General features: G+C 60.1%; 62 protein-coding genes (1 of these 62 only partly in view). 42 read left to right on the top strand and 20 right to left on the bottom strand.

Annotation, left to right across the window (positions count from 1 at the left end):
• From F759_RS0113235 to F759_RS0113210, 6 genes are all read left to right on the top strand, one after another.
• Positions 1-939, top strand: the 3' portion of a protein-coding gene (locus F759_RS0113235) for a hypothetical protein (protein WP_027800280.1). 576 nt of this gene lie to the left of the window's left edge; 939 of the gene's 1,515 nt are visible here — the last part of the coding sequence; the start codon falls outside the window, past its left edge; its stop codon occupies positions 937-939.
• A gap of 11 nt (positions 940-950) precedes the next feature.
• Complete coding sequence (locus F759_RS0113230) at positions 951-1,415, top strand: hypothetical protein (RefSeq protein WP_027800279.1); 465 nt, start codon at positions 951-953, stop codon at positions 1,413-1,415.
• Between the two features lie 259 nt (positions 1,416-1,674).
• A complete protein-coding gene (locus tag F759_RS0113225) occupies positions 1,675-1,914 on the top strand; it encodes a DUF3717 domain-containing protein (protein WP_027800278.1) in 240 nt (79 codons plus the stop codon).
• Positions 1,915-2,043: 129 nt separating this feature from the next.
• The gene (locus tag F759_RS0113220; RefSeq protein WP_051377240.1) at positions 2,044-3,123 is read left to right on the top strand and encodes an ATP-binding protein; all 1,080 of its coding nucleotides are present in this window, start codon (positions 2,044-2,046) and stop codon (positions 3,121-3,123) included.
• Positions 3,124-3,234: 111 nt separating this feature from the next.
• A complete protein-coding gene (locus F759_RS0113215) occupies positions 3,235-4,161 on the top strand; it encodes a hypothetical protein (protein WP_027800276.1) in 927 nt (308 codons plus the stop codon).
• Positions 4,162-4,168: 7 nt separating this feature from the next.
• A complete protein-coding gene (locus tag F759_RS0113210) occupies positions 4,169-5,419 on the top strand; it encodes a vWA domain-containing protein (protein ID WP_027800275.1) in 1,251 nt (416 codons plus the stop codon).
• Positions 5,420-5,885: 466 nt separating this feature from the next.
• Here F759_RS0113210 and F759_RS0113205 read toward each other — a convergent pair whose 3' ends face one another.
• Entirely contained in the window at positions 5,886-6,353 is a 468-nt protein-coding gene (locus F759_RS0113205) for a hypothetical protein (protein ID WP_027800274.1), read from the bottom strand.
• Between the two features lie 254 nt (positions 6,354-6,607).
• Here F759_RS0113205 and F759_RS0113200 point away from each other — a divergent pair, with 254 nt between their 5' ends.
• The 14 genes from F759_RS0113200 to F759_RS0113135 all read left to right on the top strand — a co-directional run bounded on the left by F759_RS0113200 (position 6,608) and on the right by F759_RS0113135 (position 20,975).
• Positions 6,608-7,657 carry a CpaF family protein gene (locus F759_RS0113200; RefSeq protein WP_027800273.1) on the top strand — a complete coding sequence of 350 codons (1,050 nt, stop codon included), beginning with the start codon at positions 6,608-6,610 and terminating at the stop codon, positions 7,655-7,657.
• Positions 7,658-7,728: 71 nt separating this feature from the next.
• A complete protein-coding gene (locus tag F759_RS0113195) occupies positions 7,729-8,067 on the top strand; it encodes a conjugal transfer protein TrbC (RefSeq protein ID WP_244438820.1) in 339 nt (112 codons plus the stop codon).
• On the top strand, positions 8,060-8,371 hold the full coding sequence (locus F759_RS0113190; protein WP_084534252.1) for a VirB3 family type IV secretion system protein: 312 nt from the start codon (positions 8,060-8,062) through the stop codon (positions 8,369-8,371). The genes F759_RS0113195 and F759_RS0113190 overlap by 8 nt, the downstream gene beginning before the upstream one ends.
• Positions 8,365-10,827, top strand: a complete 2,463-nt coding sequence (locus tag F759_RS0113185; protein WP_027800270.1) for a VirB4 family type IV secretion system protein — start codon at positions 8,365-8,367, stop codon at positions 10,825-10,827. The genes F759_RS0113190 and F759_RS0113185 overlap by 7 nt, the downstream gene beginning before the upstream one ends.
• Positions 10,828-10,844: 17 nt before the next feature.
• Positions 10,845-11,579, top strand: coding sequence for a type VI secretion protein (locus F759_RS0113180; RefSeq protein ID WP_027800269.1), 735 nt, complete (start codon positions 10,845-10,847; stop codon positions 11,577-11,579).
• Positions 11,580-11,597: 18 nt separating this feature from the next.
• A complete protein-coding gene (locus F759_RS0113175; RefSeq protein WP_027800268.1) occupies positions 11,598-12,644 on the top strand; it encodes a type IV secretion system protein in 1,047 nt (348 codons plus the stop codon).
• On the top strand, positions 12,641-14,056 hold the full coding sequence (locus F759_RS0113170; RefSeq protein ID WP_027800267.1) for a TraI domain-containing protein: 1,416 nt from the start codon (positions 12,641-12,643) through the stop codon (positions 14,054-14,056). Before F759_RS0113175 ends, F759_RS0113170 begins: the two co-directional genes overlap by 4 nt.
• Complete coding sequence (gene traD / locus F759_RS0113165; protein ID WP_027800266.1) at positions 14,053-15,924, top strand: conjugative transfer system coupling protein TraD; 1,872 nt, start codon at positions 14,053-14,055, stop codon at positions 15,922-15,924. Before F759_RS0113170 ends, traD begins: the two co-directional genes overlap by 4 nt.
• An 8-nt stretch (positions 15,925-15,932) precedes the next feature.
• Positions 15,933-16,451 (top strand): hypothetical protein, encoded by a 519-nt coding sequence (locus F759_RS0113160; RefSeq protein ID WP_027800265.1) that lies wholly within the window; start codon positions 15,933-15,935, stop codon positions 16,449-16,451.
• 22 nt (positions 16,452-16,473) lie between these two features.
• The gene (locus F759_RS0113155; RefSeq protein ID WP_084534251.1) at positions 16,474-16,692 is read left to right on the top strand and encodes a hypothetical protein; all 219 of its coding nucleotides are present in this window, start codon (positions 16,474-16,476) and stop codon (positions 16,690-16,692) included.
• The gene (locus F759_RS0113150; RefSeq protein ID WP_027800263.1) at positions 16,682-17,287 is read left to right on the top strand and encodes a DUF4400 domain-containing protein; all 606 of its coding nucleotides are present in this window, start codon (positions 16,682-16,684) and stop codon (positions 17,285-17,287) included. Before F759_RS0113155 ends, F759_RS0113150 begins: the two co-directional genes overlap by 11 nt.
• A gap of 369 nt (positions 17,288-17,656) precedes the next feature.
• Positions 17,657-18,526, top strand: a complete 870-nt coding sequence (locus F759_RS0113145) for a hypothetical protein (RefSeq protein WP_027800262.1) — start codon at positions 17,657-17,659, stop codon at positions 18,524-18,526.
• A gap of 12 nt (positions 18,527-18,538) precedes the next feature.
• The gene (locus F759_RS0113140) at positions 18,539-20,230 is read left to right on the top strand and encodes an ATP-dependent helicase (RefSeq protein WP_027800261.1); all 1,692 of its coding nucleotides are present in this window, start codon (positions 18,539-18,541) and stop codon (positions 20,228-20,230) included.
• Positions 20,231-20,246: 16 nt separating this feature from the next.
• Positions 20,247-20,975 (top strand): hypothetical protein, encoded by a 729-nt coding sequence (locus F759_RS0113135; protein WP_027800260.1) that lies wholly within the window; start codon positions 20,247-20,249, stop codon positions 20,973-20,975.
• Positions 20,976-21,064: 89 nt separating this feature from the next.
• On the opposite strand, the gene F759_RS0113130 is transcribed toward F759_RS0113135, so the two are convergent.
• The 3 genes from F759_RS0113130 to F759_RS0113120 all read right to left on the bottom strand — a co-directional run bounded on the left by F759_RS0113130 (position 21,065) and on the right by F759_RS0113120 (position 22,964).
• A complete protein-coding gene (locus F759_RS0113130; protein ID WP_027800259.1) occupies positions 21,065-21,457 on the bottom strand; it encodes a bactofilin family protein in 393 nt (130 codons plus the stop codon).
• An 11-nt stretch (positions 21,458-21,468) separates the two neighbouring features.
• Complete coding sequence (locus tag F759_RS0113125) at positions 21,469-22,293, bottom strand: hypothetical protein (protein ID WP_027800258.1); 825 nt, start codon at positions 22,291-22,293, stop codon at positions 21,469-21,471.
• Between the two features lie 86 nt (positions 22,294-22,379).
• Positions 22,380-22,964: a hypothetical protein gene (locus F759_RS0113120; protein WP_027800257.1), complete on the bottom strand. Its 585-nt coding sequence runs from the start codon at positions 22,962-22,964 to the stop codon at positions 22,380-22,382.
• 639 nt (positions 22,965-23,603) lie between these two features.
• Here F759_RS0113120 and F759_RS45405 point away from each other — a divergent pair.
• The 15 genes from F759_RS45405 (at position 23,604) to F759_RS0113050 (ending at position 37,238) form a co-directional block, all read left to right on the top strand.
• Positions 23,604-23,852 carry a DUF7696 family protein gene (locus F759_RS45405; RefSeq protein ID WP_456088821.1) on the top strand — a complete coding sequence of 83 codons (249 nt, stop codon included), beginning with the start codon at positions 23,604-23,606 and terminating at the stop codon, positions 23,850-23,852.
• Between the two features lie 13 nt (positions 23,853-23,865).
• Positions 23,866-25,326: a recombination directionality factor gene (locus tag F759_RS0113110; protein WP_027800256.1), complete on the top strand. Its 1,461-nt coding sequence runs from the start codon at positions 23,866-23,868 to the stop codon at positions 25,324-25,326.
• Between the two features lie 186 nt (positions 25,327-25,512).
• Positions 25,513-25,998, top strand: a complete 486-nt coding sequence (locus F759_RS0113105; RefSeq protein WP_027800255.1) for an NADAR family protein — start codon at positions 25,513-25,515, stop codon at positions 25,996-25,998.
• Between the two features lie 81 nt (positions 25,999-26,079).
• Positions 26,080-27,471 carry a metallophosphoesterase family protein gene (locus F759_RS0113100; RefSeq protein ID WP_027800254.1) on the top strand — a complete coding sequence of 464 codons (1,392 nt, stop codon included), beginning with the start codon at positions 26,080-26,082 and terminating at the stop codon, positions 27,469-27,471.
• Positions 27,472-27,851: 380 nt separating this feature from the next.
• A complete protein-coding gene (locus F759_RS0113095; protein ID WP_244438819.1) occupies positions 27,852-28,295 on the top strand; it encodes a hypothetical protein in 444 nt (147 codons plus the stop codon).
• A complete protein-coding gene (locus F759_RS0113090) occupies positions 28,283-30,604 on the top strand; it encodes a nuclease SbcCD subunit C (protein WP_027800252.1) in 2,322 nt (773 codons plus the stop codon). The genes F759_RS0113095 and F759_RS0113090 overlap by 13 nt, the downstream gene beginning before the upstream one ends.
• A gap of 79 nt (positions 30,605-30,683) precedes the next feature.
• Complete coding sequence (locus F759_RS0113085) at positions 30,684-30,869, top strand: hypothetical protein (RefSeq protein ID WP_027800251.1); 186 nt, start codon at positions 30,684-30,686, stop codon at positions 30,867-30,869.
• A gap of 31 nt (positions 30,870-30,900) precedes the next feature.
• Positions 30,901-31,107 carry a hypothetical protein gene (locus F759_RS0113080; RefSeq protein ID WP_027800250.1) on the top strand — a complete coding sequence of 69 codons (207 nt, stop codon included), beginning with the start codon at positions 30,901-30,903 and terminating at the stop codon, positions 31,105-31,107.
• 55 nt (positions 31,108-31,162) lie between these two features.
• Complete coding sequence (locus tag F759_RS0113075) at positions 31,163-31,381, top strand: hypothetical protein (RefSeq protein WP_027800249.1); 219 nt, start codon at positions 31,163-31,165, stop codon at positions 31,379-31,381.
• An 84-nt stretch (positions 31,382-31,465) separates the two neighbouring features.
• The gene (locus F759_RS37665) at positions 31,466-31,849 is read left to right on the top strand and encodes a hypothetical protein (RefSeq protein ID WP_051377238.1); all 384 of its coding nucleotides are present in this window, start codon (positions 31,466-31,468) and stop codon (positions 31,847-31,849) included.
• A gap of 129 nt (positions 31,850-31,978) precedes the next feature.
• Positions 31,979-32,956 carry a deazapurine DNA modification protein DpdA family protein gene (locus F759_RS0113065; protein ID WP_036024283.1) on the top strand — a complete coding sequence of 326 codons (978 nt, stop codon included), beginning with the start codon at positions 31,979-31,981 and terminating at the stop codon, positions 32,954-32,956.
• A 302-nt stretch (positions 32,957-33,258) separates the two neighbouring features.
• Positions 33,259-33,900 carry a glutathione S-transferase family protein gene (locus tag F759_RS0113060; RefSeq protein WP_027800247.1) on the top strand — a complete coding sequence of 214 codons (642 nt, stop codon included), beginning with the start codon at positions 33,259-33,261 and terminating at the stop codon, positions 33,898-33,900.
• Between the two features lie 139 nt (positions 33,901-34,039).
• On the top strand, positions 34,040-35,278 hold the full coding sequence (locus F759_RS40115) for an HNH endonuclease (protein WP_084534249.1): 1,239 nt from the start codon (positions 34,040-34,042) through the stop codon (positions 35,276-35,278).
• 123 nt (positions 35,279-35,401) lie between these two features.
• Entirely contained in the window at positions 35,402-36,085 is a 684-nt protein-coding gene (locus tag F759_RS42120) for a hypothetical protein (RefSeq protein WP_152530626.1), read from the top strand.
• 238 nt (positions 36,086-36,323) lie between these two features.
• Positions 36,324-37,238 carry an RES family NAD+ phosphorylase gene (locus F759_RS0113050; protein WP_027800246.1) on the top strand — a complete coding sequence of 305 codons (915 nt, stop codon included), beginning with the start codon at positions 36,324-36,326 and terminating at the stop codon, positions 37,236-37,238.
• Between the two features lie 265 nt (positions 37,239-37,503).
• Here F759_RS0113050 and F759_RS40110 read toward each other — a convergent pair whose 3' ends face one another.
• From F759_RS40110 to F759_RS0113000, 10 genes are all read right to left on the bottom strand, one after another.
• Positions 37,504-37,857 carry a DUF746 domain-containing protein gene (locus F759_RS40110; protein WP_027800245.1) on the bottom strand — a complete coding sequence of 118 codons (354 nt, stop codon included), beginning with the start codon at positions 37,855-37,857 and terminating at the stop codon, positions 37,504-37,506.
• A complete protein-coding gene (locus F759_RS45140) occupies positions 37,781-38,602 on the bottom strand; it encodes a DUF746 domain-containing protein (protein ID WP_161633314.1) in 822 nt (273 codons plus the stop codon). The genes F759_RS40110 and F759_RS45140 overlap by 77 nt, the downstream gene beginning before the upstream one ends.
• A 482-nt stretch (positions 38,603-39,084) precedes the next feature.
• Positions 39,085-39,237 (bottom strand): hypothetical protein, encoded by a 153-nt coding sequence (locus F759_RS42850; RefSeq protein WP_154670911.1) that lies wholly within the window; start codon positions 39,235-39,237, stop codon positions 39,085-39,087.
• A 54-nt stretch (positions 39,238-39,291) separates the two neighbouring features.
• Positions 39,292-39,588 carry a hypothetical protein gene (locus F759_RS0113025; protein ID WP_027800243.1) on the bottom strand — a complete coding sequence of 99 codons (297 nt, stop codon included), beginning with the start codon at positions 39,586-39,588 and terminating at the stop codon, positions 39,292-39,294.
• Positions 39,589-39,619: 31 nt separating this feature from the next.
• Positions 39,620-40,627 (bottom strand): 3'-5' exonuclease, encoded by a 1,008-nt coding sequence (locus tag F759_RS37650; RefSeq protein ID WP_322787087.1) that lies wholly within the window; start codon positions 40,625-40,627, stop codon positions 39,620-39,622.
• Between the two features lie 18 nt (positions 40,628-40,645).
• A complete protein-coding gene (locus tag F759_RS44985; RefSeq protein ID WP_322787086.1) occupies positions 40,646-41,092 on the bottom strand; it encodes a hypothetical protein in 447 nt (148 codons plus the stop codon).
• A gap of 160 nt (positions 41,093-41,252) precedes the next feature.
• The gene (locus tag F759_RS0113015) at positions 41,253-41,699 is read right to left on the bottom strand and encodes a hypothetical protein (RefSeq protein ID WP_244438818.1); all 447 of its coding nucleotides are present in this window, start codon (positions 41,697-41,699) and stop codon (positions 41,253-41,255) included.
• Between the two features lie 93 nt (positions 41,700-41,792).
• The gene (locus F759_RS0113010; RefSeq protein ID WP_027800241.1) at positions 41,793-42,710 is read right to left on the bottom strand and encodes a tyrosine-type recombinase/integrase; all 918 of its coding nucleotides are present in this window, start codon (positions 42,708-42,710) and stop codon (positions 41,793-41,795) included.
• A gap of 31 nt (positions 42,711-42,741) precedes the next feature.
• Entirely contained in the window at positions 42,742-43,329 is a 588-nt protein-coding gene (locus tag F759_RS0113005) for a nucleoside 2-deoxyribosyltransferase (protein WP_027800240.1), read from the bottom strand.
• Positions 43,326-43,610, bottom strand: a complete 285-nt coding sequence (locus F759_RS0113000) for an H-NS histone family protein (protein WP_027800239.1) — start codon at positions 43,608-43,610, stop codon at positions 43,326-43,328. The genes F759_RS0113005 and F759_RS0113000 overlap by 4 nt, the downstream gene beginning before the upstream one ends.
• A 152-nt stretch (positions 43,611-43,762) precedes the next feature.
• Here F759_RS0113000 and F759_RS0112995 point away from each other — a divergent pair, with 152 nt between their 5' ends.
• Positions 43,763-44,200 carry an SET domain-containing protein gene (locus F759_RS0112995; protein WP_027800238.1) on the top strand — a complete coding sequence of 146 codons (438 nt, stop codon included), beginning with the start codon at positions 43,763-43,765 and terminating at the stop codon, positions 44,198-44,200.
• A gap of 120 nt (positions 44,201-44,320) precedes the next feature.
• On the opposite strand, the gene F759_RS40100 is transcribed toward F759_RS0112995, so the two are convergent.
• The gene (locus tag F759_RS40100; protein ID WP_152530625.1) at positions 44,321-44,809 is read right to left on the bottom strand and encodes an HNH endonuclease; all 489 of its coding nucleotides are present in this window, start codon (positions 44,807-44,809) and stop codon (positions 44,321-44,323) included.
• 9 nt (positions 44,810-44,818) lie between these two features.
• Complete coding sequence (locus tag F759_RS0112985; protein ID WP_027800237.1) at positions 44,819-45,013, bottom strand: YqaE/Pmp3 family membrane protein; 195 nt, start codon at positions 45,011-45,013, stop codon at positions 44,819-44,821.
• A 321-nt stretch (positions 45,014-45,334) separates the two neighbouring features.
• On the opposite strand from F759_RS0112985, the gene F759_RS0112980 reads away from it, so the two are divergent.
• Both F759_RS0112980 and ligD read left to right on the top strand, forming a co-directional pair.
• Positions 45,335-45,631 (top strand): hypothetical protein, encoded by a 297-nt coding sequence (locus tag F759_RS0112980; RefSeq protein WP_027800236.1) that lies wholly within the window; start codon positions 45,335-45,337, stop codon positions 45,629-45,631.
• A 1-nt stretch (position 45,632) separates the two neighbouring features.
• Positions 45,633-47,600 carry a DNA ligase D gene (ligD, locus tag F759_RS37640; protein WP_084534247.1) on the top strand — a complete coding sequence of 656 codons (1,968 nt, stop codon included), beginning with the start codon at positions 45,633-45,635 and terminating at the stop codon, positions 47,598-47,600.
• 277 nt (positions 47,601-47,877) lie between these two features.
• On the opposite strand, the gene F759_RS0112970 is transcribed toward ligD, so the two are convergent.
• Together F759_RS0112970 and F759_RS43640 are read right to left on the bottom strand one after the other, a co-directional pair.
• The gene (locus F759_RS0112970; RefSeq protein ID WP_027800235.1) at positions 47,878-48,183 is read right to left on the bottom strand and encodes a hypothetical protein; all 306 of its coding nucleotides are present in this window, start codon (positions 48,181-48,183) and stop codon (positions 47,878-47,880) included.
• A 1,510-nt stretch (positions 48,184-49,693) separates the two neighbouring features.
• Positions 49,694-49,975 (bottom strand): hypothetical protein, encoded by a 282-nt coding sequence (locus F759_RS43640; protein ID WP_152530624.1) that lies wholly within the window; start codon positions 49,973-49,975, stop codon positions 49,694-49,696.
• On the opposite strand from F759_RS43640, the gene F759_RS0112960 reads away from it, so the two are divergent.
• The 4 genes from F759_RS0112960 (at position 49,974) to F759_RS43635 (ending at position 51,835) form a co-directional block, all read left to right on the top strand.
• A complete protein-coding gene (locus tag F759_RS0112960; RefSeq protein ID WP_027800234.1) occupies positions 49,974-50,171 on the top strand; it encodes a hypothetical protein in 198 nt (65 codons plus the stop codon). The two genes, F759_RS43640 and F759_RS0112960, sit on opposite strands and share 2 nt — an antisense overlap.
• Positions 50,172-50,417: 246 nt before the next feature.
• Complete coding sequence (gene phaP / locus F759_RS0112955) at positions 50,418-50,978, top strand: TIGR01841 family phasin (RefSeq protein ID WP_027800233.1); 561 nt, start codon at positions 50,418-50,420, stop codon at positions 50,976-50,978.
• Positions 50,979-51,151: 173 nt separating this feature from the next.
• Entirely contained in the window at positions 51,152-51,307 is a 156-nt protein-coding gene (locus F759_RS43290) for a hypothetical protein (protein WP_167334021.1), read from the top strand.
• Between the two features lie 153 nt (positions 51,308-51,460).
• On the top strand, positions 51,461-51,835 hold the full coding sequence (locus F759_RS43635; RefSeq protein ID WP_051377230.1) for a hypothetical protein: 375 nt from the start codon (positions 51,461-51,463) through the stop codon (positions 51,833-51,835).
• A 586-nt stretch (positions 51,836-52,421) separates the two neighbouring features.
• On the opposite strand, the gene F759_RS42105 is transcribed toward F759_RS43635, so the two are convergent.
• Both F759_RS42105 and F759_RS0112935 read right to left on the bottom strand, forming a co-directional pair.
• Entirely contained in the window at positions 52,422-53,594 is a 1,173-nt protein-coding gene (locus tag F759_RS42105; protein ID WP_152530623.1) for a hypothetical protein, read from the bottom strand.
• 704 nt (positions 53,595-54,298) lie between these two features.
• Positions 54,299-54,490, bottom strand: coding sequence for a hypothetical protein (locus F759_RS0112935; protein ID WP_027800231.1), 192 nt, complete (start codon positions 54,488-54,490; stop codon positions 54,299-54,301).
• Between the last annotated feature and the right edge of the window lie 473 nt (positions 54,491-54,963).

The raw sequence follows: 54,963 nt of genomic DNA, 5'->3' as shown, positions 1-54,963 counted from the left end.
CGCTATGACCTGGAGTGGGCGGTGCCGCTGCTGACCGTGCCCGAAGTCCGCGGCCGGCTCTCGGCAAACAGGTTGCAGTGCGTTAGCTCGGTCATGCGTCACGCGAAGCAACCGATTACGGCAGAAAACATCGATGCCATCGTTGCTGCAACGGCGCACCTGCCCGAAACGGCGGGATACATCGAGGTAGATGATGCTCTCTTCGATGCGCAGATCGTGAGCGCCGAGGCGTTACCGGCAATGTTCGGAACGCCTGTCGCCATCGGGGAGCCGCTAAACGACTTCGCGGCGCGGCTGAGACAGTTGCTGGCGGACTGGCGGCGCGACAAGACGGTGGACCGCGCGCACATGGAACGCACGCAAGGTCGGATGAGTGCGCGCCGGCACAAGCTCGAGTGCGAGATGGCGCTCCTGTCACATGGGCGCGAGTCGTTCGAGTGGCCCAATCGCGTAGCTTCAGCGATCGAGGAGCGCGATCTTTCGATGCTTCTGAATCTGCTGGATACGCCGGACGATCGCAACCGCAGCAGCAAACAGGCCGTCGAGGAGTTCCACGGCGTAAAGCTGCGGGGCGTGAAGGCGAAAGCCCGTCGCCGTGCTGTCTTCAGTCTGTGTGGCTTTGACGAAACCGCTGAGCGTGAGTGGGAAAAGGCCGATGAACAGCGCAAGATGGAAAAGCGCAGGGCTGACGACGCGCAGCGCGCCAGGGACGCGGCGCAGAGCGCGCGTTACAAGCGCACTGACGGCGCGGTCATCGACGGGGTCACGCATGTTGACGACGCCATCGCATCGGGTTTCAGTGAGATCCGTAACTGGCGCGTCGGTGCAATTCTTCAGTACGCACTGGTGAACCCGGCGCTTAACGAAGGACGGCGCCTGCAGGCGAAGGATGGCACGCTCGCCTATGCGCGGGCGGTCCTCGAGCGCCGTGCTGCGTAAGGGGAGGGCATATGCGATTTGACCGTCAGGGTCGGCCGGAAGGTTTCTCCTGGACGAGCCGCCGTCAGGCACTTTTCCTCAGTCGCGAGCAGCGACAGCGCGAAAAGCTCGCGCAGGCATATCCGCTGTTCAGCGAGCAGCTCGAGCTACCGCCCACACGGACGCTGGACGAAGAGCACGCGCGTCGCGAGAGGTTGTTCATGGAGGCCGAGCAGCGTATGCGGGATCTGTACGCGCGGCAATGGCGGCGCGCGCGTCGGGAGTACTTCGCTTGCACACCGGATCAGCGCGCCCGGATCAAGGAGGAATGGGAGCGTTGGCGCGGCCCCGCAAGACCGTCCGCGTTCTCCTACGTGATCGAGAAGTACAACGGTGTCAGTGAAGAAAAATCGCGCGTATTTCGTGAACGCGAACGAGCGTTGAATGCGCGCGTCGATGCAATGTTGTCCGCGCAGTCCTCGCTGTCGTTGTCCTGATTCGACATTTCTCTGACTCAGACCGGCGCTATGCGCCGGTTTTTTTTCGTCCGTGGAAACCGGAGCGCACGCTGCAGCGCATTTTAAGCGGGGCGTTTTTTCGCAGCATACGCGCCGAACAGAGATGGCGGCATGCCTACACTGTCTCTATCACCCGCGTCCTGGACGCATCGAACTGCCGGATACGCGGCAACAATTCTGCCCCGAGGGACTTCGTCCCTTCCGGGCGTCGTCGGGGCACTTCTTCTTGAGGATCCCCATGAACACCCCTGTGAGTTCCGACGCAACAGAGGTCTCGATCGCGCAGATCGAAGACGCTATCAACGTCTGGCGCAACCGCAATCCGTCGATGTTTGAGACGGACGTGCTGGTTCTTTGTGCCGAAGCACGCTGTCTTGCCAACCTTTACGGCGAGATGATCTTCCTGCGCACCGCATCGGTTTCGCGCGGTTCGCTGACGCCGGCGCAACTGGCCGCACTGGTCGGCGCGTGGGCGTAACGCACCACTGATTTTCCCGCGTCGTCCGACGCATCGACTTGCCGCGACAGCGGCACACCTAACCCGCCCCATAGGGACCAAGTCCCCTGGGGCGCTGGTTCGTGGGGCATTTCTATTTGCGAGAACCCCATGAACGCACGTAACAACGCTGCTGCATCTATTGCTGGCGCCAATCAGGCGCCTGCCAACCAGGTGACCGCAGGGCAGCTGATCGAACTTCTCACGGCCTTTGTGCCGGCGCGGTTGCCGGTGCTGATTACCGGTAGCCCGGGCATCGGCAAGAGCGATATCGTCGAACAGGTTGCGCGAGCAACCGGTCACGTGCTACTCATCAGCCATCCGGTGGTCGAGGATCCAACCGATTCGAAGGGGCTGCCGTTTCCGTCTGCCGACGGCGCGACAGCACGCCACCTTCCTTTTGGCGATCTTGAGGCGGCTGTCAACAGCAAGACGCCCCTGATCTGGTTTCTTGATGATCTGGGGCAGGCGTCGCCTGCGGTTCAGGCGGCCAAGATGCAGTTGCTGTTGGCGCGGCGTATCGGAACGCATGCCCTGCCGGATCATGTCACCTTCGTTGCTGCGTCTAACCGGCGCAATGACAACGCGGGCGTGACAGGCATTCTTGACCCTGTCATCTCGCGTTTCGCGACTGTCTTGCAACTGATTCCGACGATCCAGGATTGGACGGACTGGGCGGTGCGCAACAACGTGCCGGCCGAACTGATCGCATTCCTGCGGTTCAGGCCGGATCTGCTGTCCGTGCGCAAGACGACGCGGGATATCGAAAATTCGCCGAGCCCGCGCAGCTGGGGATTCGTCGGCAAGACGATGAACGTAGTTCCCAAGTCGCTCGAGTTGACCTCCTACGCGGGAACGGTGGGAGAGGGAGCGGCGACGGAGCTGCTCGCCTTCCTCGGCATCTATCGTGAGTTGCCCTCGCCGGACGCGATCCTGCTGTCGCCCGACACGGCGCCCATTCCGGAAACGCCGGCGGCGCTGTTCGCAACGACAACCGCGCTGGCAGCGCATGCAACCGAAGGCAACTTCGATCGTGTGCTGACCTACAACGACCGCCTCATTGACGCCGGACATCGCGAGTTCGGCGCACTGCTCGCGCGTGACGCCATCCGGCGCACGCCGACGTTGCAGAACACTCACGCGTTCATTCGTGCCCAGAGCGGTCCGCTAGGATCAATCATCCGCGGCTGACAGGCCTTCTTTCCACGCTTCATCCGTTGTCCCTTGCCACGGCCCGCTTCGCGCGCGCCGTGGCTTTTTTATTTCTGCCTCATCCATTCATCCATCTGTCGGAGTCATTCCATGAACATCACCAACATCAAGTCTAAAGTCATGCTGTCGTCGGTCACGATCTCGACCTGGCAGGCACGCTGTTTCGACGTCAAGGCGACCGAAGAAGTTGAAAAGTCGCACGAGACGAAGGGTATCGGCCGTTTCAACAAGCGTCTGATGCCTGAACATGCGCCGAGCTACAGGGAGGTGGTGTCGATCGGCAACCGCGTCCGCTCGTACTACTACGACCACTCGCTCAAGTACGATCAGCTGGGCGTACGCCTTCTGCCGACGATGGTCTATATGGACTTCGCGGATCAGATGCGCAAGCTGAAGGACGAGTTCGAACTGGCCGTGTCCGTCTTCCTGACGGACTATCTGGACCTGAAGGAAAAGGCACGTGCTGAGCTGAACGGGCTGTTCAACGAGGCGGATTACCCGAGCCTCGCGCAGATGTCCGGTAAGTTCGGGATCAAGATGGCTGTGCTTCCGTTTCCGGACGCGACCCAGTTTGGTATCGATCTGCCCGACGACGTTCTGTCAGCTTTGCGCACCGATATCGACCAGCACGTTCTGGCCAGTATCTCGACGGCCAACAACGATCTCGTCGGCCGCCTTTACGAAGCCACTTCGAAGCTTGCCGACCGGCTGTACGCGGAAGGCAATGTGCGACTGGACGTGACCAATCAGGTGCGCGAACTGTGTGAGCTCCTGCCGAAGCTGAATTTCAGCAACGACCCGAAGCTCACGCACATCCTCGAGCAGGCAAAGAAGCACCTGGCCGTGCACACCGGAGCAGACCTCAAGGAGTCGCGCGTGCTGCGCTCGCAGGTTGCCGCCAAGGCCCAGGAAATCGAAGGCCTGATGGCGGCGTTCATGGGCAGCACGCCGGAGCCGATGATCGACCAGGAGCCGTCGACTCAGGAGCAGACGCCGCTTCTGCGTCTGGTCGCGTGAGGTGGCTATGGACGCTCGTATCTCGAAGCAGCGGACCGCGCTTGTTCTGGACCAGCCGTTTTTCGGGGCGCTGGCGCTGCGGCTGAAGGTCGTCGAAGATCCGTCGTGCAAGACGTTCTGGACCGATTCGGTTTCGATCGGCTACAACCCGTCGTTTCTATCGCAACTGAACGACCTCCAGACGCGCGGAGTTCTGGCGCATGAAGTGTTGCACGTGGCCGGTGGCCACTGCTGGCGCCAGGGCGATCGCGACCCGGATCTATGGAACGACGCGTGTGACTACGCGATCAATCCAATCATCATTGATGCGGGAATGCAGTTGCCCAAGGGTGTGTTGATTGATGCCCGGTTTACCGGAAAGTCCGCCGAAGAGATCTACGGCATCCTCGCGCAGGAGAAGCGGAGCAGGGAGAAGCAACGGCAGGAGCAGCAGGGTCAAGGGCAGCAGGATAGTGGCAAACCGGCAGGGAAGTCTGGCTCGCAGCCAGGCGTCCCGAACGGGGGCAGCAGCCCGTCGCAATCCGCGAACGGCGACCACAGTGCTTCGCGGCCCTCTCACTACAGCGCGTTCTCATGTGGCGAGGTCCGGCAGTATGTCGCCGACGACCGTGCAAGGCAGGAGGCCGAGTGGAAGGTTGCCGTGCATCAGGCCGCGAAGGCGGCCCAGATGCGCGGCGGCATGCCGGGGGCGCTGCAGGGAATGATCGCGCAAGCGGTCGAACCTGCCGTCGACTGGCGGCCGATCCTGCACCGCTTTGCGCAGGAATCGTCGCCGACGGACTACAGCTACCTGATGCCGAACCGCCGTTATCTGCACCTGGGTTTGTATCTGCCGTCGTTGCATGAACCGGCGGTAGGCGACGCGGTATTTGTTCGCGATTCAAGCGGCTCGGTATGGGACGAAACGCAGGCACAGTTCGCGGCGGAAATTGTCGCTGTGAATGACGGCGTGCGGCCGCGACGGTTGATCGTAATGGATTGCGATACGCATATAACGCAGATGCAGATCTTCGAGCGCGGTGACGCGGTCGATTTCGAACTGCAACCCGTTCGCGGCGGTGGCGGCACTTCGTTCGTCGAGCCGTTCAGGCGGCTCGCAGCAGAGGGCATTCATCCGGCGTTTCTCGTGTATCTCACCGACATGGATGGCCGCTTCCCCGATGACGGGCCGTCGTACCCCGTTCTTTGGGCGTCGACCACGCCGCTTAATCGAGCGGAGAAGGCGCCGTTCGGTGAAACGGTTGAAGTTATCTGCTAGTGGCTTTGCCTTCGCCCATTCTCGTGAACCCAACCCGGCTCCTGCAGCCGGGTTTTTTTGCCTTGGGGCTCGGAATTCGAGCCGGTTCCATAAATTACAAGGTCAGTCACGGCAAGCGCTAGCTTGGAAGCGTTGCTGGGCAAGGGAAAGCTGGCTCTTCCCTTTAGTGAGGACCGTTAGCCGGCTAACGGTCCTTTTTCACTTGTCGTAACGGAAAAACTATCCGAGAGCGAAGATGGACGCTATTAATTCACAGGGCGCAACAATCTGCGAGGGTATCGTCCATACGTCATAAATCTCCTCTAATGGCATAAGTGAAATTGCAGCCAAAAGATACGCCGAGTTCCAGGCTTTGCCTTGCATTCGCGAAAAAGCCTGCAGGGCCTCAGCGAGTCCATAGGCCGTCAGACCTGCGAGCGGCGATGCCGACCTTTGAGTGTTGGGTCTTCGCGCTTTGATCTGCGACTTACTGGCGCTGACGAGAAGCCCGCGCATCAAACGGCTCGCCCTGACGGAACCGGTCAAGACGGTTGCTCGCCTCGGCCATCGCCGACATGGGTGCGCGCCGGAGCTGCTCGTCGTACATGGTCGCGATCAGGGCGAACTGCATGAAGCCGTCGTCGTCGAGCAGCCAGACGCCCGACTCGCGCCCCCGATCGAACGCTTCCGAGATAACGGTCTCGGCGCTACGCATCTGCTCAACTGTTACGTCACCGTACCCCAGATCGGCCAACAGACCAACGAGGATCATCGCCTGGCACAGGGTCTGGGCGGTGCTCACATTCCCTTTTCCACGCCGCATGGCATCGAGCGCAAGGTGAATCTGAAGAGAGAGTTCATCCGCCGCCGCGCGAGGCATTGGCAGCAATAGCGTCTTGCCCCGGCGCGCATTGGTCACGTGAGAGCGTCGCGAGTAGTGAATGTTTCTCGTCATCAAGCGGAACATTAAACGGTGCGAAGTCAGATTCCATACAGGCGGTTCTGTTCGCAAGGGAGTCAAAAGCTAGACGATTATGGGGGTCTTTCTGACTTAAGACCGTAAGCCGGCTGTCCGGCCGCGGGCCGGGGTCCACACCCCGTTGGGGGTCTATGGTTGTTCAGCGACGAAAGTTCGCCGCGCGCGAAAGCTGTCTCATTTCATGCTTCTTTCCGTGCGCCGCGCGAGCAGCCAGTCTGAACAATAGCAGCATGTCTTACGATACCGAAAATCCCCTGCTCAAGGTGCGCCCGCTCGAGGAGAGCGCGGTGCGGATGTTCTTCGAGTCTGTTCTTCCGTTGCGCGAACAGTTCGAAGCGCCCGACGTTGCCGAAATCATGATCAACAATTTCGACAGCATCTGGGTCGAGCGGCGCGGGGCCATGCATCGGCTCCCTCTGGTTCTTAACCAGGCGACCCTCAATGGCGCGATCCTGTCATTGGCCGCGTCCGTCGAGAAGTCAGCGCGTGCAGGAACCTCACAAGGCATCATCAACGCGGGTCACAAGGGCCTGCGAATCGCCGCCGTGATGAGGCCGACCGCGATCGACGGCCATGCGCTGTCGATTCGAAAGCACCGCGAATCGAACCTCTCTTTGCAGGACTACGTCGCGATGGGGGCGTTCTCCCGCGTAAATGCACGCAGCCAGCGCAACGACGACGACCTCTTTCATCCTGGCATCGAAAACGAAGCGCTCATGGAAGCGGTTCGCCAGCTTGTCATCCGGCGCAAGAACATCCTCGTTGCGGGCGGCACCTCGACCGGTAAGACGACGTTTCTTAACGCGCTAGGTGCAGATATACCGGCCGACGAGCGCGTCATCAGCATCGAAGACACGATGGAACTGAAGCTGCGCGTGCCCAACCTGGTGCGCCTGCTCTCGAATCCGGACAAAGGTGTCACGACCCAGGCGCTCGTGGCGCTTTGCCTGCGGTTCCGACCGGATCGCATCATCGTTGGTGAAGTGCGTGGCGGCGAAGCGTACGACTTTATCCAGGCGCTGAGCACCGGTCACGATGGTGGCCTCGGATCCATCCACTCGAACGACGCCCGCGGCGGGCTCAGCCGGCTCGAGAGCCTCGCCATGCTGGGCATCCCGACGGGTAGTCGCTGGGAGCTCGCGGACATGCGCAAGGCTATCGCGGACTGCTTCCATTACGTCATCCATCTTCGCCGCTCAGGCGAGTTGCGCCACGTATCCGAGATCGTCGAGATCAAGGGCTTTCAGAACGGGGATTACATCCTCAATCGCGTTTTTTAACTTACCGGAGTGATTGCATGAAGAAGTACGTCTCACAGTTTTTCGCGACCGCTCGCACGCGCGTGGACGCTATGCGTCAGTTCATCTGGTCCAGATTCCTGACGCGCCGCGAATTGCGCACCACCCTGGTCGCCGCCGTCCTCGCGGGATTTGCGCCGTTTGCGTCGGCGGTGAGTCTGGACGACCTGGGATCTGCAACCGACGCTATCTGCCTGATCTCCGCGTACATCAGCGGTCCGTGGCTCTTCGTCATTGGCTGCGTGGTGATCATCCTGGCCGCAGTCGCTATCGGCAGTTCTGAAAGCACCATCGTCAAGGTGATTTCTACATGTTTCGTCGGCATTGGCATCGCCGCATGCGCGGTACCAATCATGAAAAACCATTTCCACATCAGCTACACCTGTGCGTAAGCCGACAAAGGTCAGCCGCGGTCTTTCGCTGCCCCGTCAGATGGGCGGCGCCGACCGCGGACTCGCGATTGCCAACGGCACGATGACCGTGCTGCTCTGTTACGCCAGCATGACCCCGACATTTCTTGTCGTTGGTATCGGGGTGCACTGGCTCCTGCGCTGGAAGAGTTCGCGCGATCCGTGGTGGCGGCAGGTCATGCTCGTCTATAACCGCTACGCGGATGTCTACCGGCCGTGGCCCTCATCAAAGTCGTCGGCCCGATTCAAACGCCCCTATGGGTTCGATCAGGATCTCCCATGCTGAAAAAGAGACTCGCCGTCCGGTCAATCCAGGAGGTCGCCCCCTGGGCCACGATGGTGACGCCTGAGCTTATCCTTGACAAGGATGGCTCGCTGCTTGCCGTCTTTGACTTCGAAGGCGTCGATGCAGACACGCCTAATGTGGGCGATATCTCGGCCGCGCGCGACAACCTCGACCACGCCTGCAAGAACTTCGACCATCGTGTTACGGCGTGGTGGAGGCTTTCTCACAGGCGCGTCCAAGGCAAGATAGACGGCGAGTTCAACTCCGACATCGATGCGCACATCGATGAAATTAACCGCAGGCATGTGGGCAGCGGCAAGTACTTCCGCAACACGCACGCCCTCGCGCTCGCCTTTACGCCCGAAACCGGCGTGAACCGGGTGTTCGACAAGATCGCCTATCACATGACGGTGGGCGGCAAGTCGATGCTGATCGCCATGATCGAGGCCTTGAAGGATTCGCTGCTCGCGCGCAGCGCGTTTGTGTTCGATCTCGAACGGTTGACGTCCGACATCAAGCGCTTTGAAGGTGTTCTCGACGCATTCAGGGGCGGTGTTACGCGACTCAGGATGAAGCGGCTCTCGCTCCAGACGGCGCTGGCCTTCCTGCATCAGTCGGCGAATCCCTCCGTGCCACCGCGGCGCGTTCGATATCCGGTGACGATGCTCGACTCTCACCTGACCGAGAGCGAGATCACGATCGGCGCCGAAATGCTGATGTTCGAATCGGCGTACGGAAAGCGCTTTGCCAAGATAGTGGCCGTCAAGGAATGGATGGGATTCCAGGAGGCGGCGCTTGACGTGCTCGGCGAGGTCGATGCGGAGCTGGACGTTTGCGTAATGTTCCGCTTCCTCGATACGAGCAAGGCGAGCGGGTACGTCGACACGATACGCAAGTTCTACAAGATGGCCGCGTTCAACCCGTGGGCGATGATCAAAGCGTACTTCGCAAAGGAAGAACAGAAGAACGACAAGGGACGTGAGACGCTCGCCGAAGAGGCAGAAAACGCACTCGCGAAGATACAGGCCGAAGGCCAGCAATTCGGTTTCGCCAATGTGTCGGTGGTCGTCTACGGCAACACTGTCCAGGAATGCGAGGATGCGACTCGTGAGGTCGTAGGTCGGATCGGTAACGCGGGCTTCGGCGTCATCATAGAGCGGGACAACCTCTTTGCGGCATGGGCGTCCACCATGCCCGGCCGATGGGACCAGCAGCGGCGATTGCAGTTTGTCGAGACCGCGACGGTGTCGGACATTGCTCCGGTTCGCGGCGTGGCCGAAGGCAGCGACGTAAACGCATGGCTGACACAGCAGTCCGGCCGGCGCACAGGCCCGCTCACCATGCTCCCGACGCGTCACAAGACGCTACAGCGCGTGAATCTGCACATCCCGGGCGGCGCATCACATCTGCTTGTGCTGGGCCCAATCGGCATGGGCAAGTCGATCATGCTCAACTTCCTGATGTCGCAAACGGGGCGCCACGGCGCGCGGCGTGTCCGCTTCGACAAGGATCGCTCCACCCGTATTTCGACCGTGTTGGCGGGTGGACGGTTCATCGACGCGACTGGCCGCTTTGAGGCGGCCACGTCGGTCAATCCACTGTCCCTGCTGCACGACAAGAAGCACTATCCGTATGTTGCCCAGTGGGTGCAGATGGCGATCGAGGACGATACGTTCCGCTGCACCAAGCCGCAGGAGCGGGAGATTTTTGATGCGGTCGTGACGCTTGGGGATGGCTATGGTCCCGAACTGTGGACGCTGTCGTTCCTGAATACGCTGCTTTCCATTGAGTTGCGCGACCGGCTATCTGTGTGGACACAGGGCGAGAAAAACGGCCGGTTCTTCGACCACGCAGAGGATGCGTTCGAGCTGTCGGACGATATCTCGATCGAGATGGGCGACCTGTTCAACAATTTCCCCGTCGCGGCCGCGCTCTTCATGGACTACGCGTTCTACCGGATCGCGCAGTGGCTCGATGGCAAACGCTACACCGTGATCGAGGTGGAGGAGGCCGGATTCTTCTTCCAGAACGAGCGCTTCTATAAACGGCTGGAAGTGTGGGCTGTGACCATCCGGAAGCTGAACGCTACCTTGATGATGGCGACACAATCGCTTGCTCAGGTAGCCCGAATCGCGGACTTCGAAGTACTTAAGGAAAACATTCCGAACATTCTCTATCTGCCAAACCCCGACGCAAAAAACAACCTCCACCTGTACCGGGACAAATTCGGTCTCACGATGAGCCAGATCGACATGGTGGCCAACGCCGTGCCGAACCGCGATTACCTATGGGTGACGCCCACGCAGACCCGGATGCTGCAGGCGAGCTTCCCGAAGGAAACCCTCGCCGTGCTCCGGTCAGACGGCCGGGCCCAGTCCATCCTGGACAAGCACTTCACGTCCGGTGCGCAGAACTGGAAACAGAATTACCTCGCAGAAATGATGACACTCGACTGACCCAACGGGGACCAACCATGAAAAAACTATTTGTACGCCTGGCCGCGGCCGCCGGTCTGACGTTTTTCGCTTCGCAGGCCGCTTATGCGCAGTTGACGGTCATCGACCCGACCAACCTGATCCAGAACACGATTACGGCCTTGAAGTCGATAAAGACCGAGGTGTACCAGGACAGCAACATCGCCTACCAGTACCAGATGATGGCAAACCAGATTTTGCAGGCAACCAACCTCGATCCCACCGCGATGAAAGCGCAGTACGACGAGATTACGGGTGACATCGACAAGTACAAGAAGCTTGCCAGCACGGCAACGGATCTCTACGGCGATCTTCAGGACGGCGGTCAATGGCTGAACCATGTGCAGTCGCTGATCTCGCGATCGGGCAAGTCAAACGCCGAGTGGTTTGCGGACATGGCTTCGCTTTATAACCAGCGCGACAAACAGGCGACCCAGCTTCTGCAGACTGGCAACAGCGTGATGACGCATATCCAGTCGCTGGCGAAACGGCGCCAGGATCTCCAGTCGCAAATGGCGTTGACTCCGACCGCCCAGGCAACCGCGGAACTGACCACGCATTACCTCGACATCGTCTCAAGTCAGATGAGCGACATGCTCCAACTCGCGGCAGGCAAGCAGCAGAAGGAGGCACAGCAGGAATCGGCGTCTAACGCAGATGACAAGAACAAGGCCGCATCGGCGAAGGCGTTCCTCGACCAGCAGGAAGCCGAGCGCGCGGCTTACGGATTCTAGGACGGATGGGCCCCGACCATGTGGCATAAATTCAGGCGCATTCTCGCTGCCGTATTGCTTCCTCTGCTTTTGCTCACCGCGCCGGCGGCGGCATTCGCCGATGATCCGCAGGTACTTCCCGACGGCACGGTCGTACCGGGAAACTCGTCGGGCAGCACGGCGACGACTAATGCTAGTTCGTATGTCAAGCCGGGGGAATTTGCGGCAGGTAGCAAGCAGGCGATGGACCGGATCACAGCGCTGTTCTCGTCGGTGATGAGCACGGCCGTGGCGATCAGCGAGCAGATCAAGCCCGAAGCGGACAAGTTCGCAGGAGGCCTTGGTGTGATCACGCTTGTACTGGCCGCTGTACGCTTCGCAGCGACGAGAGATCCGGTCATGGCATGGCTCGGGTTCTTTGAAGAGGTCGGCATACTCGGGATTTTCGCTTCGTTTTATATCGAGTTCGCCCAGTTCGGACCGGGCTTCTATAAATGGTTCCTGTCGCTGGCGAACACCATCTCCGGTGCCGACATGTCGAGCTCGCTGAGTATCATTGGGAATGCGGCGGGGCAGATTCTCGATGCGGTCGTGAAGGCGTTTTCCGGCGCCGGATGGACCGCGATTTTTGGGGTGCTTATCGCGGTGGTGCCGCTGCTGTTCGCATGGCTCGTTCTGTCTGTTACCGCCGTCGTATTCGTTTTCTTTATCAACCTCGGTCAGTTGCAGTTCGCATGCGGCGTCGTCATGGGGCAGATCGCATTCGCTCTCGGCTTTTCATCCTTCACGCGGGGGTACTTCAAGACGTGGCTCGACTTTATGGTCAGCGCGGGTATGTACGTCGTCGTTGCCGCGATCCTGATGCGTCTCGTGACTCATAGCCTGATCGAGGCGGTCCAGGACGCGGCCGGGAAAGGCCTAACGACCACCGGGGCAAGCGGCTACGTGTTCGACCTCGCCATCTTCGTGTTCCTGGTGTCGTTCGAGATTCCAAAGATCGCGGGTATGTTTGGCGGTGGCGCGAACGCGAGCGGCGCAATGGTCGGCAAGGTCGGCCGGGCGCTTACCGGAGGGTTGATGCCATGAGCGGGCCCACGGCAATTGGCGCGGCAGCACTGCTGGAACAGCACCAGCGTCGTATTGACCTGATAACGCAGTGCGCCAACGAGCCGAACAGGGCTGAGTTTGACCGCAAGTGGCTCTCGGTACTGCGCGGTTGCGCAGCGTGGTTCTCTACGCTCCCGCTCAGCCCGCAGCTTTACCATGACGCCGGCGGGGCATTTCGCTGCACCATCGAAACGGCCTTCTTCGCGATGCGGCTCGCCAGCGGGCGGAAGTTCGGTACAAACCTGCCTTCAGAGCAGCGCAGGCGGATAGAGCCGCAGTACAACTACGCAGTATTCCTTTGCGCAACGTGTTCGAGACTCGATGAGCCTTACCGGCATTTCCAGATCTTGCGCGACACTGACCGGGTCGAGTGGAATCCGTCGATTCACGGCAGCCTCGAGCCGTGGCTCGGAAATTCGCCCTACCGGATCGTGGTCCGGCCGGTACCGCTGCCTGTCGAGCGCATGCGCACGGGCATGCTTGCGCAGGTGCTGATCGGCTCGCAGCTGCTTGCCGGGCTCGACGGCGAAGTGCTTGCGGAGACGTTCGGGGCGATCAATCCAGTTCCAAATCCGCAAGGCATCGAGACCCTTTTGCACAAGGTGGTGCGTGAAGCCGTCAACGTTGCGGACGAGTCGGACCGGAAGGCGCAGCGGGGCGTGTTCGCGCCGGTGAGCTATACCGTTCCCTCGGCCGTACAGGTTGCTGCCGAACTGCAGCCAGTTGTCGCGTCGGTGCCCCCGCCAGCTTCACCGTCAACGCCATCGTCAACACCGCCGTCACCGTCAGCCGCGGCCTCAGTACCGCAAGATGCTCCGCAGGCGCCGGCAGCGGGGGACGCGGCCGTCGAGGAGCCGTCTGCGTCGCCTTCGCCGCCTGGGGCGGCCGCCGCGCCAACTCCGATGCAGGCGGCGGAAGGCGCATCTCCAGCCCGATCGGCAGGCACGTCGGCTGAGCGCATGGCCGCTTCGCCCACGGCGCGCGCGCAGTCGTTGCATGAAGCCATCGGTATCACGCGAGAGCCGGACCCGGCCCCCGCGCCGGAGCAGAAGCCGATCGACCCGACTGTAATGCGCGCGACTCCCCGAGCGGCCGACACGCGCGAAAAGCCGGAAGCGCCAGCAGGGTTTGACGACGTGCTGAAGGGTCTCCCCAACTCCGTTCGTGAACTGTTCGTCGCACTGCGGGAGGACGTCATCGCGGGCTCAGCGAAGGTCGAGTGGAACGACAAGGGCCTGGTGATTGGCAAGCGCCTTATCGGTAGTTACGGGCTGGCGTCCAGCACGCTCGTTGAGCACATGCGCAAGCGAAGTCTGATGGTTGCGGATGGCTCTACTGACATTACGCTCGCGCCACGGGCGGGCCAGCTTATTCTGGAGCGACCGGCGTGACAAGTTACATCAACCACTTCCGACCGATATACGAGTTCCGCGCGGCTGTCTTCTGGCTCGCTGCGTGCGTTTTACTGCCGCTCTCGGGCATGCCGTACGCGTGGGCATTCATGCTCGTTGGTCTCTCGTTCCTGCTGGTGCGCTCCCTGCAGATCTGGAGCGCGCTCAAGTTCCGCATGGCGATTTCGACCAAGTGGCTCACTACGCTGCAGGTGCCCAAGCTGCTGCAGGTCCAGAAGCGCATGCGCGAAGAGGCGAACTCAATGTACCTGGGCATCGGCTACGAATGGACCCAGAAGCATTGCCAGATCGCGCACGACATCCTGCGCATGCCGACGACTGACATACCGGGCCTGCCGCGATGGCTGAACAAGACGAAGACGGGTCGCAGGATCGAGGAAGCGATCGAGGGCATCTTCGCTCCCAAAGACAGTATTCGCGATGTCATGCCTCAGGGTTCTTCGTGGATACACGGCATGGAACCGAAGAAGGCGCTCGTTCCGTTCCACTACAAGGCGATGGGCGGCCACACCCTGGTGGGAGGCACGACCGGTGCCGGCAAGACGCGCACATACGAGGTGATATCCACGCAGGTCATTCACCTGGGCGACGTGCTGATCATCGTAGACCCGAAGAACGACGCCGAGTGGAAGCGCCGGGTCGAGAAGGAGTGCGCGCGATCCGGTCGCAAGTTTCTGTACTTCAATCAGGCCAAGCCGTCAGAGTCGATCCGCCTGAATCCCATCGAGAACTGGTCGCAGCCCTCGGAAATTCCGAGCCGGATCGCGCAATTGATGGAAGAGGGGCCATTCCGCGATTTTGCGTTCCTGTTCATCGACCGCGCCGTCAAGGGCGAACTGTACATCGGCGACAAGCCGACTTTGCGCTCCATCCTGAAGTATGCGCAGTCGGGGATCACCACACTGCTTGAGAAAAGCCTGAGGCGCTTTTTCGTGGAGCAGGGGCTATCGGACTGGGAAGAGCAGGTCGCAACGGAAACGACTCGCCAGGGCGCGCGCAACAACGGCGCCGGGCCTATCGACGCCATGATCGCGCTGTACACCGCGCGGTTTGCGGCGCATGAGCGCGGTCATGAAGCGATCGACGGTTTGATCGCGACCCACGTGCACGACCGCGAGCACTACATGCGCATCATTGCGTCGGCCCTTCCTCTGCTGCAGATGCTTGCCACCGGCGAGACCGGATTGATGCTCGCGCCTAAGGCCGACGACTTTGACGACGAGCGTGAGATCTGGGATATCGACAAGATTATCAAGCAGAAGGCCGTCTTTTATATGGGCCTGGATTCGCTGTCGAACAACATCGTCCAGAAGGCGATCGCATCGATGATCCTTTCCGACGTGGCGGCAGTGTGCGGCTCGATCTATAACTTCTACGATTCGCCACCCGAGGTGGTCCTCATCATCGATGAAATCGCGGAGGCGATCAACGAACAGGTGATCCAGATATTGAACAAGGGGCGGGGCGCCGGCTTCAAGGCGTTCGTCGCCTTTCAGGCACGGGCGGACCTGGAGGCTCGCCTTGGAAATGCCGCGAAGATGTTGCAGGTTTTGGGCAATTTGAACAACCAGATCATTCTACGCTTGGAGGACAGTGATACAGCGCAGTGGTTCTCGGACAAGGTCGGTGAAACCGCCATTCGGAACATGACGATCACTGGCAGCACGAGCACCGGCAGTGAGGCTCACATCGGTGAGTTCACCGGCGGGGTTTCCCGTTCGCTACAACTGGAGAAGGCTCCTCTGATTCCCACTGGCCTGATACATAAACTTCCGAACCTGCAGTACTTCATGCGCATCTCGGGCGCAGCTGTGTATCAGGGACGTATTCCAATCCTTCAAGGCTAACCAAACGCATGTCTGCCGTATTCAAAAAAATCATCCGCGACTACAAGCTATCGTCCCGCCTCGTCCCGGTATTCACGGTGGCGCCGGAGCTTGAGCTCGCCTGCGCACGTGTGGCCGATTTCATCGGGGAGAAGTTCATTGGCGAGTCAGAACCGCTCGTCAAGGAGATGCTCGACGGTGGCCTCGCGGCGTACAAACGGACGCGAAAGACGGGGAACCCGCATGTGGCATTCATGCAGGGTCTGTTCGCGGGCGCGCATCTGCTTTACGCGCGCCGGTACGTCGCCCGGGACGGCGAGCGCTATCACGTATGGCCGCCGATGCTTGAGCCGGTCACGCAGTTCGAGGCGCGGCACGTGGCGCTCGGCACCGAAATGGTCGACGAGCAATGCCCGGAGTCCGTCACGCAGCGTTCCGCTGCTTTCCAGCTAGCGGCTCGCGCACTGACCGGCGAGCATTTCAGGCTCTATTTCGAGGACTATGATGTCGCCCACACTTTTCCTGATAGCCAAGCTGTCGCGGGTTGAGTCGGACGTCGCTCGGCGCGCGATGTCCACAGCGAGGGCACAGGACGAGGTCGACGCGCCGAGGCCCGCTGAATTTTCCAGGGGCAGCGGCGCGATGGTCTACGCGCTGGCCCTGTTCGTCACGCGCCGGCCTGCGCACTTCTGGCTGGGGCTAAGCGGGCTCGTCGCGTTCCCGATCTACATTCTCGCGAGGATCGTCACGAACCTGCTGGAATGGGGTGTCCACACCTATGGCCAGTAGCCGCTTTGTATCCCACATAAAGTGGTGGTTCTTCTTCGTGCCGCTGATAGCGGTACTGGTCATGCCTGCAATACCCGACCGTTCATGGTTTTCGATCAAGGACGAGGAGGTAAAGTCGGTGGTCTCGATAGTCGGGGCTGACCGGGCGGACGAGGCCGTGGCTCTGACCAATGCCCGTTTCAGGCGCTGGTTTGTGCAAAGCGGTCTCGTGCGGTCGACCATGAACGCGGCCGGCAGCGGAGAAATCAGTGATGGTGGCATGTCGGACCTCGCGCAAGCCTGGGTGCACAACTTCTGGCTGGAGATCTACCGCGTGGTCTATCGCGCGACCGTGATGAAGCTGTTCGTTCTCGGCACGCTCGTGTTCTGTGTTGCCGCCTTCGTCGACGGTACGGTCCGGCGCAAGATCAAGGCATCGGCCGCGGGCTTCGCTAGCCCGCTGTCGTTCCATCTGGCCGGGCATGGCATCCTGCTCGTGTTCGGCGTTTCGTTCGCCGTGCTGGTCCTGCCGGTTCCGATCTACGCGCAGTGCTGGATTGCGGTCGCCGCGATCCTAGGCGCGCTTTTGTGGAAAGCGGCCTCGTCGTATCAGTAGAAACACCGGGGAAAGCTATACGGTTTTCTGTAGCTTTCCCAGTTAGGTCCGTTAGCCGGCTCGCCCGAGACGTGTTTTTGCACCTATCAATCCCTGTCCCGACCCTCCTTCGCTTTTCGCGCCTGTTAGTCGGTTGCACGCCGACCACAAACTCCCTCATATCGTAGGCCCCCTTCGAACGCCCCCATCGAACGCCGTTGCGTAAAGTGCGCGCTGCCTTCCCGTTCGTCGCTACGAAGCCGTCCAACGATGAGCTGCCGTTAAAGCGGCTAGAAATTGACCACGTTTTACCCGGCGATCAACGTCTGCCGCGCAAACAATAGAGTTCATGCCGCGCGCGGGCGCGTGCACTTACCAAGGGACACAAATATGAGCGCCATCACCGAAGAGTCGAAGCCAGACGCCGTCACTGAACCTGTTGAAAAGCCAGTGGGTGTTATCGCGGCCGCGGGAGATGCAACCCCGGTCGAGCCGGCGAGCCTGGTCACCGACGGCGCGGACGGCGGTGAAATCGAGGCCGAACTCCAGCAGATGGAGGACGCTGCAAACACCCTTCAGAAGGAAGGGATGATCAGCGAGTCGGAAGCCGCGGAAAAGCGCGAACAGGTCGCGCGTACACGAAAGCTGTTCCGCGAACTCTCGCCGGCAGAGCGCGTAGCGATCGTGCAGCGCCGCCGGGAGATCGGCCGCGAACTGATGAACAGGCAGTTGTCCGGCGCTGCCGTCGTGCAGGCCACCGTGCGGCTGAACCATACCCGTCTCAAACCGCTGTTCGAGCAGTGGTGGCCGTATCTGAACCGCATGAGCATCAATCTGCAGCGCTTTGGCCGATCCACCTTCGGCACGGAAGATCTCGGCACCGTCACCGCCTGGTTTGAAAAACAGGTCGGCGAACTTGAAGCCTACGTCGAAGAGCAACTGAACGTAGCTGCTGGGTTTCGCGAGAAGACGGAGGGCAGAATGAAGGAGCAGGGCGACATTGTGTTCGCGCCCACGGTCACGAAGCCTTCGCTCGATATCCAGGTCGAAGCCTACTCGCGTTTCTCCATGCGCGTTCTCTCGCTCCTGCTGAAGTTCGACAAAGTGATGGATCACTTCGACTTCCTGGTCTGGAACGGCGTGCGCGATCAGTCGGACGTGGACGAGGAAACCACCCGCTTCCTGCGCAAGTTCCATCCAGTCGGTGTGCGCGGCTACATGACCCACTTGCGCCTGATGACGACGGTGCGGGGCCGCTAACCGGAGCCTTCAATGCTTGATGGGCTCAATCCGCAGCAGCGCGAGGTGGCGGAACTTCGCCGGCACTGTGTCGCCATTGCATGTCCGGGCGCGGGCAAGACTAAGACTATTGCCGCGAAGGCAGCATTGCTTCTTGCCGATCCGCACGCAGTTGTCGGCGCGGTGACGTTCAGCAAGGATGCGGCCGTGGAGCTGCGCGACCGGATTCTCGCATTGGCCGGTGGCGGCGCGAGAAGCCGGCTGATCGCGGGGACGTTCCATTCGCTCGCGAACCGACAGCTGGGCAAACGCGATATTGCGACGGATGGGGACCGCGCAGGTCTTCTCGCGCGCGTTCTCGCGGAGCTTGGGCTTCAATGGAAGGTCGACGAGGTGATTCCGGTCATCGAACGGATCAAGACCAACTTTGGGCGCGTGGATGCCAACAGCCCCGACGCCCAGCTGTACCATGCCTATCAGGAAGCGCTCACGCGTAACGGCAAGATCGACTTTCAGGACATGCTGCGACTGTCCGTGGCTGGCATGGAAAGCGGGGACATCGAACCATACCGGTTCACCGATCTGCTCGTTGACGAATTCCAGGATACGGACCCGCTGCAATATCGGTGGGTCGAGCTTCACGCAAGCGCGGGCGCGAACGTCACGGTCGTCGGTGACGATGACCAGAGCATCTACGGCTTTCGCGCCGCGCTCGGGTTCCGCGGAATGGAGACCTTCGCAGAATCATTCAGCGCCCAACGCGTCGTGCTGGGTAGCAATTACCGCTGCCGCACTGAAATCCTGTCGGCGGCCGATCGGGTCATCCGGAACAACGTCGAGCGCGTGGCGAAGGTGCTGCGGGCTGAACGCGGCGCCGGAGGCGCGATTGCCACGCGCCGCTTTGACGATGAGTACGCAGACGCTGTGGCCGCAGTCGAGCAACTCCAACCCCAACTCGGCGCGGGTAACTCGTGCGCGATTCTCGCGCGCACCAACCGCATTCTCGACCCGATCGAAGCCGTTTGTCGCTCTCACGGTGTGCCTTACTACCGTGCCTCCGGTAGTTCTGTGCTCAACCGGCCTCAGGGCGCGCTGATGTGCAACCTGCTGCTGGTAGTCGAGGGGCGCAAGCAGAATGGGCTGGACGCGGTGCTCGGGTACACCGGTATGAGCTCGACGCATCTCAGTGCACTGCACCGGGACATGGGCGCGGAGCTTATCCAGCGAGCAAAAAAGGACCTCGTCGGCCTCGGCTTGCCGGAGGACACGGCAAGCGCGTATCGCGCTTTCATGAAACGGCTCGCGGAGTGGACGCAGATGTCCGAGCGCAAGTTCTATTCGCTGGCGCTCGACGGGGTCCTGGAAATGATGATGACTTACGCCCGGGACGATCATGCGAAGCGCGCGATCCAGGCAACATACGATGTACTGTCGCGCCTGACCGGGACGTTTGGCGAGCGCATCGAGTATCTGAAACGTGACAACAACAAGCCAGCGGACGGTGCACTGGTGCTCACGACCATGCACAGCTCGAAGGGACTTGAATGGGATCACGTGTGGATCACTCGCGCCGAGGAAGGCGTGGTTCCCGACGAGAAAGGTACTGAATCGGAAGAGCGTCGGCTTTTTTATGTCGCCATGACGCGCGCTCGGGACACACTCACCATCGCTACGATCAAGAAGAACCCGGTCTCACGATTCGTCATCGAATCTGAGGTTCGCTGACTCAATGGAGCTGTCAATGCTGAACCGCCTGTTCGGCGTGCTGGGTTACGTACCGGCGTCGTCCCTAAGGATTGTCCCGGAGGACGCGCAACAACCCGCGGTAGAACCGCCTGCGCTCCATCGGCTCTCCATCCGGGAATTCGACTATGGGCGCGCTAGCGCAGACGCCCAGTGCTACTGGCACTCTGATGGGGAAGACTTCCACTACGCCCTCGGTCGCGACGATTGGGCCCCGCTCGCAGTCGCCGGCTTCTGTCTCACGTCCAGTCGTCAGTGCCTGGCGTGGCTCGACGAGAGCTTGCGGGTGCGCACCGGGGTAAGCCAGGATGTAATCGAGGGGTGGCGCCGGGCGAACCGGCCCGTGCTGGAAGCATACGGATCGAGGCTGGACGAGCGGGTTTCCTTCCCTTCGCGGCAACAGGACACCGGTATCGCGGAAACGGACACCGTGCCGTTCATCGCGGTGACGGAAATGGCTGAACTATTTGCGCTGGCGTGGCAGCGCGCGCACCTCAATTCCCCGTTCGTGTTCCTCGGTAACTCTGCTCCGTATGTGGCCCTCGGCGGCCACCACGTTTTGCGCGCTGTTCGTGATGCCAACAAATACGCGCTGGAGCGAACGCTTGAATGGCTCGCACTGTGGCTCGAAGCCCGCGGGCTGACCGTTGATCGCCGCAGGCATGTCGTCCACATGCCCGGATATCAGGCACTCTACTATCGTGGTTCCGCGGAGATGTGGGATTAGATCGATGCATCGCGCCATGCGTCGCAGTAGCCAAAAGAAGAAGGGGCGCTCCATCCGGATGCGCCCCTTCTTGATGAAAAGTGGGGTGCTCAGGTGTTGCCGGCGGCCGCACGTGAGAGCTGCTGGACGTTGCTCGAGTTTTCGATCGTCAGTTCGCTCTTGCGCTTGATCTGACCTTCGAGCGATGCTCGGGGACCCAGCCGGATCGTCCCGTAATAGTAGACGTTGCCTTTCACGCGCCCGTTGATTTCGAGCACGCCTCGCGCGTGTACGTCGCCCTCGACCGTCCCGTCGATTCGTACGTGCTCGCCCTCGACCTGACCTTTCACCATTCCGCCCTGGCCGATGTGAAGCAGCCCCGAGTTCGAGACGACACTTCCATCGACAATGCCGAAACTGCTGAGACCGTGGTCGAGGATGACATTTCCGTGGATGGAAAGTCCGGTGGAAAGCAACGTTACGTTAAGTGGTTGCGATTTCATGGGAGACCTCATCAGAACAGTTGAACATCGCCGGACTTCGTGGCCGGTGCGGTGGGTTGCGCAGGTGGCGCTGCGGGTGCATCGTGGGCCACAGAAGAAGCCGGTTCGCGGTGTGGCTTGATGTGATGAAGAGGACGCAACGCGGGACGCGTCGCCGCAGGCTGCGCACTCTCGGCCTGTGGGGCTGGGTTAGTTGCGGTGTTTGCCGCATCTCGCGTGGCGGGTGCAGAGTCCTGGCGCTGGGCGGGCTGAGCGGCGACGGATTCAGAAGCTTGTGGCTGCGTCTGGCTAGCGGCTGCTGTCGCGTGTGTCGCTCTGATAGGCGAAGCCGCGGCCTGCGTCACTGTGGTGGGCTGTATGTCATGCGCGGGCGCCACTACTACTGGCGTCGGAACCGCAAGGGCCTTTGGGTCGACATGAGAGAGCGGTGTGCGTCCGCCCGTCAGCGCAGTGTCGAGATCGCCGGAGGTCAATGGTCGAGGTGGCGCGGCGCTAACCGGCATGTCAGCGGATGCGGGCTGCTGGGCCACTGCTGGTGCAGGTCGGCCGGGCGTCTGCGCGTCGTGCGGGACGTGAGCCGTCGCATGCATCGCCTGCCAGATCCGGGCGGCGCTCACGCCACCTGCACCGGCGATTGCGGCGATAGCAAGCGCCAGCAATGCGGGTCGTCCAGCGCTGCGCATCTTCGACATGAGCGCGCGGGCCGGAAGCAAACCGGGCGTAGGACGCTCCGGTGCGGGCAGCAGCGGCATGGCCGCGGTATGGCGGGCAAGGTCGATGATGACGGGCTGAGCCGTATATTGCGCGTGCAGCGCCTGAATTTCTCTGATGTCCATTTCCTCTCCAACAGGGTGATGGGGCGAGCGTATCCATCCGGCAGCAAGCTCAAGTGCCGGCAAAGTCGACAACGGGATAATGCGGTTCAGGAGCCCCGGCGTTCGCCGTCGAACTCGTACTGGTCGTTGTCAGGCATGCAAACCTGAACGATGTGCTTAAGCCGCCGTTCCGCGTTCGAAAGAATCCGGGCGCGATCTTCAGGCGTGATCTTTTTCATCACAACGGCCGCCAGAGATTTGACAAAGATGCGGTCGAACTGGGTTAGGCAGCGAACCAGCAACCCGGCGAGCGGGCGCGTAACGACGAGCTCGATCTCTTCGTGCGGCATATCAATTGCGCGTAGCTCGTGACGCGCGAGCCAGCCATCGGTCTTCCGGAGCCACTCGGCCGTTTCCCGCAATGCGTTCTCAAGGGCCCGGACCTTACCGCCTCGCGCGACGGCGATCTTTGCCGCGCAGAAGTTGTAGTCGGAGCGGATGTAGTCGCGGGCAAACTGCGAGCTATAGCGCAGGACCGTTGTTGTATCGGATTCCGGATTGATTCGGGCGATACGCGTGTCACTGGTCAGGCGCTCAATAGGCTTCAGCCCGCTCAGCGGTGGGCTGTCGGCTGTGGGTGCGTCTTTGTCCGGGCGCTCTGGCTCCGGGAGGAAATCAGGAACTGCGGCCATGGTCTTTTTCGGGTGGTCTCTCTCACCACCAATTTTGCGTGCGGTAGCACACATTGACCCAGGCAAAAGCTGCGCTGTTTTCGCGACCTTTCGGGGTTATGCGCGCTCACTTTTGCGCAATACTGACTCTACTTCTCGCGTCTCTGACGCATCGACATGACCCGGCCAGCCCGGAGTCCATCTTCTGTACCAAGCCGTGCCTGCAGCTTTACCCCGAGGCATGCTCCGACCAGTTGGCTACTGGTGTGGAATTCTCTTCTGATGAGCGCCTCGCCCGCGCTCCCCATTCATTCAGTCGTAAAACTCGTCGCTGGCCGCATTCATTTGCGCCGCGACATCGTTCGGACCCGGACATCGGGTGTTCTCTCTCCAGAGCCCGTCTGGGTAGAACGATCGAAGTCGACTGAACCGTGATCCTGCGGCGGAATGCATTTTCCGAAAATGGGCTGTTGCGCAGCGTGATCATGCTGCGCGAGGACGACTGACGTCCTCGTATATGAGCCCTCGGCTCCCTGAGCGCCACGACCCCAGAAGGGTTGTGGCGCTCAGGTCATTTTTTATCGAATCCCGAAACGCGTTCCTCACTCCGAGGGACGCGTTTTTTTTCGTCCTGTTGTCCTGCCCCATAGGAGGTCTTCCTTGCTTCCAGACCGTCTTGACGAGCGCATTGCCGAAGCGATCAACCACACGATTGCCGAGGAGCGCGCCACTGTAGATACCGCATCGCCAGCATGGCGGGCGCGTTGCGAGGTCGCCCAGGTCGCGAAGTACAGCGATCCGGATCGACGCGTTTTTCTTTCCCACATAGCCGAGCGCCGCGGAGACGCGGCAGCACACGCGCTGGAGCAGTCAGCCAGCGAGTTGCGCACCCGGCCATCTTTTTTCTAGCGAGAAAACTCTCATGAATGCCGTAGTCAATCTCGTCAATGGCCCTGCTCGCAGCGTCGTTGAGGAACGCGCGTTGCGGCCGCCCGTTATCGGGCATATCCGCCCAGGTATCAAGGTGCTCACTGCAAAGGCGCGAGGCAACGCCCAGGCGATCTGCATCTATAACGACATGGTCGCTCAAGGCCATCCGTACGATGCGATAGCCAAAGTGATTGAATCGAAGTGCAATCTGAAAAACGCGCTCGTGCCGAAGAACACCGCGTATTTCACCTGCCGCCGCTCGGACTTCAACAATCCGGACGTGGCCGACGAAATTCTGCGGCTCTATGGCGAGGACCGCGGTGACGGCGTGAAGCTCTACCGGTTTCCCGTGCTGTTCGCGTTCAACGACTGGATGCAGAACCTGCCGAACCAGATGACCGTATACGGCACAAATGGTCGGAAGTTCTTCTCCCAGTACGAACGCGATGGAATCCGCTATTGCATGACATATGCAAAGATCGAGCGCGATCCGCGTGCGCAACGTGCGGTCCGGCACTTCGGCGGACGCACCGTCATCCGTCGTCAGGATGAGGCGATTCCGGACGGCATCTGCGATCCGGAACAGTGCCCGCAGTATCAGGCGCGACACTGCAATCTGTCTGCAAGCTTCGTGTTCGCGGTGCCGGACATCAAGGGGCTCGGCCTGATTGAATTGCCGACGAACTCGATCTACGTTCTGCAGAAGGCCTACTCGGCGATGCAGACGGTGCAGCTTGCTCGGGGCAAACTGACAGGCACGCGATTCTGGATCACAAAACGTGAGTTCGACATTACGCGGATCAACGAGCACGGCGAGGCAGTGAGAGCCAGCCAGATGCTCACGGTACTCGATGCAGACATCGATATCGGTGCGTTGCTCGACGCTGCCGATGATGCACCTTCCGCGCTGGAAACGGCGAGCCGGGCGGTCGCGCTGATCGAAGCGGGCGGCAATGTCGTGCGGCTCGGCGGCGAAGTCGATGCAGCGATCGGTAACGCGGTTGCCGAAGGTACCGTGATGGACGCGTCCGTCGACCCGGAGGCGGGCACAGGTGTCGGCACGACGGTAACTGTTGGAACTGAAGCTGCGACGGCAAACGAAGCCGCGGCGGCGACCGTCACCACCGCTTCGACGGCAGGTGCAGGCAATGCGGCGGCTGCCGGTCCGTTGTTGCAACACGTGCTTGCAGCACAGCCGGCGACTGCCGGATCGACGGAAACGCTTGCAGACAAGCGCGACCGGATGTCCGACCTGCTGCAACGGCTTGGCCTGAGCGCGGAGAATCGCAAACAGGACTTCCGCATCTACGCCCATACGAGGTTCGGGCGCGGCTGGACCGAGCGCGAGCAGGACGTCGACCAGATGAACGAGCGACTCGTGCAGGCACTGACCGACCGTGAAGCGTTCGATCGCGAGATCGGCGCGGCCAGACAGCCGACGTTTCTCGACTGACCTGACGTTCCTTCAATCCTTGCCAGCCCTTCGGGGCTGGCTTCCTTCCTGCTTCTTTCCTGTTTCGATCGCGAGAACATTTCAGCAAGCCCGCGTTTGCTCAAATGCTTTCGACCGCGCAACTGCGCATCGAAAAGAGCCCGCCTCGGCGGCCCATTTCCTGTCTGGTTTTCAAGGAGTCGTCCTGTGCGCAAGATTGGCAATTTCACCGCGTTTTTTGGCGCGGACGATGTGTTCAGCAACTGGCATCTCTGCCGTTTCACCTATCACGACGTTGCGTTCACGAGCGTTGAACAGTTCATGATGTTCTCCAAGGCGAAGCTCTTCAGCGACGAGAAGTCGGCTGCAAGGATTCTCGCCACTCGCGATCCGATGACCCAGAAGATGATAGGCCGCAAGGTGGCCGGCTTTGATCAGAAAATCTGGGTAGCGAAGCGCGAGTCGATTGTCTTCGTGGGATGTCGCGAGAAGTTCGCGCAGAACCCGGGGCTCAGATCCATCCTGCTTGCCACGGCGCCGACCGAACTTGTCGAAGCCAGTCCCTACGATCTGATCTGGGGCATCGGCATAGGCGAGCGCGACCCACGGCTGTCTGACCGGTCGCAATGGCGTGGACAGAACCTGCTCGGCATCACGCTGATGCGGGTTCGCGATGCGCTCGCTATGAACTGATCTTCCTTTCTTCACACCCTCGCGGGTGTTCATCCTTGAGGCTGCCTTCGGGTGGCCTTTGTGCTTTTTACGGAGGCGAATTTGAAACTCGCTCATTTTTCTGACCTGCATTACGCTCCGGACAATCTGGCCGAATCGGAACGCTGTTTCAGCTTTGCGGTGGGCGACGCGATCGCGGGCGGCGCACAGGTGGGTGTTATTTCCGGCGATTCGACCGATCATCGGCTCGACGCTCATGCACCGTCCCTGCACGCGCTTGCTACCCAGGTGCACCGGCTCGCTAACGCGATGCCAGTGCTGATGCTGCAAGGCACGTTCTCTCACGAACCTCCGGGCACGCTCGACAACTTTGCATTGATGGGCGGCGCGCATCAGGTGCACATTGCCGATCGCGTTTCGCAGGTCGCGCTCATCGACGGTCGTTTCTGGGCCTCGGCGGGCCCGGTATTCTCGGACGACGAGCTGTGCCAGTTCATCGGTGTGAAGCCTGAAGTTGTGTTCACGTGCCTTCCGACGGTCAACAAGGGCCAACTGGCCGCGGGCGTTGGCGCGCTGGCAGCCGGTACGGAGCTGGGCGATGTGCTTGCCGCATATCTGGCGGCGGCAGGCCGCGTGAACACGCAGCTTCGGGCAGCGGGTATCCCGACGGTCGGTGTCTCGCACGGCACCGTCAATGGCTGCACGACGGAGCATGGCGTGGTGATGGCGGGCTTCGATCATGAATTCTCGCTCACGGCGCTCTTCGAGGCCCAATGCGATGGGTTCATGCTCGGCCATATCCACAAGGCGCAGCAGTGGGCGCGCGAGGGAAGACTGGTTGCGTATCCCGGCTCGATCGGCCGGTTTCATTACGGCGAAGAGGGCGAGAAGGGCTATCTCGCGTGGGACGTGCAACCCGGTATGGCGAGCGCAACGCCCATCGCGACGCCATCGCGTCAGATGGTCTGTATCGACTTCGACGGGCCGCCCGATATGGCGCGCCTTGCTGAAATCGCCGCTGACGCCACCGACAAGTTCGTGCGTGTGCGCTGGCAGGTCGACGAGGAGCATCGGCAGGCCGTCGATCGCGAAGCCATCAAGGCGCTGTTTTCCGGCGCTGCGGGCCTCAAGGTCGAATCGCGGGTCCTTCCCATCGTGCGTAGTCGCGCCGAGGGCATCAGTCTCGAGACGACGGTCGAGGGAAAGCTCGCACGCTGGGCCGAACTGACTGTCGTTGATGTCGGTCCGCTTCAGGAGCGCTTGCAGTTGCTGGTCTCGGCAGAGGTGGAGGCGATCGCATCAGATGTTCTGGCGCGCATCGACTCACAACCGGACGAGCGGTCTGATCCGCAGACGCTTGCAACCGTGCTGCCGTACCCAGCGGTCGGTGCCATCGCGGCAGATGCGCCGGCAGCTTCCGCGGTGCCGTCCGCGCCCGCTGGCACTGAGCCTTCAACGCTGGACTGGCTGAATGACGATCTTTTTGCGGCATAGCCGCCGTCTAGCGGGAGTGGCCTGTAAGGCGCTCCCGTGCGGGACGCGAGTCGTGTTCCGGTAGCACGTCATCCGCGTGTTACCGGAACCAGATTTACCCGCGTCTCTGACGCATCGATCGCAGTTCGCTGCATCCATTTTTTTCTTTTAACCCTGGCGGGGAAACATCCCTCCAAGGATGCACTCCGCCGATTTTTCTTCGGAGTGTCCTCATGTTTGGTCTTTATCCAGCCGGCGCCAGATGGGTCCGGCACTTTTCGGCAGCACGTGCGCCTCGCGACATCCAGAAGGTCCTCACGGTCCACGCCGGATTCAGCGCAGGCATTTTCCATCAGCCCTTCGGTGAGAGCCGCGGCGCGGTAATCGCGCAGAAGGGTCGTTTGCTGGTACTCGCGGAACGCATTGATTCGGTCAGTGCCGATCTTGCGCTGGTGCCGGACGTGCAGATGCAGAACCTGCTGTGGTCGTTCAACAGCGGTTATGCGAATCAGTGGGGCTCGCGCGAGCTCCGCGTGCTGACAGGTTGCGACAATTGGGATGCATTGCTGCGGCAGGCGAGCGCCGATTACGCACACGCCTGCAACCTCGTTGAGGAAGCTGTCTCAGGCACTCTCGAGGCGAAGGCGGCCGAGAAGGTGGCCGCTGAAAGGCTCGCCGCTGAAAAGGCCGCGGAGAAGGCAACTGCGGTAGAAGGGACTGACGCACGTCGCCTGGCAGATCCCGTCGTCGGCACGTTGTACGCCAACGACGATGATGTGCCGTGGCTGCCGTCGGATTACCTCTTCGATGCACCGCATCCGGAGGTCGCCTCATGCGCCCACTAAAGCTGATCCTGACGGGTTTCATCGGGGTGCGCGACGGTATGAAACGCGAGAGCGTCTCACTCGATCTCGCGTCGCTGCCAACAGGCCTTATCGCGTTGACAGGTCCGAACGGCGCGGGGAAATCCACGATCATGGATAACCTGCATCCATACAGGATCATGCCTTCGCATGCGACCAAGCTTTCTGTCGACGGATTCTCGTACTGGGACCACCTGTACGGAACGCACGCGCTCAAGGAGTTTGAATGGGAGCACGGCGGCGTCCATTACCGTTCATCGTTCGCGTTCCGCAAACCGGGAAAAACCGGCAAGGCTGAGTATTTCCTTGCATGGTGCGACCCGAGCGGCACATGGCAACCGATGCAGACCGGAGACGGCACTGTGTCAGACGGGAAAGCCGAAACCTACGATGCGTGTGTCGAGTCGGTGTGCGGTTCGCTGGAGTCTTTTTTCACCAGCGTATTTTCCGCACAGAACCGCCGACCACTCGCGTCCTATGGCGCAAGTGAAATTAAAGGGCTGCTCGCGGAGCTTCTGCATATCGACCATCTGCGCGCGCTGTCGGCGAAAGCCGGCGACGTCGTGAAGGTTCTCGGCCGCGCGCTCGATGCTACGCACCAGCAGCTTGTTGCATTCGGGGCGAAGCGCGACCGCGTTGTGCAGATTGATCAGGCCATCGCGTCGGATGTCCAGTCAGTCGCCGCGGCTCGGGAGAGCCGGGAGGCATTCAATGCCCGGTCGGTCACGCTAAGCGATCAGCGCTCAGTTCTGGTTGCAAAACAGACTGCGAACGCGGATGCGCAGGCCCGGATAAGGGAACTTGCCGGACGACGCAGTCAGATCGCGTCGTCACTGCAGGCACTGGTGAATGACGGCGTGGCTGACGATCGCCGCTTTGCGCAGCGACTGTCGGCCTTACGCGAGTCGATTGCCGGTCACAACGCGGTGATTGCCCAGCGTGACGCCATCCTGGGTGCCGCCGCCGCGCGCGATGGTGCCCAGGCCCGTCTGGCGAGCCTCGAAGCGCGTGTGGAGCCCATGCAGCAGGCCATCGCAGCACTGGAGGCCAAGCAGCTTGAACTGACCGCGGCCACTTCGCGCATCAACGGGCTCACGTCCGAGGGTGAGTCGAAGGCGTCGTTGCTGAAGTCTCTGGAACAGCAGGCTAGCGTGATCGCTGCCGTTCCCTGTGCGGGTCACGCGATGCACAACACGTGCCCTCTGCTTGCCCAGGCGCGTGAAGCCGATGCAAAGGTTCCCGAGCAGCGCATTTCGCTCAACAACCTTCGTGTGGCGTTTCGCACGAACCGTGAAGCGGTGGATCGTCTGACGCCCGAAGTGCAGCAGCTTGCAACGCGACGGGCCGAACTCAAGACGCTGTCCGGGGAGATTGCGGCCTCGCGGCGTGATCTGCAAACGGCGCTCGATCTTGCGGCGCGCAAGCCATTGCTTGATGCAGCAACCGAAGGCGTTCGCAAGGCCAGTGAAGAACTGGACACTGTGGAAGCCGAGGCGAAGTCTGTTCGAGAGCGACGACAGGTACAGCAGGAAAGTCTGTCGGTGCAGGCGCGCGAACTCGACGCAGAAGTTGCGCGGCTCGGTGTCGAAGACGTGACCGCTGCCATTGCTGATCTGGACCGGCAACTGACGCAGTGTCGCGACGGCATCACCGCAGCCGATGCGCGGATCGAATCGCTGATCCGTTCACAGGCAACGCGTGAAGTCGAGCGGCAGGCCATCGCAAAGGAGCTGGCGGGATTCGACGCGACGCAATCGCGTGCGAACCGCATCTCCGATGAGATCACCAGCTGGAAGCTGCTTGCGAAGGGTCTAGGCAATGAAGGTGTGATTGCCCTGACGATCGACGATGCGGGCCCGGCGCTGACGAAGATGGTGAACGACCTGTTGCTTGCCTGTTATGGCATGCGCTTCACGGTCGAGATCCAGACTCAACGCGCACTGGCGAGCGGCGAACTGCGCGAGGGATTTGAAATCCTCGTGCACGACGCCGATATCGACAGCACCAAGGCAGTGACGGTGATGTCGGGCGGCCAGAAGGTCTGGATCAACGAATGTCTGACACGCGGCATTGCGCTGTATCTGGCCAGTAATGCGGGCCAGCCGTATCAGACGCTGTTTAGCGACGAGTCCGATGGTCCGCTTGATCCGCAGCGCAAGCTGCAGTTCATGCGCATGAAGCGGGAAGTTCTGCGACAGGGCGGCTACGAGCGGGAGTTTTTCATCTCGCAAACGCCGGACCTGGTTGCCGAAGCGGACGCCGTTATCGACGTAGAGGCGCTTGCCGTCTGAGCGTCAATTTATCTTCCAACCCTGTGGGGATCGCTCCCCATAGGGGCGTTCCCTCGCTTTTTTTTCAACGAGGAACGCCATGAAACAGAAGTACGACATGTATGCACGAACCGGAGCAGTCACCGTCTCCGTTCGGCCTGCACTGCAGCGCACGGGCACTGTCCACACCTACGTCCTGAACGGCACGCTCCTGCGTGACGTCCTCGTCGACGGCAGGTGGGTAACGCACCACGCCAGCATCCCTTTCGAATCGCGGGCCGCGTAAGCGGCCTTCCTTTTCATACCGAGTTCACTAAATGCAAAACCTGATGATGCTGCTTCTGGCAGCAGGCAGTTCGACGCTGTGTGCCTGCACGATTCAACCGCAGGCCCAGCCTCAGCCGTCGAGGCACGTATCGACGATTGTCATCCAGCAGCCGCGAGGTGAGCCGGGCGACTTCATTCTTTGCAACGATGGTCGCGTGCTGGTTTTTCCGGTCGCGCACCCGAAAACCTGTTCCTGATCCGCAAGGCCTCGACCTCGAAAGAGTGTCGGGGCCTTTCGCATGGAGAGCCTTCATGAAAAAGCAGATCACTACCGCGGCAGCAATCGGCGCGTTGCTTGCCATTGCATACCTGTTCTGGGAGCAGCAGTCGGCGGCCGCTTTGTCCGCCACGGCAGGCAAAGCGATACGCGCACCTGGCGCAAGCCAGTCGCCGTTCGACCGGCGACTGAAAGTAGCCGTGTCAACGGGCACGCGACGCGACTCGCGTCACGGCGACTGTGTGCCGACCTAACCTCTGACGCATCTTTTACTCACCCGCCGGGGCAAGCCCCGGAAGGGGGAGCTGCCCCGGCAATCCTCTTATGGAGCAGGCCAAATGACTTACTCTTGCACTGATTTTTTTGACGACGTGATGCGGTGTCTCGCCGACTCTGGCGCAATCGCAACCGATGACATTCCGGAGAACAACCTGGGCGCCGCCGCGGATCTGGCGGTCGCGGCAATCGTTACGATGCGTCGCGCCAGCCTGTGTTCGAATTTCGTCCGTGAGCTTCTGGATGAAGTTGAGACGCTCGCCAATGTAGCCGAAGAACATGGCACCGGAGCGCTCGCGTTTCTGTTCTACCTTCAGGCCGCCGTTCTTAACGACACATCTGTCGAGGCGCGAAGCCACCACGACGCAGGTCTGCTGGCGCTCATCAGGCGTCTTCCGTCAGGCGTGACCTGGATGAAACATATCCGGGTCGTGGAGTCGTCCTAGCCAGCATTTATACCCTACGGGATCACGCTCCCGTACGGGCGTGATCGCTGCGTAGCCGTCGTGCTTTTTTCCCTATCCTTGCGGGGCACGCCCGCGAGGGCTGCTCCGCATTTTCCATTGGAGTGGCAAATGACTCGAAGCCCACGCGTGCCCGGCATGCCGGTGCTGCAGAAAAACGCTCATGTAGATGACGGGCTGCTCGTTCGAGTGGGCATCCCTCATAGCGGCGGTCGGCTCGCCTTTCATGCTTTCAACGAGGGGTACCCGGCAATGGTGTCGGCGTCTGCCTTCTGGAACCGAAAGACAGGCCGCTTTCGTATCCCGCGAGCGACCGATCTTACAGAGATTGACTTCGCCCTGGATAGCGCGGGTTTCTCAGCGATGAAGCTTTTCCAGGCAAAGGGTGGCCAAAACGGGATTGCAGGCGTCTATCCCTGGACCATGGAGCAGTTCGTCGAACTGGCGTCGTTCTCCGGGGCATCTTGGGTCGCACAGCCGGACATGTGCTGTGAACCGGAGCTTGCCGCAGATCAGGATGCGATCGACTATCGGGTGAATGCAACGGCGACGTTGCTGGAGTCCATGTTACGGGTGGTTTATGCGTGGCAGGACGAGCTTGCGGCAACCTGCAGTGCAGAGGCCGTTCAGAACACTGTCCGGATTCCGGTGCCCGTTGCGCAGGGCTGGGCAGTTGACGATTACCGACGAAGCATCGACCTGCTGCTGCAGGTGTGGGAGCGGTGGATGCCATGGGTTGCAGCGCCGGTTCTGATCGGCCTCGGTTCGGTCTGCCGACGGCACCTGACGGATCCCCGGTACGGGCTGTTCGCCATCCTGGAAGGCCTGGAAGGGCACCTGCCGACCGGATCCAAGCTTCACCTGTTTGGCGTGAAAGGGCAGGCCCTTGAGCGCGTCAAGATGTATGACTGGGTCGCCAGCGTCGATTCCATGGCGCCGGACTTTGCTGCGCGGGTCAAGGCGCGGCAGGCAGGGGCGTCAAACACCATTGCTCATCGTGCGGCCGAGATGGATCGCTGGATGAGAACTGCGTCGCGGCGGGCCGCGCATGGGGTCGGCGATCAGTTCCGCCTCGCTTTCAACAGGTGAGCGCCAATTGTGTCTTGATCAGCCCGTGGGCTCCTCTGGAACCCCGGGCTTTTTTTTCGTCTACGGCAGGGAGCGTCGCATAGCACTGTCGATTGCCGATGACATGTCCGGCGACCAGCATGACGTAGATTGTTTACCGACAGAGACCGGCCATGAAGGGACACTCGCGCTCAAAGCATAGATCGTCAACAAACCGGCTTTACGTCGTGAATGGCCGGTTGTCAACGGCGAATTGGCGGTCGCTGTCTTCATTAAATTAGACTGTCGTATCCGCACCTCTCATGCGCGACCGGGGCGTTGCTATGCCGACAACCGAAGTGGTGAACTTATACGGAGCCGCATGGAGTGTCTATGTGCGGATAGTCCGGCTTGCGCTGGAAGAGAAGAAGGTCAAATATGGCCTGGTCGAAGTGGACGTCTTCGCAGAGACGGGAGTTCCGCAGGAGCATTTGACACGGCACCCGTTCGGCCGCATTCCAGCCTTCGAGCACGGTGAATTCGAGCTTTACGAGACAGGCGCGATTGTTCGCTATATCGACGACGCTTTTCCCGGATGCAAACTGCAACCGACAGATCCGAGAGCCCGCGCCAAAGTAAACCAGATCGTGGGGATACTGGACTCCTATGCATACCGAACGCTAGTTTGGGACGTATACGTTGAACGGGTGGTTTTAGCTCGCGAAGGCCGGTTAGCTGACGAGCGGAAGATCGCCGCCGCGCTACCGCGTGCTGCTGTATGTCTATCCGAATTGAACCGGCTGTCCGACGACCGGGAGTTTCTGATCGGCGGGGACGTGACATTTGCCGATCTGTATGCCGCGCCAATGTTCGCATGCTTCATGCAGGCACCTGAAGCCGTTTCATTAATGGAGCAACACGAAAAATTTGTCTCCTGGTGGAAGCGATTCGCCGTTCGCGACAGCATGTCCCGGACGATTCCATGAGCCGCTGCGTGCGGCACGGGACGGCCAGACAGGGACACTCGACGACGTGGGACACATCGTCGACAATCGATCACCAGCCGAATTATTGACCGCGCAGCATTACATTTTTCGCCGATACAAGAAATCGTAGAGACGCTCGATGACCAAATATCAGCCACTTGCAGAACACTTGGCCGCGCAATCCGTCAGTGAACTGACACTCTCGTTTGCTGATGTGGAGAAAATAATCGGCGAGACGCTACCACCGACCGCTGACCGATTCAAACCATTTTGGGCGAACTCTCGAACTAAGGATGGTCATCCTGGGCGATGCTGGTTGGAGCAAGGCTGGCGGCAGGTAGGGCTGGACCAGGCCAATCGACTCGTCACATTCAGACGATCAGACGCCCGTCCAACAGAATCACTGGAGAGCCTTGAGCCAGTATCGACGGACACGCTTTACGATCTTTTACGCGAAGCAGGTGTGTCGATTGATGGTTGGAATGAAGACTTTAAGTCAAATCCTAACTTCTGCTACGAATGGTGCTTCGGATCGTTGACCGAAGGCTTCGTGCTTTGCCTCTGGTACAGCGAATTCAAAATCAACGAAGACGGATGGATTTACTTTGATCGGAATGTTCGTGTTGAGAAAGAGGAGCGGTCCGGAATAGCCAGCAATCCCGAAGTGGATATAAAGGTGCGCAATCGGGCAAATACCCAAGCGCGGCGGGGAGCGGCATTGGACGATGCGATTCGGGAGTCTTATGAGCGGCGACTTCCGGTGCGAGTAATTGTGGGCGCAGGAAAGCGCCCAGAGGGCGAAGAGCGGGCCGAGCGCGCAGCGAAGGTTGAAAAGCGTTATCTAGACGGCCAGGAGTGGTACGTTCACTCTTACGATTTTTCCAGCGGGGCATGCGTGATCGTGCGTGGGATAGAAAAGCCCGTCGATGGCAATGTCGATCAAACCAACACAGACGATGGCCCTTACGACGAAGTACAGAAACGCGCCATCAAGACCCGCCGTGGTCAGGCAAAATTCCGACGCGCGCTGTTGGACGCGTATCGAACGCGGTGTGCTGTCACCGGCTCACGGATTGAGGAACTTCTGGAAGCTGCGCATATCGTCCCACACTCATTGGTCACAGACTACAACTTGCGCAATGGGCTACTACTCAGAGCAGACATTCACACGTTGTTTGACCTCTACCTGCTGTCCGTCGACTCACGATCTATCGTTCATGTCGCACCCCAGCTCCGAATGACTGATTATGGGAAGTACAATGGTAGCTCGCTAGCGGTCGTACCGGATCGCTTCACTGACGCTCCCGGTCCAGACGCGCTCGACAAGCACTACTCGACGTATGTAGAGATGCAGCGGCAAAAAAAAGCGGTGACTTAGCGACGAGGGCTCGACTGGGTAAAACTTTTCACAGGGCAAACCGGACGGGAGCAACATGCTCGAAATTCAACTTCTCGAAAGCATAAAGTATCTTTTAAACGTCACCCGAAACTAAGCGCCAAGATGAACACAGTCCCAAAACTGCCGACGGTTAAGTACATTCCTGATCTTCTTGGAAATATCGAAGGATTAAAGCGGCATTCATTTATTAGTGTATTCGTTCCAGACCCAGCACTGTCGGAAGATGATAGAAAGTTACGATCATGGCTTCTTCATACAGTGGCGAGCGCATCAAGACATTACTCAAAGGCTAGAGAACTAGTCGAGCGGCAAGATAATGCGGATCAGTCAAGAGATGGAGGTGCACTATTCCATGTACTTGACGTATCGGAGCAGGTTGAGGATTGTGTCACGGCTACGTTTCGAGCTTGTATGGCAATCAAGAGGTTAGATTCGTCCCAGGTAGCTCAGGAATTTTGTAAGCATCATAAAAATTCAATTGAGGAATTGCGTTTGATACGAAACCAGTTTGACCACATGCATTCTCAAGTCACTACCGGTGAAACTGGCGCCGGTCCAATATCCATCATCTTCGCCGACGAAGGAAAATCTATCAAATTCAGAAAATTAAGCATGGAAACTTCTGCGCTTCATTCGATTATTAATGGAGCATTTCGAGTGGTGGCTAGCCTGTACCCTGCCTTTGACGTGAATTCGGCAAAAGAAGCAGGAGGACCAATGAAACTTACCATCAGCGCCTCCATTACAGTGACGGATGCCGACGGGACTCAACGACAAATCGGCTAGTGCTGTCACCGGCTACTCCTTCGGGCAAGTGGTACGTTCCTGCCGCGAACCGGTACGGTGTCTATATTGCGGACTAAAAGAACATCTGCGGTCGGGCGCTTGCTCTCAGATCCTCGACAATCTGCTCTGATCTGCCATCGGCCCGTCCATGGTTGGACGAAGATGCAAGCGTGCTTGAGAGGCTTTGCTGTTCGGCAGGTGGGAACTAACAACAATCAATAACCATTGGATTGACCACATGACCTTGGATGATTGCGACCGTATCTTTGACAGAGCACTTAGCAGCGAGGTGGAAGAAGAGTTCTCTCACGCCGTGGCTCCCTTGTTCAGCCACTACAAGATTCTTTCCGTCAACTGGGGCAAGGGCAGCATTTTCTGGCGCGCGCGTATCGTTCAAGATACGCCGTTCAAAAATCTCGCTGAGATGAATTATCCGCCTCCTCACGTTGCTCGCGTCGGACGCTTGAACGACGCTGGATCCCCGTGTTTTTACGTTGCTGCAAGAAAGGAAACTGCGATTGCAGAAATCGATGCTGAAGAGGGGCACCTTGTCCAACTCGCAGGTTTCCGCGTGCATGAAGGTAACCCGGTACGATTGGCACTAGTTGGTGAATTTTGGAACGTTCAAAAGGCCGGGTATATGCGCTTTGCTGGGACCGATCCAGGCATGGGCTTAACAAAAGCATTAAATTCAATGCCTCGTCACGCTGCATTGAAAATGATTTACATTGACAAATTCTTCGCTAATGTCCTTGCAGACACGGATGCAAGTAAAAGAAACTATCTTTTGAGCCGCGCTATAACACGTTCGATATATAGAAGAAACAACGCCGACGGCCTTGCTTTCCCTAGTGTTAAGGATCAAGGCGGATTCAATATGGGCGTTAAACCCGATCCCACTGACAGGTGTTTTAATAATATCTGCTGCATCGTCGTCAGGGTCTTGAAAAAGCGACGCTTTGGCCTTTTGGAGTTTGAAATAGTAAAGTCAGCTCAGTCGCTCGATTTGGACTCTAACTTTGTTTGGAGCGATTCATCGGCAGGGCAAAGATTCGCGATTTATGGATTGAGCAGCGAAGAGGTTGAGTTGGCGAAGAAGTCTCCAGGCGATCCGAATGCGTTGTTAGAGGTTCTTCATAGTGGCCGCACCTAAATTGTTGAGCGAGCAGCCTGCGCTTTGAATGTCCGCTTCCTGGAAAATCAAAAGACGGGTTCGGGTCGTCTACGGCCAACCGGACTAGGCAACGTAGGTATAGCCTTGGCGCGAAAGCGGGCTGGCCGCACCGATTCTAACCACCCGGCCAGACGCCAGTGGTGCGACTGTCAGGTAAGGCTCGATTCTGACGGTGCGACGCCGACCTTCAGTAAGCCTTGCGGGACGGCAGCGGCAATGCCTGGCGGACATGCGCTCTGTCGAGCTAGAGGGCGTCGATGCCGACGTCGAAGAAGCCGTTGCATCCGGTACAGCGGAACAGGCGTCGCTTGAGTTCGGCCGCCGTTTGCTTCCTTGTCCGTTTGAAGCCGTGCGGTCGCGCCTCGACCTGCTTCAGGCAATGCGGGCAGTCCATCAACGGCCAAGGAGCTTTAAGACCAAGCCGCACGCGCCGTTCAAAATCGCCGGTCGTATCCAGTACCAGCAGCCACTCGCGGAACCGCCTGACCCACGCCTTTACAATTTCGGGCGTCGTCCCGAGTTCATCTGCGGCATAAGCGAGCGGCCGGTGTTGGGAAAGCAGAGGCAGGAACCGATAAAGGATGTCCTTGCGCAGCATCTTGGCCAGCGGCGTTCGGGTCGCCCGCGAATATAGACGCGCACGCACGGCACTGGAACTGAGGCAGAGGCGAGCGCGCGCGCTTCGAAGAGGCAAGTCGCGTGTCCTGGCTGCCGCAATGCGGGCACGGTGGCGGTTCTACGTTGTCAGAGAGGACCTGATCGACACGGCTTTTCAGGAAGCGCGTCAGTTCTTCGTCCTCGACGTGGCGCCGCGGAAGAGGACTGTTGTGACGCAATGGGCCGCCGAAATCAAACCGACCTGCGTCGAGGGGAGAGAGTAGCGGCGAAGGAACCAGCGCGGGTGCCATGCGGGGCTGCGTTTTGACCGAAGCGGATTCGACACGTGGCAGCTCCGGGGCATCGAGTCCAGCGCGTCGGCGGCGCTCCGCCGCGTTGAGCGCGAGATCATTGGCGACGATGACTGGTATGTCACCTCCTGTCGTGCCAGCGTCGAGCGGCCACACGTAAGCGCACGATGGACACTTCGCCCGCCGTTGGTCGTCGGCGGTGAACCCTCCGTTGTTTAGTTGTCCATCATGGCCGCATTTCGGACACTCGCCGTGCGGCCGGTATTTCAGGCCGAGCCTGACGAGTGGCGTCCAATGACCCTCGGGATCGTGGAGCGCGATCAGTTGCCGGAAGCGCATCAACCAGTTCGAGATTGCGCCGTATTCGACGCCTAGACGGCGCGATACCTCCTCGAGCGGCACCGGTTGGGACAGGAGCCGGAAGAACTCCGGCATTTTCTTCGCGAACCGGAGGCGAGCAATGGGGCTGCCCGTCAGTCGTGTGTACAAACGACGGCAATCGACGCACCGAAAATACGGCACTGCATGATACTCATTTGCCCGCTGGTGCAGGCGGCCACGGGCGCCAGCGCAATGCGGGCAACGCGGCACCGGAGTCGCGTCAGCCGAATGGAGCTCCGCCCAGAGGCTACCGACGAAGGCGGTAAGGGCGGGATTTTCTGTGTCGCCGTACTCCCGCGCTCTGCCGTGCGTGATTGGCTCGTGCGCATCGAAGACAACTTGGGGGCTAACGGAGCGTCCCGAGCGCCGGGAAGATTGTTCTTTCGGTAGGCCTGCCATCTCGTTGGGCGATCTGCAATAAGCGGTAATTCTAGGAGATATGGAGGTGCTCATCTGGCCAGAGGGCGTCGAGCTTCAAAAAACGGACGTTCATCGCCCCGGTTCGTCCGGAGCGGCGTCGTGAGAAACCTTGAGCGTCAAGACCTTCCCACAGTCAAACAACGCGCCGCGCGGTATTCAAGCATGATTTTCCTGATTTCTTGCCGACGTAGGTCGGGATCGAGTTTCCTGGCTTCGACGATGTGTGCGATGAGGTCATCGTCCACGCTTTCCGGCAACAGCAGTTGCATATCGCTCAGCGATAGATATTCGACGGCGTCCCCACTATCGCCAAATTTCTCGTATCATCGGGCATAGAGCTTAATAGTGTCGCAAGACAGGTTTGTTTTGTTCGCTATGTACTGGTAGAAGGAACCTCTTGCGTGCTTCCGTATGGCGGGCGTGTCTCCGTCCCTGGCGACGCAATCTGCTTCGTAACGCTCAACGAGAAGGACGATGGCTCTGCCGGCTTCTGTGTGATGGCGCCTGGCGCCGCAGACGAGCCGCAGATAAAGGATGGCATCTGTGAGCGTATCTGGTGTGTCGTCCAGCGCAGCGTCGTCTTCCTCGGTGCTTTCGTCTCGTCCCGTAACCTCATTCATCTTTGCTCCTTGCATTGTCTGGACAGTCTTATCAGCTTTCGGCCGCATCCGTGAAAACTTTAAGTAGATCGTTGCGCAACTCTGATACGTCCATTTCATTCCGGGCGCGTGTAAGGCCCACATACAGCAAGCGCTTCTCTTCGTCGGCCATCGTAGTGCGTCCATCGTCTTCCGTCTTGAACCTGAAGTCGCCGCAGACCTTCACCCGGTCCCATTCAAGACCTTTGGCGCGGTGAATCGTTGAGACCACATAATCCGCCTCCGCTTCCGGCGAAGCGCGGGACAGGAGGTCGCGCAGATAGGCGGTGCCTTCACGATCGATAAGCTGGACAACGGGCAGGAGATCACGGCCAGCGTGAGTCGCTGCGTATTGCTGAACGTCGCGCCACGTTTCGAACAGTGCGAGTGAAGCAGGGCTGAACGTCCGCTGACCCCGCATCAGGCGGTCCGCGCCATCGGCGAATGCAAGGATCTCCTCGACGTTCGCCCGCACGGCGACCTTGTGTCCGTTCTGCAGGCCGTTTGCCAGCGTCCCAATGACAGTCACGTTCTTGCGGCAGAGGATCGCGTCGAAGCTCCGGGTGGGTTCATGCTCCTCGAAGAAGGTCGATGAGACGTTGGCCTGGCCGCGAAGTGGTACGCGCTCGCCCAGCAGGTTCAGAATGCGTGACGCAAGCGCGGCAAAGTGCGGTCCGAAGCGAAACGACTCGGTCAGCGCGCACTCACGCGCCCTGATGTATTCCATCGCGTTGACCGCACCGCGCCACTCGTAGATCTGCTGATAGGGGTCGCCCACATAAATGACCTGCGGGTGCTCCTGGCGACGCAGGACCGACAGCATCAGACCGTCGCTGTCCTGCGCCTCATCGAACAGGATGAAATCGGCGCCGATCTGCGGCCGCGACCGCTCCCATGTCTTCAGATACGTGTCCGGCGTGATGGCTGTCTTCCCCTGCGGGTCGATACTCTCGTTCCAGTGGCGCACCACGAAGGGCAACAGCATCGCTCGCAACTCGTCGGCCGACTGCTCCGTGAGCATCTCCTCGACTGGAATGTGTCACGCCTCTGGCTCATCCTGCGCGGACCGGCAAAAGCGTCCAGCGCCATCTGCAGCGAGGCGGCCGACCTGGAAGGCGGATAGCTCGACGTTTTTGCCAATAATCGTCGGAACGCGGACGGGGCCGAGCCCGTACCTGGCAGCGAGAAGGTGAGGGGGCTCCTTTGGAAGATTCAGCCGCGCGGTCAGCGCCTTGTCGGTCGCCCGGAAGGCGACCGAATGGACCGTCTGACACATGACGTTGCGCGGAAACTTCCGCTTCGCTTCGGCCGCAATGTCCTTATTGAAGGCGAGGTACTGGCCACGCTTCGTGCTGAACCGTTCGGCGATCATCCCGAGCGTCGAGGTCTTGCCGGCGCCGGCGTACGCTTTGACTTTTACCGTAGCGCCGGAGGCGACCGTCTCGAGCGTGTCGAGCTGTTCGTTCGTCGGCTTGATTGTTTTCATGCGCTCTCGAATGATGTGGGCAGCGAAGGGCTGTGATGCGGGTTGCGGGACACACGAACTCCAGGACATTCTGACCGGTGGCGCAGGTGCACGCCCCGTCGAAAGACGGCGTAACAGCACCGCCTTTCGGGCTTGTGAACCGGCCGACCGCGTCACACGCCTAGCGCAGCGCGTTAGCTATGTCGCGCGGCACGGCAACGGGCTCGGCGTGGCTGGTCTGTACGCGGGTCCGTCCGGCGACAACCGACTCAGACCGGATCGCGACACGTTCCCGGAACAGACCGCGACCCGTTGTGACATGCGTCGCCTCGTAGGGATTGCCACGCTTGATGTAGTCCCCAACGTCGAAATCGATTGGAAACAGCGACGACTCTTCGCCGCTCTCGACGACGAGCCGGATGGCGTTCAACGGAACGCCGCGCAGGTGAGTATCCAGAATGCGATTCAGGATCTGGTCCCGGACGATGGATGACTCCATCGGACCCTGGTAATCGGCCTTCGTCTCAAGCAGATGGACAATCGCCAGACGCTCAGTTGTTGCGGTAAGTGCAATGCGGAACTGGAGGGCGCATGGCCGGCCCGTTTCATCGGGATAGGCCATGTCCATGAATGATGTTTTGTATGGCATGTAGCACTCCGGACAAAGGTTGTGCCGGCACAGACGAACCGGCAAGACCAGCCTACGGAGCTGGAAGCGAAGTCAAGTCGTCTGGGCGCTGATGGTGTCGCGGATGCGGATAACGGTGCGATGACTGGCCAGGCCCAGCATTGCGCTCGTCTGTTCGTTGGTGCGGCCAGACAGCAGCTGACGACGCGCGAAGGTATTGCGCAACACACGCGGGCTCATGTCCGGCGCAGCAAAGCCGATCGCGTCCAGCGCTTCACGCACGACCGCACCGAGGAGGACGTCGTTGATGGGCTTGTCATCTGTGCGCGGCGCGGGGAAAAGAAGCGCGCCGTCGGGCGACGGATGAAGCCGTTGCCATGCCGCAAGCGCAGGCGTCGAGAAGGCGGGAAGGGCCACAGTCCTCTCGAGGCGTGTCCCTCGCTTTGGAACGGATACCTGCGGCCGTACCCCTTCGACGACGACGTCGCGCCATCGCGTGCCGCGGAGTTCGGCCGCAGTGAGGCCCGCCCCCAGCAGCAGCGCTACGACAGCGCGGTTGCGGCACAGGCGGGCATCGTCGCCGGCGTCGGGTTGCACGAAGGTCTGCAGCGCCGCGTCGGCGGCCGGATCGAGAAAGAGCGGCTCTGGCTCATCCTCTGGCCAGGCGGCCGAGAGTGCGAAGGGTGCCGCCGGATTGCTCTCACGCAGACCGACGTCGACGAGGTGGCGACATAGTCGGTCGATCAGCTTGACGTAGCGCAGGCGTGTGGTCGTGCCCGGCGCGCAGCGGTTTTCGACGTCGCCAAAGAATGACTCAAGGTGCTCGGGCCCAAACGTCGCGAGTGCCACGCCGCGGGTGAGCAGATGGCGCAGGAACCGGTCGAACATCGCCTTGTGCTGCACGATCGAGCGTTGGGAGAACCGGCGGCGGTCTGCGCCGGCCGCCTCTGTCGTCTGCCAGTGGAGATAGGCGGTGTGCGGCTCGGCATTCCACAGGTGCGACTCGCTCATGGCATTTATCACCTTATATACTGAACTGGCGTCACCCCAACACCTTGCGAATCTGCGATTCGCCACCCCGTCTACAGGGGGAGGGGGCCATCCCCTCGCATCCTGCGTCGGCAATCGCGTGCAGGCAGGCAAGAGGGCCGCCCTCGACAATTTGCGTCGCGCACGCGAGCATCAGGTTGATGGGAAGCCCGAAGTCCTCGACCAGATAGCCGCGCTCGCAAACATCGCCGAGCGCGGTCGCAATGCACGGCACGCGCTCACGCAGTGCGCTCAGATCGTCCCGATAAGCCCAGACAGGCTTTCCCAGTGCGGCGGCAAACCCTATCTCGAATGCAGTGCCACTATCCGGCTCGCCAACGCCACGAAAGTCAGCCACATTGGCCATCACGATATCGGCGCGGCGAAGGGCGGCCACGTTGGCACGATAGATCCACGCGGCCTTGTCTTGAGGCGACAGGTTCGCCGGCGCGATCGCGTCGAGCGGATAAAGCCCCTCGAATCCCAGGCTGGCGCAAAGTCGCTGCAGCGAGCGACCGTATTCCAGTGCGTCGGGGCGAAACACGTCGAAACCCGCGAGATAGATCCGCGCCTTTCCGGCGCCGTCGTGTGCCGCAGTCATTCGGGGATGCGAAAGCGTGCGAGGTCCTGATCCTTGATCCATCGCGGCGCGCGCCCGCGCCCGCTCCACGTTTCACCAGTCTCGGGGTTGCGGAACTTCGCGGCCACCGCGCGTCCCGCATCCTTGCGCCGCTTGCCAAACACCTGTTCAGGCGTGAAGCCGAACTCCACCACAGTCTCGCGGACCTTTTCGAGCGCGGACGCGGCCTCCTGCTGCCGCGCCTCCGCGATCAGTTTTTCAAGCTTCTCTTTTTCCGCAAGCAGTTCCTTGTATCGTGCCATCGTCTTGAATTTCCGTTGTGGATGATGGACGATTCTACCAGGCCCGAATCGCTGTCAAGTGCCCGTCCCTGACTCGCAGGCGGAGATGTGATGTTCGTTCCGGTCCTAACCAGCGGCGGCTCAACTTCCCACATTTGCAATACCGACTATCGATGAAAAGAATTTCTGTCCGACGCTCGCGCGTTCATGGTCGCGGCGTCTTTGCGTTGCAGCCGCTTAGCGCTGGTGAACTCATCATCGAGTACACCGGTACGGTGATGAGCTGGAAACGCGCAGTAACCCGCCATGCGAAATTCGGCACTGAGGGCCACACGTTCCTGTTCGGACTTGCCGATGGTCGGGTCATCGACGGCTCAATCGGCGGCAACAGCGCACGATGGATCAACCATGCCTGCGTCGCGAACTGTGAAGCGGTCGAATCCGAAGGGAGAGTGCTCATACACGCACTCGCAAATATCAAGGCTGGCGAGGAACTGTTTATCAGCTATGGACTGACGACAGAGGGCCGCGCTTCAGCTTCGGTACGAGCGCAGTACGCATGCCGTTGCGGTCACCGCCGGTGTCGCGGAACCATGCTCGGCCGTGGATGACGCAGCGGTAGCGTTCCGCCTGCGTGCCTGTAACGGCGACCGTCAGGTCCGTCCGATATTCAACGGTCACGCGCGCTGAACGCTTTGCTCTACGCGGCGATGCATCCAGGAAGCGCTTTCCTATGGCATTCCGTTCGAAAGCGTAGCGATCCTTCGCGCGTGCAGGCGTTCACGAAGTAGGACCTTAGCTACAACCGGTAAGTCTGCGGCAAGCTCGTTGCAACTTTTGTGAGCCAGCACCAGGTTGGCGAGTCGCCAGGAGCCGCCGTCCTTTTCTGACAAAAGATGTTCCAACGTCACGTCGCCAGTTCCAAGCGCAACGCCGCAGTAAAAGCAGTTGTCCCCGTCGCGCGCTCGCAAGCTCTTCAGGCGTGCCGCCCCCTTCTTCTGGCTCGGGTTCGCGGTGTCTCGGGATCGCGGCGCGGACGGTAGAGTTCCGTTTCCCGCCGGCCGCACAAGTTTGATCGCCATCGGCTCCATGCGGATGACTTCGGCCGCCCCCTTCTCGAGCAGCGCGATCGCCCGCGATAAGGAACAGTTCGCCACCGCGGCGCCGTTCAGATCGAAGACCGCAACCGCTGACATGTTTGTCGGGCCTTGTTCAGTCAACGCAGATGCTCATCCGCGGCTCGCCAGGGCGCGCTCGATCTTCTGATCGGTCTTGTACTGGCTCAGTGCGTAGACGGACCAGATTGCGGCAGGAATCCAGCCGATCAGCGTAATCTGAAGCAGCAGGCAGACTATTCCCGCGAACGGCCGCCCGATCGTGAAGAACTGAAGCCATGGGAAAATCAGGGCGAGCAATAAACGCATTTTTGTCCTTTGTTGGTTGAAGTTTTCTCAGAAAGCACCGACGCCGGTCGTGAGACAAAGATGCTCCGGTAGCGGTGAGTATCAAAAGGCCTGGCTTTCTGTGTTATCGGCCGCGTCCCGCGAAACCTTGAGTTCGTCGACGGCGGGACGGGTGTCGCAGGGAAGCGCTCAGCTGGCCGGCTTCCCTGGCGGGGCCGGGTCCGCCACCTTGGAGCGCGTTGAGAAACGCCGGCGACGGTATGGAATGTGCTGGAAGACTGCGATGGCCGGGCCCGCACAATTCCGCTAAAAACCGCCCTGGCCGGAGAAGGGAGAGATTCCATGACTCATCAGGACTTTGTTCGTCATCTCGCGATGATGCTTCGAGATATGCCGCGTGGCGTTACTGCGGAGCTTAACGATTGCATGGCGGCCTACTGGAACGGGCACTCGGTCGTCTTCGCCTTCCTTTGCGAGCGCGGGACCGGGGCGGTAGAGGAGGAGTTCGACATTGACGATTATGTCTGGGAAGACTGGCGACCAACATTCGAAAACTGGCTCGCACGGCCCGTGTTCACCGCCAGCCCGGAGGTTGAGCTCTGGCTGAGAGAGGCTCCGCCGCACGAGGCCGGTGCGTGAGATGGGGCGCTGGAGTCGCGGGCGCGGAAAAGCAGTTGCCACTCCCTTGCAATCGGAAGAGGGCGCGCTGCCCGTGCTGATTTCGCCCCAGCTAGCCACACTCGTAGACCGTGTCCCGAAAGGCGGCGACTGGTCCTACGAAATAAAATTCGACGGCTATCGCGTCATGACGCGTATTGAACGCGGTATCACCCAGATTTTTACCCGCAACGGACAGGACTGGACAGCGCGCATGCCACGGCTAGCCGATGCCTGCAACGCCCTACAGGTTGACGACGGCTGGCTTGACGGGGAGGCGGTCGTGCTCGACTCGGGCGGCCGCCCCGATTTCAACGCGCTGCAGAATGCCTTCGACCGGCGCAGCACGGCCGACATTGTCATGTTCGTGTTCGACATCCTCTGGCTGAATGGTGTCGACCTACGCGAGCAGCCGCTGCGTTCCCGCCGGGCACTCCTGCGCGAACTGATGGAGCAGACGACATCCGACGCCATGCGTTTTTCGGAAGACTTTCCGCAGGACCCCGTGTCTCTTGTCGCCTCCGCATGCAAGATGAAGCTAGAGGGCATCATTGGCAAGCGCGCGGACGCGCCTTATCGTTCAGGTCGCTCGACGGACTGGATCAAGCTCAAGTGCAGCCTGCGCCATGAATTCGTCGTCGGCGGGTTCACGCGGGCGAAGGGCGCGCGCGCGGGCGTGCATTCGCTGCTGCTTGGAGTGCATGAGAAGGATGGGTCCTTGCGCTATGCGGGCAGCGTGAGGCCGTACTTTTCGTCCCGCGCTGCATCCGCCTTCGTGAAGAGGGCAGACACCGTGCGCCGCGAGGCCACTGGCTTCTACAACCCGCCGAAGCCAGAGAAGGACCGGGACTATCTGTGGCTCGATCCGTCGATCGTCGTTGAATGCTCCTTTCTCGAATGGACGCCGGGCGGCGAAGTGCGTCATCCCGTCTTCCATGCGGTGCGCGAAGACAAGCCCGCGTCCGCGGTCAGCGAAGAGCCGATGGTGGCCGTGGAGTACGACGAGCCAGTGGAAGCCGATGCCGGCTCGACACGGGAAGTGGCGGGCGCCAAGGGCGCGGTGAAGATCGGCGGCATCCGGATCACCAATCCTCAGCGCGTTCTGGATGAAGTCACTGGCCATACAAAGAAGGAACTGGCGGAGTACTACGCCGCGATCGCCGGGTGGGCGCTGCCCCATCTGCTTAACCGGCCGCTCGCTCTCGTGCGTGCGCCAGACGGGATCAAGGGCGAACTTTTTTTCCAGAAGCACAGTGAGAGAGCCCGCATTCCGGGTGTGGTCGAATTGCCTCCCGAGCTACATCCGCGTCACCCTCCGTTGCTTGTCGCGAACAGCGAGGAAGCGCTGGTCGGATTGGCCCAGATGAGCGTCGTAGAATTTCACACATGGAACGCCGTCGCGCCGGACCTTGAGCACCCTTATCGCATCATCTTCGATCTCGATCCGGACCCGGCTCTGCCGTGGACGGCGATGCTCGAAGCCGCCCAGCTTCTGAAGGTGGTGCTCGACGAGATCGGCTTGCGCTCATTTGCGAAGACTAGCGGTGGCAAGGGTTTCCACGTGATCGTGCCCCTGACGCGCCGGCAGGGTTGGAGCGAGACCAAGGCGTTCGCCCACGCGGTTGCGAAGCACATGGCGAGGGTCGTCCCGCAGCGCTTGTCGGCGGTGCTCGGACCGAAGAACCGCGTGGGCAAGATTTTCATCGACTACCTGCGCAACAGCCGTGGAGCCAGTACCGTTGCCGCGTTTTCCGTGCGGGCCCGCTCGGGCATGGGTGTCTCGATGCCTGTCTCATGGGACGAACTGCAGGAGGTCAGCCGAGGCGATGAGTGGACTATGCGTAAGGCGGTTGAGCGCCAGCGGTCGCTCAACGCCGATCCGTGGGAGGGATACTTGACGACGCGTCAGGGCATCACTGCAGCCATGCGACGCGCCGTGGGTATCGATTGAACGCGCCGGGCCCCAATTGCATGTGTCAGAAGGTGCGCTAACGGCAAGCAAGGCCCGAAGCCGACAACTGCGAACGTCAATCACGACGGGCAAATACCGACCCTGAAGCGACGTTCAGTTCTCGCTAAAGCGGCCGTCCGACTACGGCGGATCGCCAACCTGGCCGGACGGATTGGGCGACCAGTGATCCACGCCTAGGTGCTGTTTCCAGATACGTCTGCATCGGCACGTTGCCGCTGCCTGGCCTGCGCTCGCCGCCTGCCTTCGTGGCGCGTTGTCATCGCAGTGTCCCAGGGGCCGGAAAATCCTCGTAGCCCTCGTCCAGCGCGTAGCCGCTGTACTCGGCGTAAGACGCGTAGACAACCCGCCTCCCGGAGGGCGTGAAGCCAGCCTGCCGCGAGCCCAGCTTCGCCTGGCAGGTGATCAGGCGGTGAGTGCCCGCGAGTTCGCCGAGGTACGTCCCATCCGGGGCATAGACGTCGTTACCGGCAAAACGGCCGACATGGCGCCCATCGTAAGTCCACAGATTGTCACCGTCGCGATAGCCGAAGCTGGTGCCGCCCCACGTCCACAGCCAGTTCATTGTTTTGGTCCCGTTTCTGATGTTCACCGTCGCGGTATCGGGCCCCCCCGCAGGGCCGCGAGCAGCACCTCGCCCCCCGCGCCAGCGCCTCTTGCGGTCGCCCCAGCATGAAAGTGAGCGCGCGGCCTCCAGGGCAGAAACAACTTGTCGCGCGGAGCGGTCCGCCAGCGCGGGATAGTCTAGCCGGTTCCGCGGCGCCGCCGCCATCACCTCGCAGTGGCTTCGATGTCTCCGGCGACGCCACGTTGCGCAGCGCGCGCCCGCTCGTACGCGATGTAATAGCCCCCGAGCAAAGCCAGCAGGACGATCGCAGCGAACAGGAGCCCTACGAGCACAGTCCGCCGGCTCGACGCTACGCGTTCTCGCCACAACAGGATCGATGGCATTCCTCCCCTTTTTGGCTGCCACCGGACAGCACTGGTTTCACCCGGCAAATGACGCGGGAAGTCGTCCGACTTTTAGCATGATCCGCCGCGCCGTGCGCGGCAATGTCCGGCCTTCATCTGCGCGAGGAGTGATCGCTGCGGAGCACCGGGCTGTCAACCCCTGGATAGTCGCGACCGAGCCGGCAAGTGTTGCCGCGCGGCGGTCTTTGAGTTCCCAATAGCCTGGATCCGCTCAGGATTATCCAAGCGGGGATTTCAGTTAAATGAAGACCGCACACGTCATGCTGGCATCGGGGAAACACAACGTTAAACGTTGCACACGTGTTCGGAGTGATTTCCGTTACGCTTGCGGCCGCAATCGGTCTCTGGAGCGCTCCCGGTTGGGAAGAGCGACGGCGACAGCGAAATCAATCAATCCATTGTTCAGGACTGAACAGGGCACGGCAGAGAGAGGAGATCCGCGCTTTGCCGGAGCGCTATCCCGCCGCCGGGAGCGGCCAGCGTTAGCGACACAGCGTTGCATCGCGAATGTTTCATTCTTGGGACGTTTACTGCAAAACGGGATCGGCCACGTAGGACGGTGTGGCGGCCAGCGCCGCGACCGTCATGGCGAAAGCGGAAAAGTTACACATCTCATATCTGCTTTGGTGATTGGGGCGGCCGATCAAATCTCGGCGGGGGCACGGCCGCGCATCCAGCCAGGCGGCCGACCTCGGCCCGTCTACGTGTTGCCGGTCGAGGGGTCGCGATATTTGATCGTTTCAAGTTCGTGTCTGCGGCGTTGCACTTCCCCATGCCTACCAATCCTTTCCCCCGTTAGATCCGGGTTCGCCACAGCTGAAGAAGCCGAGGCATGCGACCGCTGGATCGGCGCAGAGGTCGAGGCTGCGCTGCGCGAGTCGGATGCCCCCGGGCTGGGCTCGTTCATGACCAGGTGATCGCCAAAATGGACACCTCATCTCCAGTACCGACTGTCATTGCAGGATGGAAGCCGCCGAGCGAGTGAGCGGACTGGTTGTTCGTCACATTGCTTCTCAAAAAGTAAATCTTTAAAAATGATTTAAATATAAAAATGTTGAACGAAATCACGTTTTAACTCCGACGCACAGTGAGAATCTCACCGTTCACACGCAATGTAGATCACCGCTTCCGGTGCGGCTCCCAGCATGGGGCAGCCATAATGCTCTGACAATATGCGATCTATCAGCGGTTAATCGTCCATCTGTTTTCTTCATCCGATAGGACGTGATATCGACTAAGATAGGCATCCCGGCGTCAAACCAGATCGCAAATTCAAATGCCGGGATAAAAACTGGAAGATACCGAATACCGGCGTGGGTTTTTAACATGACAGCGGTCATATTTGCTACCGGCAACATTAATCCAGACACCTGAGAGAAAAGCATGCTAAGCCCGCATGAATTCGCCGCCCTGATGCTGGTCAGGAGTGCGCCGGACCGGATCGACCTCAACGGCACAGATCTCGAAACCCTAGTGGAGCGCCAGCTGGTCGTACTGGAACCGCTGGCATCCGGTCGTCAGCGTCTGTCTCTTACGTTGGACGGCGATTTGTTGCTTCAGGCGGTTGCGCGGAATCGCTGAACCACGTTCGCCAGCGTCCCCTGTCATCCGGATCGCGTTGCAGACACAAACGCGCATGGCACCTGCGGGTAATGCCGCGGCGCATGCGGCTGCGGTGACGCCGACGCCCGAATGACCCTCGCAAACCACTGATGACGTGCGTGCCGCATGTGACGCGCGTGGTGCGTCTACTTACGCGGTTCTACTATATCGCCCGCCCTTTCCTGGTGCGGCGCCCCGCCGGATCGCCATTACAGGAGCTTCATCATGCTGACGCAGGAACAGACCCTTGCGGACCGGAGGGCCGGTCTCGACGTGTACTTTGGATTGACACGCACGCTGGTCGAGGGCACCGGAAAGCTGGTCGAACTGAATGTGCAGTGGATCCGATCGACGCTGGCCGAGTCACGCGAACACGCGCATAAGGCGCTGTCCGCCCAGGGGCCGCAGGACTGGCTCGCGCTCCAGACCAGCCTTGCAGCGCCGATGGCAGAAAAGGCCCAGACCTACAGCCGCCAGCTGTCCGGGATCGTGTCGGCCACCCAGGCCGAACTCGCGCAGGTTGCAAATGCGCAATGCGGGGCCTGCTGCGAGCGGGTGCAAACGCTGGTAGACGAAGTTGCAAGGAGTTCACTCGCCGGTTCGGAAGCCGCCATCGCAGCATGGAAATACGCGATCAGTACAACGAGCACCCTGCTCGACAGCTTGCAGAAGACCGGCCAGCAGGTGGTGCGGGTCACCGAAAGCAATCTTGCTACGGCCACCGCTGCTGGCTCGAAGAACGCCCGGCGCACCATCGAGCAGGCGTCGCAGACTGTGAAGCGATAACGACTACCGTGGGCGCCAGACAGTTGATGCAAGGCTGCGTCATGGGACGCCAGGATGCACGGACTCAAGAAAGTTAGGCGGACCACGCGCCGAGTGGCGTTTGATCGATGGACACCCGATAAGCGACCGAGGTTATCGCGGTGTTGACGACTCAGGTTTTGAACGAAGGAACAATGGACGAAGTAAGGGTAGGCATGGTGATGGGTTCGGCCGTGCTTGTGATCGCAGCCATCTTCGTGGTGGGCCACTATCGGCGCGAACACCGCCGGGCGCAGCTGCTGTGGCGACCGGATCTATCTGGCTGGCCTTGGCGCCAGCGCCGCGAATGAGGCGACGCGCATAGCGGTGAGAACCGGCGGGCCGTATCGGCCCGCCGAAGGAACGGCCCCGTCCCGACTGGCCGAATGGCTTCGGGTCATGAATCTCGCGCGGCCCGGACGTCCAATATGGAACAACAACACGAATCTGACTCACGAACGGACATGAACTCCTGCGACCGTGCCGAACACGAACTGGCGCACATCCGCGCCATGATCCTGCAACTCGAGCATCTGGTTCCGCGCGGCGATACATGCCGTGCGACCGCCGTGACGTCGCCGGACTACTGGCGCAAACGGATCCATACGGTACTGGCGACAGCCAACGTGCCGCCTGCCCTCGTGCAACAGGGCCAAGCGCTGCTGGGCCGGCTCGACGCAATGGGCACTTGCAGCCATGTCCAGCATGATCAGCAGCAGGCATCGGCGAAAAGAGATCAGGCGGCGGCTTCCCCGATCTTTGAGCGCGTGGGTGCCGAGAAACAACGTGCAGGCGTCATCGGGCCGCCGAGTCGGAGCAACGCGAACAAAGCGGGCTGACGGCGCGCACTGCGCCTGGTCTTGATGGGCTGCCCCAGCGGCAAAAAGAGAATTGCAGGCAATTGACGGGCCTGCTCGATCAGGTTCGTTCGCCCTCGGATACGACGAACTATTCAGCCGGCGCACGCGCCGGCTTTTTTTGCTTGGCGACGCCATTCATAACGGTGTAGTGGCCCGGGTCATCGAGGCAGTGCGATAGCGAAACGGCTCAAGTCCTTCCGTAAGCGGACAGTCATGGAAGTTCGTTCGAACGGGTGGAGTTGGCCGGACCCGGAAGTCCATCGGAAGCGCACCGTGGGCAGCGACAATTGTTTTGGCCGTGCTGCTTGACGTTGTCTAGCACCGCAACGGATCGCCTTGACCGGCGAACTTCCCCACTCGACCCACTCCGGTCAGACAGCTTTCTTCAAACCGGTCAGTCAGCCAGAATCAGGTTTTGCAAACGGGAGTGCCACCAAGCGGCCGCTGGCGAACTCACCCAATCGGCCAGTTGCAGTCTTTCGACACTCTTCCTTAAGTGACATTCATGCGTCTGCTCAGCACCGCGAAGCAGACACACTCAAGCGACTTTAAGCGCCGCAATGGCTTACCTCAGTAATATCCGATGGTGAAGACGTCTGTCAATTCCGTTGACTACCATGACCGGCACAAAGCCGGGGCGAACGTATCGCAATTCGTAGCCAAGATTCTGTCTGTCCGCAGTTACTTTGTAAATCTCCAACACCGCATCGTTTGGAAGGCTCAAATAGTCGCCCCCAAACTTCATGGGTTCAGGTACACGGACGAATGCAGATTCTCGCTCAAGCGCTGTGATCGTTTGCCCGTACAAGCGTTGGTCACGAGTTATTATCTCCGACGCCTCAAATTTATTCCCTCCCTGCCTTTCGACCTCGAGCAGGCCACGATCAAGCTTGCTGACCAATTCTCGGTTCTTGCGGAGAGTTGGGATCGCATCAAATACTCGAGTAATGTCGAACAGCCGCGTTCGTGAAATTGGAACATCAATTGCGTTGAAATTCAGTTCCCCGCCGCCAGGCGATCGCTCCGTTATCGACACATTTAGCATACCGCCGTCTCGTTCGGTGATGACGGCTGTAACGCTGCCGTCGTCGCTATCCCAAATGCCTCGCCACATATCCGGATTTGAAAAACGGAAGCTCTGAGAATTCACTTTCGGTGGCTGCGTCGAAGAAAATGGGATTGTCGTGGATGGTGGAGGTGCGGTACCCGAAACGGTTAGCGTGAGGTGCCAGTGAAAATCGCCGTGTGGTACTGTAAAAACCTGCGCTACGGACCAGGCGACCAACCATGGCAAGCTTTGAAACTCAGCTATGTCGTCGTGTGGAGAGAATGATTCCCTCTTGATCGATACGGTGGCGGGACTTGTATCGCGCGTGTCGAATTCTGTCGATCCCGGTACTGTTCTGGGATCGAAACGCATTGCCTCAGCCTGCGCGCCTCGCCTTGGTGCCCAGTACGGCAGCCAATGCGATACTTTGAAGTACTCCGTTTCGCCACTAAGGTTTGTTGTACTAAAAGCAACCCACCCTTCTGTACCTGTCATAACACTACTAAAAATCGGTATATCTCCACCGGATTCTGCTTGGTAGTGCCCAGTTTGACCGGGGTTAATTCTGCCAGCTGTCTTGGACGGAAGACTTTCTTCTGCCCATTCACCCTGTTCAAGCTGATCGCCTATCCAGAGGATCGGCGCCCCCCCGGAGTTGATGATATTGCATCGGAACAATCGAGCTGTCATCTTGCGCTCCGTGAGGTAAACGCGTGTTGGGTGGGATTGGTACTCGACGTGTCGCAAAGGTGACGATCCAACAACACGTTGCGGCAATCTTGAAGATCAAAACAATTGTCAACCGCGTGTCAAGGTATAACTAGCCGGGTAAAGGCTACGAAAATTTTGGAGCGGCGTTATTTAAGATCAAGATGGAGTTAGGAAGTCCGAGAAAAGAGAATCGTTCCTGTCATTGCGGGTTTTCATATGACCAACATCGTGGAGAATAGTTAAGAAAATTGAAAGATTCAGGTGGGATATGCCCTGATCTATAGGTGTGGCTGAGGGTGCGATGACGCACAGATATCTGCGCGAAATCATGCCGCTGCGACCGTCACGTTGGTCGTTGTGACTTCTTAAATCCGTTGAGACGGCAACTGAGTACTCGTCGATCGACACAACTCACGACTGGCTGCTCAACACTTGGCAGCTGCCGTCGAGGTAGAGCCAGATCCAATGACCGGGGTAGGTCGGTGTGGGACCAACGCGGCGCAAAAACGGGACGAATGCGAAGCGGTGCCGGCGAGAGCATCGGTTTCATGGCTGATATCTATGGGCGCAATGAACTGACGCTCCCGCTACGTCGCGCATGAGGCTCTGCCCGGGACAGTGACGTGCTTCATATCGGACTGCTGGCCAGAGACGACGCATGATTGACGGCAGTATCGCTCCATCTAAAACCCGAGCCCGACGCCGACGCCTCCGAAACCACTGCCACCGAAACTTCCTGCCCCGATCCCGATGCCGAAACTGGGGCGCGGCGCATAATAGCCGGGCGGGTCGCCGTAGCCGTAGTAGGGCGGCTGCGCCGCGACGCAACCCGCAATACCGAACGCTAAAACCAGGATGCCAAGTAGCTTGATCATGACGCGCTCCCTTCCGTCAGCAGGACACGGACATCGCGAGCAAGATCCGGTCCCTTGCTCGCCGCCCCTAGGCAGCGACATTCCGCGCATGCATCCATGCATGCGTCGCCCTAATAGGCGTCCGATCAAACGTCCAAGTGAAATTTTTTGCATCGAGCCATCGAGCCATCGAGCCAACTTGTTTCGACAATGATCGCACCGCCGACCGAAAGATTGAGATGGGGTGTCCTGCGATGTCCGCCGTCCGTCTCAGTACGGCCCAGAGTGTGTCAAAACGGCTGGCGACTGGGAATTGACGAAACCTGTCTCGGCGCAGGTCACGGCTTTTCGATTGCGGCAACCCAAACGTCAAATCACGGTCGAACACATCGCAAAGGGTCAACAACCCCGTACGGGCATCACGCCCTCATCGCCTTCATAACCGCTTCTGAACCGAGTAGCTTGATCGCCCGCTTCATGTTGTACGCCAGCAC

It is taken from the genome of Paraburkholderia dilworthii, from assembly GCF_000472525.1.
GTDB lineage: Bacteria > Pseudomonadota > Gammaproteobacteria > Burkholderiales > Burkholderiaceae > Paraburkholderia > Paraburkholderia dilworthii.
Note: the sequence above shows the minus strand (reverse complement) of the source record. Positions and strands in the feature narration are given on the sequence as shown.

Excerpts from the sequence above, each read along its gene's own strand:
- F759_RS0113125 (WP_027800258.1), bottom strand. The coding sequence starts at position 22,293 with ATGGACATCAGAGAAATTCAGGCGCTGCACGCGCAATATACGGCTCAG.
- F759_RS43640 (WP_152530624.1), bottom strand. The coding sequence starts at position 49,975 with ATGCTTTTCTCTCAGGTGTCTGGATTAATGTTGCCGGTAGCAAATATG.
- F759_RS0113005 (WP_027800240.1), bottom strand. The coding sequence starts at position 43,329 with ATGACTGCGGCACACGACGGCGCCGGAAAGGCGCGGATCTATCTCGCG.
- F759_RS0113215 (WP_027800276.1), top strand. The coding sequence starts at position 3,235 with ATGAACATCACCAACATCAAGTCTAAAGTCATGCTGTCGTCGGTCACG.
- F759_RS0113000 (WP_027800239.1), bottom strand. The coding sequence starts at position 43,610 with ATGGCACGATACAAGGAACTGCTTGCGGAAAAAGAGAAGCTTGAAAAA.
- F759_RS0113210 (WP_027800275.1), top strand. The coding sequence starts at position 4,169 with ATGGACGCTCGTATCTCGAAGCAGCGGACCGCGCTTGTTCTGGACCAG.
- F759_RS0113060 (WP_027800247.1), top strand. The coding sequence starts at position 33,259 with ATGCCGACAACCGAAGTGGTGAACTTATACGGAGCCGCATGGAGTGTC.
- F759_RS44985 (WP_322787086.1), bottom strand. The coding sequence starts at position 41,092 with ATGAAAACAATCAAGCCGACGAACGAACAGCTCGACACGCTCGAGACG.
- F759_RS0113015 (WP_244438818.1), bottom strand. The coding sequence starts at position 41,699 with ATGGACATGGCCTATCCCGATGAAACGGGCCGGCCATGCGCCCTCCAG.
- F759_RS0113090 (WP_027800252.1), top strand. The coding sequence starts at position 28,283 with ATGCGCCCACTAAAGCTGATCCTGACGGGTTTCATCGGGGTGCGCGAC.
- F759_RS0112970 (WP_027800235.1), bottom strand. The coding sequence starts at position 48,183 with ATGAACTGGCTGTGGACGTGGGGCGGCACCAGCTTCGGCTATCGCGAC.
- F759_RS0113140 (WP_027800261.1), top strand. The coding sequence starts at position 18,539 with ATGCTTGATGGGCTCAATCCGCAGCAGCGCGAGGTGGCGGAACTTCGC.
- F759_RS0112985 (WP_027800237.1), bottom strand. The coding sequence starts at position 45,013 with ATGCGTTTATTGCTCGCCCTGATTTTCCCATGGCTTCAGTTCTTCACG.
- F759_RS0113170 (WP_027800267.1), top strand. The coding sequence starts at position 12,641 with ATGAGCGGGCCCACGGCAATTGGCGCGGCAGCACTGCTGGAACAGCAC.
- F759_RS0113220 (WP_051377240.1), top strand. The coding sequence starts at position 2,044 with ATGAACGCACGTAACAACGCTGCTGCATCTATTGCTGGCGCCAATCAG.
- F759_RS0113185 (WP_027800270.1), top strand. The coding sequence starts at position 8,365 with ATGCTGAAAAAGAGACTCGCCGTCCGGTCAATCCAGGAGGTCGCCCCC.
- F759_RS0113075 (WP_027800249.1), top strand. The coding sequence starts at position 31,163 with ATGAAAAAGCAGATCACTACCGCGGCAGCAATCGGCGCGTTGCTTGCC.
- F759_RS0113155 (WP_084534251.1), top strand. The coding sequence starts at position 16,474 with ATGTCCACAGCGAGGGCACAGGACGAGGTCGACGCGCCGAGGCCCGCT.
- F759_RS0113065 (WP_036024283.1), top strand. The coding sequence starts at position 31,979 with ATGACTCGAAGCCCACGCGTGCCCGGCATGCCGGTGCTGCAGAAAAAC.
- F759_RS0113120 (WP_027800257.1), bottom strand. The coding sequence starts at position 22,964 with ATGGCCGCAGTTCCTGATTTCCTCCCGGAGCCAGAGCGCCCGGACAAA.
- F759_RS0112980 (WP_027800236.1), top strand. The coding sequence starts at position 45,335 with ATGACTCATCAGGACTTTGTTCGTCATCTCGCGATGATGCTTCGAGAT.
- F759_RS0112960 (WP_027800234.1), top strand. The coding sequence starts at position 49,974 with ATGCTAAGCCCGCATGAATTCGCCGCCCTGATGCTGGTCAGGAGTGCG.
- F759_RS37665 (WP_051377238.1), top strand. The coding sequence starts at position 31,466 with ATGACTTACTCTTGCACTGATTTTTTTGACGACGTGATGCGGTGTCTC.
- F759_RS0113025 (WP_027800243.1), bottom strand. The coding sequence starts at position 39,588 with ATGAATGAGGTTACGGGACGAGACGAAAGCACCGAGGAAGACGACGCT.
- F759_RS0113130 (WP_027800259.1), bottom strand. The coding sequence starts at position 21,457 with ATGAAATCGCAACCACTTAACGTAACGTTGCTTTCCACCGGACTTTCC.
- phaP (WP_027800233.1), top strand. The coding sequence starts at position 50,418 with ATGCTGACGCAGGAACAGACCCTTGCGGACCGGAGGGCCGGTCTCGAC.
- F759_RS0113010 (WP_027800241.1), bottom strand. The coding sequence starts at position 42,710 with ATGAGCGAGTCGCACCTGTGGAATGCCGAGCCGCACACCGCCTATCTC.
- F759_RS45140 (WP_161633314.1), bottom strand. The coding sequence starts at position 38,602 with ATGCCGGAGTTCTTCCGGCTCCTGTCCCAACCGGTGCCGCTCGAGGAG.
- F759_RS0113080 (WP_027800250.1), top strand. The coding sequence starts at position 30,901 with ATGCAAAACCTGATGATGCTGCTTCTGGCAGCAGGCAGTTCGACGCTG.
- F759_RS0113230 (WP_027800279.1), top strand. The coding sequence starts at position 951 with ATGCGATTTGACCGTCAGGGTCGGCCGGAAGGTTTCTCCTGGACGAGC.
- F759_RS42850 (WP_154670911.1), bottom strand. The coding sequence starts at position 39,237 with ATGCAACTGCTGTTGCCGGAAAGCGTGGACGATGACCTCATCGCACAC.
- F759_RS0112995 (WP_027800238.1), top strand. The coding sequence starts at position 43,763 with ATGAAAAGAATTTCTGTCCGACGCTCGCGCGTTCATGGTCGCGGCGTC.
- F759_RS40115 (WP_084534249.1), top strand. The coding sequence starts at position 34,040 with ATGACCAAATATCAGCCACTTGCAGAACACTTGGCCGCGCAATCCGTC.
- F759_RS0113200 (WP_027800273.1), top strand. The coding sequence starts at position 6,608 with ATGTCTTACGATACCGAAAATCCCCTGCTCAAGGTGCGCCCGCTCGAG.
- F759_RS0113160 (WP_027800265.1), top strand. The coding sequence starts at position 15,933 with ATGTCTGCCGTATTCAAAAAAATCATCCGCGACTACAAGCTATCGTCC.
- F759_RS0112935 (WP_027800231.1), bottom strand. The coding sequence starts at position 54,490 with ATGATCAAGCTACTTGGCATCCTGGTTTTAGCGTTCGGTATTGCGGGT.
- F759_RS0113195 (WP_244438820.1), top strand. The coding sequence starts at position 7,729 with ATGCGTCAGTTCATCTGGTCCAGATTCCTGACGCGCCGCGAATTGCGC.
- F759_RS0113145 (WP_027800262.1), top strand. The coding sequence starts at position 17,657 with ATGAGCGCCATCACCGAAGAGTCGAAGCCAGACGCCGTCACTGAACCT.
- F759_RS40110 (WP_027800245.1), bottom strand. The coding sequence starts at position 37,857 with ATGCTGCGCAAGGACATCCTTTATCGGTTCCTGCCTCTGCTTTCCCAA.
- F759_RS0113110 (WP_027800256.1), top strand. The coding sequence starts at position 23,866 with ATGAATGCCGTAGTCAATCTCGTCAATGGCCCTGCTCGCAGCGTCGTT.
- F759_RS0113150 (WP_027800263.1), top strand. The coding sequence starts at position 16,682 with ATGGCCAGTAGCCGCTTTGTATCCCACATAAAGTGGTGGTTCTTCTTC.
- F759_RS43290 (WP_167334021.1), top strand. The coding sequence starts at position 51,152 with ATGGACGAAGTAAGGGTAGGCATGGTGATGGGTTCGGCCGTGCTTGTG.
- F759_RS0113135 (WP_027800260.1), top strand. The coding sequence starts at position 20,247 with ATGCTGAACCGCCTGTTCGGCGTGCTGGGTTACGTACCGGCGTCGTCC.
- F759_RS0113225 (WP_027800278.1), top strand. The coding sequence starts at position 1,675 with ATGAACACCCCTGTGAGTTCCGACGCAACAGAGGTCTCGATCGCGCAG.
- F759_RS0113175 (WP_027800268.1), top strand. The coding sequence starts at position 11,598 with ATGTGGCATAAATTCAGGCGCATTCTCGCTGCCGTATTGCTTCCTCTG.
- F759_RS0113205 (WP_027800274.1), bottom strand. The coding sequence starts at position 6,353 with ATGACGAGAAACATTCACTACTCGCGACGCTCTCACGTGACCAATGCG.
- F759_RS0113085 (WP_027800251.1), top strand. The coding sequence starts at position 30,684 with ATGAAACAGAAGTACGACATGTATGCACGAACCGGAGCAGTCACCGTC.
- ligD (WP_084534247.1), top strand. The coding sequence starts at position 45,633 with ATGGGGCGCTGGAGTCGCGGGCGCGGAAAAGCAGTTGCCACTCCCTTG.
- F759_RS0113050 (WP_027800246.1), top strand. The coding sequence starts at position 36,324 with ATGACCTTGGATGATTGCGACCGTATCTTTGACAGAGCACTTAGCAGC.
- F759_RS37650 (WP_322787087.1), bottom strand. The coding sequence starts at position 40,627 with ATGCTCACGGAGCAGTCGGCCGACGAGTTGCGAGCGATGCTGTTGCCC.
- F759_RS0113180 (WP_027800269.1), top strand. The coding sequence starts at position 10,845 with ATGAAAAAACTATTTGTACGCCTGGCCGCGGCCGCCGGTCTGACGTTT.
- F759_RS42120 (WP_152530626.1), top strand. The coding sequence starts at position 35,402 with ATGAACACAGTCCCAAAACTGCCGACGGTTAAGTACATTCCTGATCTT.
- F759_RS42105 (WP_152530623.1), bottom strand. The coding sequence starts at position 53,594 with ATGACAGCTCGATTGTTCCGATGCAATATCATCAACTCCGGGGGGGCG.
- F759_RS43635 (WP_051377230.1), top strand. The coding sequence starts at position 51,461 with ATGAACTCCTGCGACCGTGCCGAACACGAACTGGCGCACATCCGCGCC.